Genomic DNA, 56,761 nt, shown 5'->3' with positions numbered 1-56,761 from the left:
TTCACTTCGTAAGATCATCGCCATGCAGAAGAAATCTATTTACGTTGCCTATACCGGCGGTACCATCGGTATGCAGCGTTCTGAACAGGGATACATTCCGGTTTCCGGTCATCTTCAACGGCAACTGGCATTGATGCCTGAATTCCACCGTCCGGAGATGCCGGATTTCACTATCCACGAATACGCCCCGCTGATGGACTCCTCCGATATGACGCCTGAAGACTGGCAGCATATCGCGAATGACATCCACGCTAATTACGATGAATATGATGGTTTCGTGATCCTCCACGGCACCGACACCATGGCGTTCACCGCGTCCGCTCTCTCGTTTATGCTGGAAAATCTCGGTAAGCCGGTTATTGTGACAGGGTCACAAATCCCCTTAGCCGAGCTGCGTTCCGACGGACAAATTAATTTGCTCAACGCGCTGTACGTCGCCGCTAATTATCCGATCAACGAAGTTACGCTGTTTTTTAATAATCGCCTTTACCGCGGAAACCGCACCACAAAAGCCCACGCTGACGGCTTTGACGCCTTTGCTTCCCCTAACCTCCAGCCGTTGCTGGAAGCCGGGATTCATATTCGTCGTACGGGCACGTCGCCAGCACCGCAGGGCGATGGACCATTTATTGTGCACCCTATCACGCCGCAACCGATCGGCGTGGTCACGATTTACCCGGGGATCTCTGCCGGGGTGGTGCGAAACTTCCTGCGCCAGCCGGTAAAAGCGCTGATCCTGCGCTCCTATGGCGTCGGCAACGCGCCGCAGAATAAAGAATTTCTTAAAGAGCTGAGCGAAGCCAGCGACCGTGGCATCGTGGTGGTGAATCTCACCCAATGTATGTCAGGTAAAGTGAATATGGGCGGCTACGCGACCGGGAACGCGCTGGCGCATGCCGGGGTGATTGGCGGTGCGGATATGACTGTTGAAGCCACGCTGACCAAGCTGCACTATCTGTTGAGCCAGGGCCTGGACACCGCGGCCATTCGCGTGGCGATGACCCAGAACCTGCGCGGCGAACTGACGCCAGACGACTAAGGAGGATCCTGTGACCCAGCGCGCTCTGTTACTGGTTGATTTACAAAATGACTTTTGCGCGGGCGGCGCGCTTGCCGTACCCGAAGGCGACAGCACCGTGGATGTCGCCAACCGGCTGATAGCGTGGTGTCAGGCGCGCGGCGAGGCGGCGATCGCCAGCCAGGACTGGCATCCGGCGAATCACGGCAGTTTTGCCAGCCAGCACCAGGTGGAACCTTACTCGCAAGGCCAACTCGATGGGCTGGCGCAAACCTTCTGGCCGGATCACTGCGTACAAAACACCGAAGGCGCGGCGCTGCATCCGCTGTTAAACCAGAAAGCGATCGCAACCGTATTTTACAAAGGCGAGAATCCGCAGGTTGACAGTTACAGCGCTTTTTTCGATAACGGCCGCAGACAAAAAACGGCGCTGGACGACTGGCTGAAGGCGCACAGTATTACGGAGCTGATCGTCATGGGGCTGGCGACCGATTACTGCGTGAAATTTACGGTGCAGGATGCGCTCCAGTTGGGCTACCGCGTAAACGTCATTACCGACGGCTGCCGCGGGGTGAATCTGCACCCCCAGGACAGCAGCTATGCGTTTATGGAGATGGCGGCGCAAGGCGCTACGCTCTATACGCTGGATGACTGGGAAGAGACGCACCGCTGATGTGATGGCCGGATGGCGCTGCGTTTATCCGGCCAACGTCTCTCCCCCTCGCATAAAAAATCCCGTTTGTCTTCCGTCACATAAAGTGAACTATATCGCAGCGGCAACGACACGCGGGTGCTACTCTTTGATGGCTGTTTTTTCGCCACGCCATTTCCGTGGCGTGTTTGCTTTTTTAAACGTCAAAGAGGATCGATTATGAAACATTTGCCTTTGCTGGCAGCATTACCCCTGCTCTGCGCGTCCGTCGCATCCGCCAGTTCAATGATGTCCGTTGGCTATTTTAACGGCGGCGGGGACGTCACCGCCGGACCGGGCGGTGATATTAATAAGCTGGACGTGCGCCAAATCACCCACCTGAACTACTCCTTTGGCCTGATCCATAACGGCGAAAAAGAAGAAACCAATGTCGCGCTGAAAGATCCGGCAATGCGGCATCAGATCTGGCTGTCGCCAAAAGTCCAGTCGGACCTCGCCCAGCTTCCCGTTCTGCGCAAACAAAACCCGAATTTGAAGGTGCTGTTATCGGTAGGCGGCTGGGGAGCGCGTGGATTCTCCGGCGCGGCGGCCACACCGGAAACCCGCGCGGTATTTATTCAGTCTGCGCAGGAAATTGTTAAAAAGTATGGTCTTGACGGAATCGATCTTGACTGGGAATACCCGGTCAACGGCGCATGGGGGCTGGTAGAAAGCCAGCCAGCGGACCGGGATAACTTCACGTTGCTGCTTAAAGAACTGCGCCAGGCGTTCGGCAAAGCCAAACTGGTGACCATTGCCGTCGGGGCGAATGCGGAAAGTCCGAAAAGCTGGGTAGATGTGAAGGCCATTGCGCCGCTGCTCGATTATATCAATCTGATGACGTATGACATGGCCTATGGCACCCAGTATTTCAACGCCAACCTGTACGATTCAAAGGCGTGGCCAACGGTGGCCGCTGCCGACAAATACAGCGTGGACTTTGTGGTCAATAACTATCTTGCCGCCGGACTTAAACCGCAGCAGATGAATCTTGGCATCGGTTTTTATGGCCGCGTTCCCAAGCGTTCTGTGGAGCCAGGAATTGACTGGAGCAAACCGGACGCGCAGAAAAATCCTGTCACCCAGCCCTATTTCGGCGAGCAGGAAGTGGCGTTGTTTCGCTCGCTCGGTATTGACCTGAAGAAAGATACCTACGTGAAGTACAACGATATCGTGAAAACCTTTCTTAACGATCCGCAAAAGCGGTTTACCAGGCACTGGGATGACGACGCGAAGGTTCCCTGGCTGTCGGTAAAATCCGCTGAAGGCAAAACGCTGTTTGCCCTCTCCTACGAGGATCCGCGTTCGGTGGCGATCAAAGCCGACTACATCAAAAAACGCGGACTGGCGGGCGCGATGTTCTGGGAATATGGCGCGGATGATAATAACCAGTTAGCAAAACAGCTGGCGGAATCCTTAGCGATTACGCCGTGATCCGGTGAGACGCCCCAGGATTCATTGTGGGGCGTCTCCCGTACTGTGCGACGCCGTGTCATTCGGGTTAAGATTGGCGTATCCGCTGCGGTATTTTTACGCCGCTTTTTCTTTCTCGACAGGAGGCATGGGGCTTATGGCTTTTATCCCTAAAAATTACGCCCGTCTGGAAGTGGGTTATCGCGAAAAGGCGCTTAAGCTCTTCCCCTGGGTCTGTGGACGTTGTTCACGTGAATTTGTCTATTCCAATCTTCGTGAGTTGACGGTACACCATATCGATCACGATCATTCCAATAACCCGGAAGATGGCAGCAACTGGGAGATGCTGTGCCTGTACTGCCACGACCACGAGCATTCAAAATACACGGAAGCCGATCAGTACGGCTCAACGGTCATAGCGGGAGAAGATGCGCAAAAGAGCGTCGGCGAGGCAACCTACAATCCTTTTGCCGATCTCAAGTCGATGATGAACAAGAAGTAACCCTTCACGCGTTCCGATCAACACCCGACGGCGCACGCTGTCGGGCGTTTTGCGGTATCAGGATTTAAATGTCGCGATCGGTTTCGGCGCAATACCGAAATCTTCTTTCAACTGCTGTTTGCTTTTCATCACCATCTGACCGTTGGTGTCGATGGTCATGTGTTGCGCGTCAGTGTTGTGCCGCGCCTGCCAGAGCATCACCAGTTGCAGACTGTTATCTTTTTGCTCGGGCGTCAGCGCCACGCCGTCCGGCCACTTTCCCAACTCAACGGCGGTTGATAAGCGCTGATACACTTCCGGCGTCATGCTGTTAATGATCTCATCAAGATTCATACGCTCCCCTCCTGTGGAATAAATTGCTGAATCGATTCTTCAACCCTTCACCTGATCGCCATTTTCATCGTCGGTAAAGCTCAGGGAGGCCGAATTAACACAGTACCGTTCCCCGGTCGGCTGTGGACCATCCGGGAAGACGTGGCCCAGATGGGCATCACAATTGCCGCAGCGAATTTCGATGCGTTGCATTCCGTGTGAATCGTCTTTCAGATAGCGGATCGCGTCTTCGCTCAGCGGCTCGTAAAAGCTCGGCCAGCCGCAGCCGGAGTCGTATTTCGTTTGGGAGGTAAACAGCGGCGCGTCGCAGACCAGACAGTGGTACACGCCGTCACGCTTGTTATGCAATAACTGCCCGGTAAACGGCGGTTCGGTACCGTGATTCTGCGTCACGTAGAACTGCATTTCAGTCAGGTTTTTCTTCAGATCTTCTGCGGAAGGTTTGTTCGCCATTTTGCTCGCATCTCGCTTTTGGAACACTCAAATTGCGTCACCGATTCTAACAAAACATTAACACCTCAGTCGCAACTTTTGTTCTAAACTTGATCCTTGCGAAATGGCAGCTCGTGAATCGTGATGAAAATCACATTTTTATCTCAGTTGCCCTTTAAAATTCGGGGCGCCGCCCCCATGTGGTTTCAAGCCCAAAGGAAGAGTGAGGCGAGTCAGCCGCGCAAAGCTTGTGCAGAGGATTGATTTGTCGCAATGATTGACACGATTCCGCTTGACGCTGCGTAAGGTTTTTGTAATTTTACAGGCAACCTTTTATTCACTAACAAATAGCTGGTGGAATATATGACTATCAAAGTAGGTATCAACGGTTTTGGCCGTATCGGTCGCATTGTTTTCCGTGCTGCTCAGAAACGTTCTGACATCGAGATCGTTGCAATCAACGACCTGTTAGACGCTGACTACATGGCTTACATGCTGAAATATGACTCCACTCACGGTCGTTTCGACGGCACCGTTGAAGTGAAAGACGGTCATCTGATCGTTAACGGTAAAAAAATCCGTGTTACCGCTGAGCGCGATCCGGCTAACCTGAAATGGGACGAAGTTGGTGTTGACGTAGTTGCTGAAGCGACCGGTATCTTCCTGACTGACGAAACCGCACGTAAGCACATCACTGCTGGCGCGAAAAAAGTGGTTCTGACGGGTCCTTCTAAAGACGACACCCCGATGTTTGTTAAAGGCGCTAACTTTGACAAATATGCTGGCCAGGACATCGTTTCCAACGCATCCTGCACCACTAACTGCCTGGCTCCACTGGCAAAAGTTATCAACGACAACTTCGGCATCATCGAAGGTCTGATGACTACCGTTCACGCGACCACCGCGACTCAGAAAACCGTTGACGGCCCGTCTCACAAAGACTGGCGTGGCGGCCGTGGCGCGGCTCAGAACATCATCCCGTCCTCTACCGGCGCAGCTAAAGCTGTCGGTAAAGTTCTGCCGGAACTGAATGGCAAACTGACCGGTATGGCGTTCCGCGTTCCGACTCCGAACGTATCCGTTGTTGACCTGACCGTTCGTCTGGAAAAAGCTGCTTCTTACGAAGAAATTAAGAAAGCTATCAAAGCTGCTTCCGAAGGCGAAATGAAAGGCGTTCTGGGCTACACCGAAGACGACGTTGTTTCTACCGATTTCAACGGCGAAGTATGCACTTCCGTGTTCGATGCTAAAGCAGGTATCGCACTGAACGACAACTTCGTGAAACTGGTATCCTGGTACGATAACGAAACCGGCTACTCCAACAAAGTTCTGGATCTGATTGCTCACATCTCCAAATAAGTTGAGATGAAGCCATAAATTGTAAGAGCGACTCCGGTCGCTCTTTTTTTTGTCTGAAATTAAAGGATTGCGTGATGATTACTAAAATTTTTGCTCTTCCGATAATCGAACAAATCACCCCTGTTCTGTCGCGCCGTCAGCTGGACGAACTCGAACTGATTGTTGTCGACCACCCGCAGGTCAAAGCCTCTTTTGCTCTTCAGGGCGCGCATCTTCTCTCCTGGAAACCCGCTGGCGAAGAGGACGTTCTGTGGCTGAGTGATATCACGCCGTTTAAAAACGGTGTCCCCCTGCGCGGCGGCGTACCGATCTGCTGGCCCTGGTTTGGTCCCTCCACACAGCCGGGTTTTCCTTCCCACGGTTTTGCCCGTAACCTGCCCTGGACGCTGAAAGCTCACAATGAAGATGACAACGGCGCGGTGCTAACCTTTGAACTGCAAAGCAGTGAAGCGACCCGTCAGTACTGGCCGCACGACTTCACCCTGCTGGCGCGTTTTAAAGTGGGTCAAACCTGCGAAATCGAACTGGAAGCGCACGGCGATTTCGAAACAACATCCGCCCTGCACACCTATTTCAACGTTGGCGATATCGCGGCGGTGAAAGTAAGCGGTCTGGGCGATCGTTTTATTGATAAAGTGAACGATGCGAAAGAAGATGCGTTGACCGACGGCGTTCAGGCGTTCCCGGATCGCACTGACCGCGTTTATCTGAACCCGGAAGCATGCAGCGTGATTCACGACACCGCGCTAAACCGGAATATTAACGTTATCCATCATCACCATATCAACGTTGTTGGCTGGAACCCGGGCCCGGCGCTGTCCGTGAGCATGGGCGACATGCCGGATGATGGCTATAAAACGTTTGTCTGCGTCGAGACTGCGCATGCCAGCGCACCGCAAAAAGCGACGGAAGAAAAACCGTCCCGTCTGGCACAGACCATTCGCGTTGCGAAACGCTAACGGTAGCTGCGGCTGAACCTGGTCAGCCGTCATCTGGTCTGCAGGTTTAGAACCGTTTTCGTCACACCATATCCAGCGCGGTTTTCCCCGTTGGCGCTGGATATGCCTTCTCCAGAGCGGCAATTTCGCCGGCGGACAGCGTCATCGTCAGCGCCGCCGCATTTTGCTTCACGTGCTCTACGCTTGCCGCTTTCGGAATCGCCATCACCCCCTGATGACTGATCACCCAGGCCAGTAAAACTTGCGCTACGCTGGCGTGATGCGCCTGCGCGATCGCCTGCACCTGCGGGTGATTAAATAAACCGTTGCGCAGACGGCCGGCCTGCGCCAGCGGACTGTAGGCCATCACAGGAAGGTGTTGCTGCTGACACCATGGCAGAAGATCGTATTCGATACCGCGCGAAGCCAGATGATAAAGCACCTGATTGGTGGCGCAGGCTCTGCCGCCCTCCACTTTCCACAGCGCCTGCATATCGTCGTAATCGAGATTCGACACGCCCCAACGGCGGATTTTACCCTGCGCCATCAGCGTCTCCATCGCCTCGACGGTCTCCGCAAAAGAATAGCTGCCCGTCCAGTGCAATAAATAGAGGTCCAGATAATCCGTATTGAGCCGCCGCAAACTCGCCTCGCAGGCGGCAATAGCTTTCTGCCCTCCCGCATTCCAGGGATAGACTTTCGACACCAGAAACACCTGTTGACGCAATCCGCTCAGCGCCTCGCCAACCACTTTCTCCGCACCGCCGTCGGCATACATCTCCGCAGTGTCGATCAGCGTCAGCCCAGCCTCCACGCCCGCTCGTAGTGCAGCCACCTCCGCTTTGCGCATGCCTGCGTTTTCGCCCATATACCAGGTGCCCTGGCCGATTGCCGCCAGCGGCGGATGTCCGGCAAATACAATCTGTTTCTCTGTCATCGCACTCTCCTCCGTCATGCACTACCGTAAAGCAAAACAGGGCGCAAGCGCCCTGTTTTGATGCACAAAATGCATTGTGATGATGCACAATCAGAATTTATAGGTGATCCCGGTGGAGATCAGACCGGTCCAGGATTTGTCGATCATCGGGCTGTCGGTAATTTCATCAGACAGGCGGGTATAGCGCGCCGTGCCGTAAACGTTCCAGTCGCCCAGGAAGTTGTAACTGGCGCTCAGCTCCAGATACGGGTTCCAGCTGTCGTTCGGGTTATAGTCACGCAGACCGCTACGGGCAGACTCTTTACGTGAAACACCGTAGTAGTATTCGTTCTGGTTTTCGCTGTTCCACTCAACCCCGATGCCTGGCGTCAGCGTTAAACCGCCGTTGGTGTAGCGGTACAGCCAGGCGAGATCCCAGACGATGCCGTTACTGTTGTCCAGCGTATCGCCTGACAGCATGGTGCGCAGAAAACCGTATTCCGTATTATGCACATACGACAAGCCCGCCATCACGGTGCTCTTACGTTTGTCCAGACGACGCATTTGATAATCATCGCTGTCGCCAGGCTTGAAGTACATCGGCGACCAGTAGGCGGTAATCGACAGTTTATCGGTCGTGTCATTCCACAAATAGTAACCGCCGCCAAGACCACGGAACCAGAAGTTATCGCCTTCATAGTTAATAACCGGAACCGGATAAACGTCAGCGTCATAGTCCTTATAAGGGTGTTCAACCACACCAACGCCTGCGCCCAGCGTCAGGTTGCTTTCAGCGTGCGCTACCGTAGCAGACGTTGCGATAAGCACGCCAAGTGCCAGAAGTTTGAGTTTGGTCACAATCCATCATTCCTTATTCAAATGTTTCGCGGCAAAAGTGTAACCGCCAATACGCAACAACCCAACTATTTTACAAATAACTGACAGAATGTAACCGTTTAATTTCCCTGGCAGAGATGACAGTCTGCTTGCAGCCGCGTGAATAACGCATGATCTTCTGCTGTTTTATTTACATTAGCTATGCACTTTTTGTGGATGAGTTATTGATATGCCATTGAAATTCATTTGCTCCCACAGGCAAGTTTTGCAAATGCCATCTACGCTTAAATTTAGAAGGTGTATCACCGGGCACGTTGATCTCCTGCTTAGCAAGATGGCATGAGAGTTGCTGTTTTTTCTGATGAGACAGTAAGTGACGTCGTTCAGTTTACCTCTTCCGGGAGCCTCTACTATTCATATGAACGGCTCTTAACCTGTGCTAAAAAACGAAAGGACGGCATACCATGAATATATTCGATCACTATCGCCAGCGCTATGAAGCTGCCAAGGACGAAGAGTTCACACTGCAGGAATTTCTTACCACTTGTCGGCAAGATCGCAGTGCTTATGCCAATGCGGCAGAGCGGCTATTGATGGCTATCGGTGAGCCTGTCATGGTCGATACTGCCCAGGAACCTCGACTTTCCCGACTCTTCTCTAACCGGGTTATCGCCCGTTATCCGGCATTTGAAGAGTTCTACGGCATGGAAGACGCGATTGAGCAGATTGTCTCTTATCTGAAACACGCGGCTCAAGGGCTGGAGGAGAAGAAACAGATCCTGTATCTGCTGGGGCCTGTAGGCGGCGGGAAGTCGTCGCTGGCCGAGCGACTGAAATCGTTAATGCAGCGGGTTCCCATTTACGTACTGAGCGCGAACGGAGAACGCAGCCCGGTCAACGATCATCCCCTGTGCCTGTTTAACCCGCAGGAAGATGCCCAGATTCTGGAGAAAGAGTACGGCATCCCCCGCCGCTATCTTGGCACCATTATGTCGCCGTGGGCGGCGAAACGACTGCACGAGTTCGGTGGCGATATCACTAAATTCCGCGTGGTGAAAGTCTGGCCGTCGATTCTGGAACAAATCGCCATCGCCAAAACGGAGCCGGGTGATGAAAACAACCAGGATATCTCCGCGCTGGTCGGCAAGGTGGATATTCGTAAGCTCGAAAACCACGCCCAGAACGATCCGGACGCCTATGGCTATTCCGGCGCCCTGTGCCGCGCGAACCAGGGGATCATGGAATTCGTCGAGATGTTTAAGGCGCCAATTAAGGTACTGCACCCGCTGCTGACCGCGACTCAGGAAGGGAACTATAACGGTACCGAAGGGATCTCCGCCCTGCCGTTTAACGGCATTATTCTTGCCCACTCGAACGAATCGGAATGGGTGACCTTCCGTAATAACAAAAACAACGAAGCCTTCCTCGACCGTGTTTACATCGTGAAGGTGCCGTACTGCTTGCGCATTTCCGAAGAGATCAAAATCTACGAGAAATTGCTTAATCACAGTGAGCTCACCCATGCGCCCTGCGCGCCGGGCACGCTGGAAACGCTGTCGCGTTTCTCGATCCTGTCGCGTCTGAAAGAACCGGAAAACTCGAGCATCTACTCCAAAATGCGCGTTTATGACGGTGAAAGCCTGAAAGACACCGACCCGAAAGCGAAGTCTTACCAGGAGTACCGGGACTACGCTGGCGTGGACGAAGGAATGAACGGTTTGTCGACCCGCTTCGCGTTTAAGATCCTCTCGCGCGTGTTTAACTTCGATCATGCGGAAGTGGCGGCCAACCCGGTGCATCTGTTCTACGTACTTGAGCAGCAGATCGAGCGTGAACAGTTCCCACAGGAGCAGGCCGAACGCTATCTTGAGTTCCTGAAAGGCTATCTGATCCCCAAATACGCCGAGTTTATCGGCAAAGAGATTCAGACAGCTTATCTGGAATCGTATTCTGAGTACGGACAGAACATTTTTGACCGCTATGTCACCTACGCCGATTTCTGGATCCAGGATCAGGAGTACCGTGACCCGGATACCGGTCAACTGTTTGACCGCGAGTCGCTGAATGCTGAACTGGAAAAAATTGAAAAACCGGCGGGGATCAGCAATCCAAAAGATTTCCGAAACGAGATAGTCAACTTTGTTCTGCGCGCCCGGGCGAACAACAGCGGGCGTAATCCGAACTGGACCAGCTATGAAAAACTGCGCACGGTCATCGAGAAGAAAATGTTCTCTAATACCGAAGAGCTGTTGCCGGTCATTTCGTTCAACGCCAAAACGTCGACCGATGAGCAGAAGAAACACGACGACTTTGTCGACCGGATGATGGAGAAAGGCTATACCCGTAAGCAGGTGCGTTTACTGTGCGAATGGTATTTGCGCGTACGTAAATCGTCATAAACCGTTGCCCGGCGGCGCACGCTTGCCGGGCCTATTACAACGTTCCGTAGGCCGGAGACGCGCGAGCGTCCTTCGGTATCTACAGACACTGCGTGTTGGCAAATGCAGTACGGGGGGCATATGACCTGGTTCATAGACCGACGACTCAACGGCAAAAACAAAAGCACGGTTAACCGCCAGCGCTTTTTGCGCCGTTATAAAGCGCAAATCAAACAGTCGATCTCCGAAGCCATCAACAAGCGTTCGGTGACCGACGTAGACAGCGGTGAGTCTGTCTCGATTCCTACGGAAGACATCAGCGAACCGATGTTTCATCAGGGACGCGGCGGCCTGCGCCATCGCGTACATCCGGGTAACGATCACTTTGTGCAGAATGACCGCATAGAGCGGCCACAGGGCGGTGGCGGCGGTTCCGGCAGCGGACAGGGTCAGGCCAGCCAGGACGGTGAAGGGCAGGATGAATTCGTCTTCCAGATCTCGAAAGATGAGTATCTCGATTTGCTGTTCGAAGACCTGGCGCTGCCAAACCTGAAGCAAAACCAGCAGCGCCAATTGACGGAGTATAAAACTCATCGCGCGGGATATACGTCGAATGGCGTTCCGGCCAATATCAGCGTCGTTCGCTCGCTGCAAAATTCGCTGGCGCGGCGCACGGCGATGACCGCCGGTAAGCGTCGCGAACTGCATTCGCTGGAAGAAGAATTAGAGACCCTCAGCAAACGCGAACCGGCGCAACTGCTGGAAGAAGAACGCCTGCGTAAAGAGATTGCCGAACTGCGGGCGAAAATCGAGCGGGTGCCGTTTATCGACACGTTTGATCTGCGTTACAAAAATTACGAAAAGCGTCCAGATCCTTCCAGCCAGGCCGTCATGTTTTGCCTGATGGACGTCTCAGGCTCAATGGATCAGTCTACCAAGGATATGGCGAAGCGCTTTTATATTCTGCTTTATCTGTTCCTGAGTCGGACCTATAAAAACGTGGAGGTCGTTTATATCCGCCATCACACCCAGGCGAAAGAGGTCGATGAGCATGAGTTCTTCTACTCGCAGGAAACCGGCGGGACAATCGTTTCCAGCGCCCTGAAGCTAATGGATGAGGTGGTAAAAGAGCGTTACGATCCCGCGCAATGGAACATCTATGCCGCGCAAGCCTCGGACGGCGATAACTGGGCCGATGACTCCCCGCTGTGTCATGAGATCCTGGCGAAAAAACTGCTGCCGGTGGTGCGTTACTACAGCTATATCGAAATCACCCGCCGCGCGCACCAGACGCTCTGGCGCGAATACGAACATCTGCAGGCGAGTTTTGACAATTTCGCCATGCAGCATATTCGCGATCAAGACGATATTTACCCGGTGTTCCGTGAGCTTTTTCATAAGCAAGGCGCCACCAGCGCCAGTTAAACAATGACCCGCCAGGCAAATCTGCGCCTGGCGGGTTCATTTATTCTCTGTTACATCCTCTCCTTCCGGGGTCATTAGGTTGAAACTGGCGCGTGTGATAAAATAGAGTGTCTGACCAGGAGAGTTGCTGTTTATCATGAAATTGCCGCACAAAGCGCTCAGGCTCTTTATTTCTGCAAGCGTTGTTGTTTTAACCTCCTCGTTTCTGATTTATGAGCTTGTCAATAGCCACAAAATGATGAACGCCTATATGCGTTATCTGATAGAAAAGGCCGACTCCTCTTTTTTGTATGACAAATATCAGAATCAGAGTATCGCCGCTCACCTGATGCGAACCTTTGCCAGCCCACAAAAAACGCCGCCGCCAGAAAAACGTCGCGCGATTTGTCAGGCTTACGAACATGTGAATCAGGTATATGGCCTGAATTTGACGCGCCATAACTACCCGGCGCTTCACGGTACGCTACAAACGGCCTCAGCAGACTGCGAACAGATTGCCCCCGAAGCATTACGCTTAACCGCGTTTGATCGGGCCGTCCTGGTGAACTATAAACAAGCCGATTACGGTAACGGGTTAGCCACCCGGGAAACAAAATTCCGCTATTATCTGGATCTGCAGGACCACTATATTTATTTCTATCGACGGGTTAATACACGTCAGTTCGCCATGCATCACTGGCATTTCTTACAAAAAGGCTCGCTAGGAATAAATATGGCGGATATTGACGGTGTGTTTACCGGACGCACCGTGCTGTCGAGTATTTATCAGGACGATCGCACCGAACTGAACGTGATGAGCTTTTTAACGCCGGTCTACCTCGACGGCACGTTAAAAGGGATGGTCATGGTGGATATTAACAAACAGAACTTGCAGAATATTCTTTATCCCCACGATCGCCCCCTTGTCTGGCGCTATCTGAATGCCGCGGTGACGGATACCGATTCCGGTAAAACCATTATTATCCATCAGAGCGAAAATAATCTTTTCCCGTATGTCCGCTACGTTGTTGATCTCCCCGGCGGGCTCCATGTCGCACTGTCGCTCGATATTCTCTACTTCCTGATGTCGGCGTGGAAAATTTTTCTTTTTTACCTGATAGCTACCGCCCTGCTGCTTAATATGGTCAGGCTCCATTTTCGTCTTTATCATAACGTGACGCGGGAAAATATTAGCGACGCGATGACCGGTTTATACAACCGTAAAATTTTAACGCCCACCCTTGAACAGCGGTTGCAGCGGTTTGTCAGCGCGGGTACGCCGGTCACCTTCATTGCGATCGATCTCGATAAGCTTAAGCAGATCAACGACACCCAGGGACATCAGGAGGGCGATCGGGCTATTACCCTGCTGGCGAAAGCGATCGAGGCGTCAGTGCGCAAAAGCGACTATGCCATACGGCTGGGGGGCGATGAATTCTGCGTGATCCTGATCGATGCGGAACCTGACATGGCCGCGCGTTTACCAGAGCGAATCAGCCAGCATCTGCACACCGTCGCGCCGGAAAAAGCGATCCGTTTTTCGTCAGGCGTATACAGCATGCAGCCGGACGATACGCTTCATGACGCCTATAAAGCCTCGGATGAACAGTTGTACCGCAATAAACAGCAAAACCATCAGCGTTCGTGATAGTCTTTTAACCTGTTTTTTCGCGCTAACAGGAGTGAAAAATGAGCGAATTAGTGAAGGGCAGCGTAACCCATCAGCGTTTGATTGATTTGCTGTCGCTGGAAGGCGCGCGTTATCGCATTGTCAGTCACGAAGCGGTGGGTAAATGTGAAGCCGTGTCGGAAATTCGGGGAACCGCACTGGGTCAGGGCGCAAAAGCACTGGTCTGCAAGGTTAAGGGCAACGGCGTGAATCAGCATGTGCTGGCGATCTTACCCGCCGACCAGCAAGCCGATCTTTCGCTTCTCGCCACCCATCTTGGCGGACTTCGCGCATCACTCGCCAGCCCTGCCGAAGTGGATGCGCTCACCGGCTGCGTGTTCGGCGCTATTCCACCGTTTAGCTTTCATCCGCAGCTTAAGCTGGTCGCCGACCCGCTGTTGTTCGAACGGTTCGATGAGATCGCCTTTAACGCCGGCGTGCTCGATAAATCGATAATCCTTAATACCCGCGACTACCTGCGTATCGCCCAGCCTGAACAGGTCGCTTTCCGTCGCCCAACCTGAGCACGTCGCTGTTTCGCCGCATTATGCATTTGCCAGAAATGGCCAACCGGGATGAAAAAAGTCTGTTCACTCACGCGTTTGAGCGTAGAGTTAACAGGCTTACTTTTTTTGGCAAGGAAACCACGATGTTTGATGTCACTCTGCTGATCCTGCTCGGACTGGCAGCTCTGGGCTTTATCAGCCATAACACCACTGTCGCCGTTTCAATTCTGGTGCTGATCATCGTCCGCGTTACCCCTCTCAACGCTTATTTTCCGTGGATAGAAAAACAGGGGCTAACCATCGGGATTATTATCCTGACGATTGGCGTTATGGCCCCCATCGCCAGCGGTACGCTTCCGCCTTCCACGCTTATCCACTCCTTTTTGAACTGGAAATCGCTGGTCGCCATTGCGGTCGGCGTGGTGGTGTCGTGGCTCGGCGGGCGCGGCGTCACGCTGATGGGCAACCAGCCGCAACTGGTCGCCGGTCTGCTGGTGGGTACTGTGCTTGGCGTGGCGCTGTTTCGCGGCGTCCCGGTGGGACCGCTTATCGCCGCCGGTCTGGTCTCGCTTATTGTCGGGAAGCAGTAGTTAATCCCGTCAGATAACGGCCTGGGGTCTGGCCCAGGCCTTTTTTAAACATCGTAATAAACGCCGTCGTGGAGTCATACCCCAGTAACTGCGCGACCTGCTGCACGTTATTTCCGTCCACCAGCGCCCTCAGCGCGAGAATAAGCTGCAACTGATGCCGCCACCGGCGAAAGCTGAGGCCGGTCTCTTTGACCACCAGCCTGGCAAGATTACGCTCGCTCATGGCAAAGGCATCCGCCCACTGTCCCAGCGTTTGCCAGCGGGCGGGTTCGCGCGCCATCGTGTCGACCATCCGGCGAATTTTAGGGTGGGCGGAAACCGGTAGCTGCAATTGCTCCTGCGGTTGCTGTGGCAGTTCGTCAAACAACACCTGGGTCAGACGCCGGGTGGGCGGCTCAGCCCGTTGGCTGTCGCTGCGCGTCGCCAGCGCCAGAATAAGTTCCCGGCAAAGCGGCGTAATTTGTAACGTGCAGCAGCGATCAGGCAGCGTCACCGCGTCCGGTTCGATAAACAGAAAACAGAGCTCCGCGTTGGCCGTCGCATGGTTACTGTGCGGAATACCGCCGGGGATCCAGACGCCGTACTGCGGCGGCACCATCCACATCGCCCGCTCCACCTCACAGGTAATCGCGCCGTGCAGCGCCATAATCAACTGCCCCTTACGATGCTGGTGCAGCTTACTGAACAGTTCCTCAGGCTGCACCCGAATACGAAATGCCACGGCAGGGTCATGGTGGAGATCGGGTTCATATCCATCAAGTCGCAGGCTGTACATCATTTTGTCCGTTTTTAGCGATAAACTGTCATTTTAGCTTGATTTGTTATTCCGGCAAACGCGGTATGGTACGCCCTCACCCGTTGATATGAGATAACAATGACTTTTTCTTCACCACGCGGCAAACACAGCGCCCTGATGATTGCGGGCATCCTGATGATTGCCACCACGCTACGCGTGACCTTCACCGGCGCGGCGCCATTACTGGACGCGATTCGCGCGGACTACCACCTCACCACCGCCCAGACCGGCCTGTTAACCACTCTGCCGCTGCTGGCTTTTGCGCTGGTTTCACCACTGGCCGCAAACGTTGCCCGGCGTTTTGGGATGGAGCGCAGCCTGTTTATTGCGATGCTACTGATTTGCGCCGGTATAGCCGTGCGCTCATGGCCTTCCGCCCCGCTGTTGTTTGCAGGAACGGCGGCGATTGGCTGCGGGATAGCGCTGGGCAATGTACTGCTGCCAGGACTGATCAAGCGCGATTTTTCACAGCATGTCGCCAGACTGACCGGCGCCTACTCTCTGACGATGGGCGCGGCGGCGGCATTAGGTTCCGCGCTGGTGGTGCCGCTGGCGCTGAGCGGTTTTGGCTGGCGCGGCGCGCTGTGTACGCTGATGATTTTTCCCTTACTGGCCCTTCTGATTTGGCTGCCGCAGTGGCGCAACGCCGCCACTGCAACCCTGACCTCCTCCCGCACCTTGCGGGCTCGCGGTATCTGGCGCTCCGCGCTGGCCTGGCAGGTGACGTTGTTTCTTGGTATTAACTCACTGATCTATTATGTGATTATCGGCTGGCTGCCCGCGATATTAATCAGTCATGGTTTCAGCGAAGCGCAGGCGGGTTCCCTGCATGGTTTGCTGCAACTGGCGACCGCGGCGCCCGGTTTGCTTATTCCACTTGTCCTGCACCGCTTTCGCGACCAACGTTGCATCGCCGTACTGGCATCGCTGATGTGCGCCTGTGGCGCCGCGGGATTGTGGTTCATGCCCGTCCAGGCGGTTGCGTGGACGCTGCTATTTGGATTCGGCTCGGGAGCCACAATGATCCTCGGGCTGACCTTTATCGGCCTGCGCGCCAGTTCCGCGCATCAGGCCGCGGCGCTCTCTGGTATGGCGCAGTCCGTTGGCTATTTGCTGGCGGCCTGCGGACCGCCGCTGATGGGAAATATTCATGATGCGCAGGGCGACTGGCAGCTCCCGCTGTTGGCTGTCGCGGCGCTGGCGGTGCTGATGGCAGTGTTCGGCCTCTATGCCGGACGCAACAAGGAGATTGCCACAGCGTAACGTATGGCCCCCGAGATTGCCGGACGACGACGACCTCCGGCAGTTGACGTTTACCCCCGCGCGGCGCGCAACATCGCCTGAACGAGCGGAACCGGTTTACCCGCCAGCGCGCCACGTTCATGCTGGAACAGCGTCGCCACAAAAAACGGATGCGTCACCAGCTCGACCGCGCGGATATCGCCATTGTCATCCCAGCCGGTCACCCGCAGATCGCCGCTTTCCAGCTCACGGGCAAACGCGTCCGCAATACCATAGTTACAGTGATAGCCTTCCGTAACGATCGGCTGACCATAGGCTTTGGCGATCAGCGTATTGGCGCGCAGTTCAATTGCGTCCGTTTTTTCGACCAGCGAGCAGGTCAGCGGCATAATAACCATCCGCCCTTCGGTGTCGGTTTCAGCATGCGCCGCATCGTGCCAGCCCAGCACGTTACGGGCGTATTCCACTATCGCATGTTGAAACCCTCCGCAGGTTCCCAGGAAAGGAATGCTGTTTTCCCGGGCATAGCGAATGGCGGTCAGCGCGCCGTCGGTATTTTGATAAGGACTGCCCGGCACGACCCAGATTGCGTCATACCCCACCAGATCTTCTGCGCTGTTAATTTCCGTACTGGCAAGCCAGTCGTAATCCGCGATCAGCTCAAGGACCGCGGCGGCATCGTCGATGGCCAGGGGAATCGCCTGATGCGCCGTGACGCTGGCGTTATAATCACCGACCAGCGCGATCCGCAGCGTATCTTTTACAGGGGATATTTCCATGAAGAATTCCTTACGTCAGAGCAATTGGGGACAACATAAGGAACCTCAGCCTACCGATCTTTTCCCGCTATCACAATCCCTTAATTTAGGGATGGCGAGCCACGAAGTGCTATAGTGGTAACGTTTTTTTCGTTTTGACGCCTGAATCATGATGAAAAGTAAAATACTGATTAGCGCATGCCTGATGGGGTTTAAGGTTCGCTATAACGGTAGCGAGAAAACCCCTTTAAACGCGGTGCTTTCGCGTCTGCAGGAAGAACAACGTCTGGTCGTTCATTGCCCCGAACTGGCCGCTGGCATGCCGATACCCCGCCCACCGGCAGAAATTGTCTTTGCCAATGGCGATGCAGTCATGCAAGGGCGCGCAAAAGTACACGAAAAGACCGGCAACGATGCCACCGCGCATTATCAACTTGCCGCCTGGCTTGCCCTTCGCGCCGCGCAGGAAGCCGGATGTGTGGTCGCGTTACTTACCGATGGCAGCCCCACCTGCGGCAGCCAGTTTATTTACGACGGCACGTTTAGCGGCAAACGTCATTCCGGCATGGGGGTCGCTACCGCGCTGCTGCGTCAGCACGGCATTACCGTTTTTTCCGACCAGCAGTTAGCTGATTTTTGCGCCTGGATTGAAGAGAGAGATAAACATGAAAATTCAGTGTAAGCGCGTTTATGAACCCGCAGAACAAAGCGACGGTTACCGCGTGCTGGTGGATCGCTTGTGGCCGCGAGGCATCAAAAAAGCGGATCTCGCTTTTGATGAATGGGTCAAAACGCTTACCCCGTCGACCGAACTGCGTAAGATGTTTCATGCCGCAACGATTGATTTTACGCACTTTGCCGGGCTGTATCGTGCGGAACTCGCCGCCGAGCGCCAGGAAGGGGAACGGCTGGCGAAGATTGCCCGTCAGCAAACGCTGACGTTACTGTACGCGGCCAAAAACGACGAACAGAATCACGCCCTTGTGCTGGCGGACTGGCTACGCGAGCTGTGATTCGCGGGCATTGACTGCATCAGGCTGCGCGTCGGGTAACAGTGGCATCAGGTGCTCCGCACGTACCCAGGCAAACCCCTGCTGCCCATTCGCGGCAACCACATCGCCTGTCACCAGCCAGAGCGCCCGCGGCGTCTCTTTTGGCAGCATGGTCGTAAAGCCATTCACCGGGTTGATAAACACCTCGCCCGGTTGACACAGGTGAAACAGTTCTACCGACTTGCCAATATTGCAACGTCCGGCGGACGTTTTCGCGCCAATAATCATCGCCAGCGTGCCTGGCTTTAACTGGAACATACTTCTCTCGTTACGCTCTTGTATTGTAGATTAAGACTATTCCGAGAGATGATAGCCTGCCAGGCCCCCTGTTGTCACTTCGTGGATTGCGGATGATCGCGACGCCACAGTTCCCATTCGTCAATGACTTCGCCGCCCGGCAGTTTGCAATCGGAGCGCACGCCCTGCGGGCTTTGCACCGGCACTAACGTCCCGCCTTTTTGCTCACAATAGACCGCCGCAGGATTTGCCATCCCCACCTTCGGTGGCTTTGGCGCATCGGGTTGCGATGCCGTCGTACAGGCTGACAATAAACAGGCGCATGACAGCGCAATAAGCAGTGATTTCATATTCCCTCCGTTAACGGTGATAGCGCACTAGCGTACCGCGACTGCCTTCCGGTCTCCATGTTTTCCTGCGTCGTCGTTAAAAGCGTGCGGACATTCTCTTTTGTCACTCATTAACCCCTGTTATCCTTGCGGCTCTTTGCATACTTCTGACAGGTGAGCGCATGAGACTGGGCATTCTGTTTCCCGTCGTCATTTTTATTACGGCCGTGGTTTTTCTGGCGTGGTTTTTTATCGGCGGCTATGCCGCGCCGGGAGCATAATTCATGAAAAAAACAACCCTGATAATGATCGCCGTAGCGATGGTCGCTGTGCTGGGAACCGCGTTAGGCTGGTGGTGACGCTGGTCTAAATGACAAAGGCCACCCTGAGGTAGCCTTTTGTCTGCAAATTTTACCGTTTAGCTTTTGATTTTTCTGTAGATAACCAGCACGACAATCGCGCCGATTACCGCGACGGCGAAGCTGCCGAAGTTAAAGCCGTCCACTTTCCCGAAGCCCAAAAGCGTGCTGATCCAGCCGCCGACGACGGCGCCGACGATCCCCAGAATGATCGTCATGAAGAAACCACCACCATCCTTACCAGGCATAATCCACTTCGCCAGAATACCTGCAATAAGACCAAAAATAATCCATGAAAGAATGCCCATTTTTTCCTCACTTATGTTTTTACGTTAGCGGTTTAGTCGCCGTTAAAAAGCATAGCACATCATCAGGAAATTGAAATTTGTGATGAAAATCACTTTATTTACCCTGCGTTGTTCTCCTACAAAAGTTGGGGTTGCATATTCAAATGATAAAGATTATCTTTCTCATTACTGAATAGTTGAGCAAAAAGCTCAAGTATTCAGTACGACATTGCTCACATTGCTTCCAGTATTTCTTGCCCGCCTCTGTGCGGGCTTTTTTTTGACGTTGCCTCGTCATTTATGTCGAACGGGCTGTCATTTCCTCACCCTTCCTGTTCCAGAACCGCGCCACTGCGGGTTTCTTCATTCTGGCACGCATTATGCTTATCGCCATGCGTCATAATGACAATCCGAAGCGTCGGCGACAGTGCTGACGCTTCCTCTACAATTCGCGCTATTTCAGCATTTAACAGGTCTGTTATTGATGAAAAAAATCACCAGTGTGTGCCCCTACTGCGGGGCCGGGTGCAAGCTCAAGCTTGTTGTTGAAAATAACAAAATCATCCGCGCTGAAGCGGCTGAGGGTGTGACTAACCAGAACCAGCTCTGCCTGAAAGGTTACTATGGTTGGGACTTCCTGAACGATACCCGCCTGCTGACGCCCCGTCTGACTCGCCCCATGATCCGCTATGAAAAAGGCGCTAAATTTACCCCGGTCAGTTGGGATGAAGCCATCCGCTACACCGCGCATCGTTTGCTGGCTATCCGCGATACCTTTGGTCCACGCGCCATTATGACGACCGGTTCTTCCCGCGGAACGGGGAATGAAACCAATTATGTCATGCAGAAATTCGCCCGTGCGGTTCTTCATACTAACAATGTGGATTGTTGCGCCCGCGTATGCCACGGTCCTTCCGTCGCCGGACTCCAGGAAACCCTGGGCAATGGCGCAATGAGTAACGCCATTAGCGATATTGAACATTCCAAATGCCTGCTGATCTTTGGCTATAACTGTGCGGACTCTCACCCTATCGTGGCGCGCCGAGTCATTAAAGCGCGTCAGAATGGCGCAAAAATTATCGTCTGCGATCCTCGCCGTATTGAAACTGCCCGCATTGCCGATCAGCATCTGCAGCTTAAAAACGGGTGCAATATGGCGCTGGTTAACGCCTTTGGCTACGTGCTGATTGACGAGCAGTTATACGACAAAGCGTATGTGCAGCAGCATACAGAGGGCCTGGATGCCTACTGGCAGACGGTGAAAGACTATTCCCCTGAAGCCGTGGAACATCTGACTGGCGTTCCGGCTTTGCAGGTGCGCCAGGCAATGCGCACCTTTGCCGCCGCCCCTTCCGCAACCGTGATGTGGGGAATGGGCGTGACGCAGTTCGGCCAGGCGGTTGACGTGGTGCGGGGGTTATCCAGCCTCGCTTTGTTGACCGGTAATCTGGGGCGCCCTTACGTCGGCGTCGGACCGGTGCGCGGACAGAATAACGTTCAGGGTGCCTGTGATATGGGCGTGTTACCTAATCTGTTCCCGGGGTACCAGAGCGTGACCGATCCGGTTATTCGTCAGAAGTTCGCCCATGCCTGGGGTATCAATCCTGAGCGGATGGACGAACACGTCGGGACGCGCATCACCGAAGTACCGCATCTGGCGCTGGAAGGTAAAATCAAAGCCTACTACATCATGGGGGAGGATCCGCTGCAAACAGAAGCTGATTCGAGCCTGGTTCGCAAAGGCTTCGAGGCGCTGGATTTTGTCGTGGTACAGGATATTTTCATGACCAAGACCGCAGAGATGGCCGACGTCATTTTACCGGCAACCTCCTGGGGCGAACACGGCGGCGTATTCACCTGCGCCGACCGCGGCTTTCAACGTTTTGAAAAAGCCATTGAACCGACCGGTGACGTGAAGCGCGACTGGGAAATTATCAGCCTGCTGGCCAGCGAAATGGGGTATCCCATGCATTATGACAACAATCAGCAAATCTGGGATGAGATGCGCGAACTGTGTCCGCTGTTCTATGGCGTAACGTACGAAAAAATGGGTGAAATGGGCCACGTACAATGGCCCTGCCCGGACCTCGATCACCCCGGAACGCCCTATTTGTACGCCAACAGTCGCTTTGACACGCCAGACGGCAAAGGCAAGCTGTTTGCCGCACCGTGGCGCGCGCCTGCGGAAGTTCCGGATGAGACGTACCCGATGGTGCTCTGTACGGTACGCGAAGTGGGTCACTATTCCTGCCGCTCGATGACCGGGAACTGTGCGGCGCTTCAGGCGCTTGCCGATGAGCCGGGCTATGTGCAGATTGCCGCCCAGGACGCACAGGCACTGGGGATCCGCCATCGCGATCTGGTGTGGGTCAGTTCGCGACGCGGCAAAGTGATCAGCCGGGCCGATGTCTCAGAGCGCATTAACCGCGGCACGGTGTATATGACCTACCAGTGGTGGATTGGCGCATGCAACGAACTGACGCAGGACAACCTCGACCCTATCTCAAAAACGCCGGAAACCAAGTATTGCGCGGTGAAGGTAGAAAAAATTACCGATCAACAGTGGGCTGAACGATACGCCGCGCAGACCTACAGCGAGATGAAAATGCGACTGTGTGAGGCGATCGCCTGACAGCGTTTGCGTTTGCACCTGAACCCGCAGTGCGGGTTCAGGCCGCGTTCAATAGCCGACGTGCTGCGGCTCGCCCAGCGACAGCACGCGCGCTTCCCGCCGTTTATCCTTCCGCATAAACCCCAGCGTGATAAAAAACAGCCCTGCCATAAAGGGCAATTCATACAACTCTTCAATCAAATCGGTATAGTTGACGTCGTGCAAAAAGAGTGGAGCCAGCAGACGGTGATGTTCGACAGTATCCGAAATTAAAAACGAACAGGCCGTCAGCGCAAACAGCCACACGGGAAGCGGTTCCTCACGCAGACGACGCGTAATCTCCCGGCGCAGTGAAGCAGACAGGCAAACCGGTAACACCAGCGCGGCAATCAGTATGACCGAGATCCCCCGAAACAGTATTCTGGGTTCGTCAGGAAAATAATCGCGTCCCCAACTGGTGCTTCGCCCCAGCAGCACTACCCACCAGACCACCGCCCATAACCAGAACTGTTTCGCGCCTTCAGGTCGGGAAAGCGGTCGGATATACCAGGCGGTGAACAACGCGCCAAACAGTAGCCATAGCGCCTGTCCGTTCTCAACCCACGCGACAAGCGCGCCATGAAAAAGCGGCAAATGCCAGTTTGCGGTGAACGGGATCGCGACGGCAGCTAGCGTAAGAAAGCCGGTTGTGGAGGAAAAACGTGCGTCAAGTTTCATGGGTATCAGTTCTGTTAAGGTTCTGTTACCCGATCATAAATTTTACGAATATTCTTACCTTAGCAATCCATGCGGTGAACTTAAGGTTTTCTTAAGGTTTCGTTTCAATTCATTTCTGTGATGTGTCAAACATTGCGAAAAGACAAAAAAAACCGTACTGCATCGCCTGTATGCAGTACGGTTGTTATTTCCGACGGTCTTACCAGCCGCAGACGTCGTGCTCGTTTTCCGTATCGTATGAACGAACCGTATTCACCAGATCTTTGACCACCTCAGCGGCCACTTCCGGCACCAGCAGGGTCATCGGCGCATCGGTTTCATAATCGACAGACACACCATTGCTGTTATTCGTCACGCTGACGGTATAGGTTGCTTTTCCCATGATTATTTCTTCCCGGTATGAATGACTTTTCGTTGGTTTGCGCTTTCCAGCAGAACCTCCGGCGCGACGAAAAAATCGATATTGAAATAGGTGTCATCGGTCATCACTTCGATGTTGTGCCACTTTTCAGGTGGAAAAACACCAAACTGACCGGCTTCGATGATCATCACTTTTTCCGGTTCCGGACTGTGTTCATCGGCATAGCCGAGATATTTGACCGCCCCCTGCATCACCGACAGGCGGGGATACACCCCCGGTCGGGTTCCTTTATCAAGGTGGCGTTCGAAAATTCCGGCAGGCGCGGTCTCTTTATTCCAGAACGGCGTGGAGCGCGTATGGATATGGTTTTGTGGAATCTGAAGCATGTTCTTCCCTCATCCAGTCGATAGATGCGGTTGTGTTTAACCCGCTGTTCCAGAAAGGTTACGCCTCATAACTGGCATTTTAAATACACCAAAAGGGGCACATGCTTCTTTTCCACTGTCGGGGCGACACGCCTACTTGTGCGCCTCGCCCCATGACATCATCTAACCGGCGGGATGAGCGGATTGCCGTATTGTTTCAGCCAGCTCTCTGCTAACTTTTTAGTGGCGTAATCGTTCAGATGCCCAACGTCACGGTACAACGGGATCCCGTTAATTTCTGTTTTGCAGATTCCGTCAGGACATTGCACCCTTTTTGGATCGATAACGATCAGAGATGGAAACTTTGTCTGCAGCGTTGCGTACATTTTTTCTGTCCACACCGCCGGATTGATTTGCGGCTGCGGATTACAGGATTGATGCTCATACTCGCCCCGTGTTTTAAAATGCTCATAGAAACAAGTCAGATAATTTTCCGGCATCGGGAACATGCTTTTCACAAGAATCGGCTGCGCGCCAGCATCGATAATGGCTTGTACAGCCTGCCCGGTCGCGCGGGTCACAATATTGATGGACTCAGTTTGTGACGGGGTATCATTAATATGATCTCTCACCCTGAACGCCGCATAGTTTTCCCATACCTGAGAAATGATGACGTATTTATATTTATGGCTTCGAATAGCGTCATAATATTTTTCGACGTTTTCGTGGCAAATCTGATAATGATCGCCTTTATAAGTATACAAATCATCATGGTATACGCCCGGAATCGCCAGACACAACGAAGTCGCTTTCATATCCACAGCAACTTTTGCATTTTTTCCCATGACATCAAAAAAATTCCAGTACTGATTGGAATGCGAATCGCCCATCAGTATCGCACGCTCTGAAGACGTTTTATCCCCTACCACACACGCCATATCGGTTCCTGATACATTCGCATTCATACAGTCCTGCCGCTGTTTTAACTTTGTCTCTTTCAGAACGCTATTGATATGATGAAGCGTCTCACCAAACCGGAGATAACTAAAACCATCAAAATGCTTGCTGACAGGGATCAAAACGATAATGGCGAGCAGTGGCGCGACCAGCAAGATAATCAGCGTTTTTTTCAAAGACTGCCGGGGCTTTCTATAGGGTTTTTCAACAAAATAGTATGATCCCACCGCTAAAAGAATAGACAAACACAGGCCTGCCAGTCGGGCATAGACATGGGTAATCCCTATATAGTGCAATGTCGCGAAAATAGGCCAGTGGAAAAGATACAGTGAATACGAGATTTTACCGAGCCATACGAGAGGGGAGAATGATAAGCAATTATTGATTAGGATATTTTCCCGGGAGCCGCTAAAAATCACTATTGCTGTACTGAGACAAACCGCCAGCGTATAAACGTTGGGATAACCCAGAATGACATCCGTTCTGAAGCTGATAGTAAAAATAACAATAATCGCAAGCAGTGAAATAATATTAAGCGCAACTGTATTTACTCTCTTTGCCAATGGCAGGTAAATACATACGCAGACACCAAGCATAAACTCAAAGAACCGGGAAGCGAAAAAATAATAGGTTTTCGTCGGCTGTGCAGATGTATAATGCCAGGTAATTGCGATACCCACTACCGTTATCAGCAGCGAGCCGTACTTAATCGTTCGCTCATTTGTTTTCTTACGGAAAAAATAATAAATAATCGGAAAAAAAAGATACCATTGCCACTCAACAGACAGTGACCAGGTATGAAGCAATAACATCGCGTTCGAGTCAGGCGCTGCATACGCGGTCGTTTCATCACCAAAATAGCGGTTTGAGACGATCAGTAAGGTCTGTTTTATGCTTTTAAGAAAAGGTGCATAATCTTCAGGTAACCAGAATACCGAAGCCAGGACGAAACAAAAAGCCATCATCGCCAGCATAGCAGGCTGCAAGCGCCATAGCCTGCGTAGGTAAAAGTCGCTAAAGCTAAATTTACCCGCATCCATTCTGTCTTTGATTATCGAGGCAATGAGGAAGCCAGAAATAACGAAGAAAATATCAACCCCAATAAAACCGGATGCGAATACTGTAAACCCGGCGTGAAATAGCACCACCAGCAATACGGCAATCGCCCTGATGCCGTCAATATCTGAACGATATTTCATCCATTACCCTGCCAATAAAATATAAAGCACGGATTTTACACGAGTTTATTTAAAAGTGAACCGCTATGGCTCACTGTTTCTCTGCGCTTCCGATACAAAAAAGCCCGCTGTATAGCGGGCTAACAGATTTACGATTGCAGCGTTGCCAGTCGTGCCGCGAATCCGACGAAAATCAGGCCGATCAGTGAATTTCCCACTTTCGCCAATTTCTTTTTTGTGCGGATGTACTGGGTGACAAACGCGCCGGAGAGGATCAGGAAAGTCAGATAGCAAAAGCTCACCACTTCCAGCGTGGCCGCCAGAATGAAAAATGACAGTCCCGCGTGCGGCGCGTTAACATCAATAAACTGCACAAAAAAGGAGACGTAGAAAAGAATCGCTTTTGGATTGGTCAGGCTCAGTACGAGCGCGCGTTTAAAAATCGCACCGAAAGGCACGGCGTCTTCAGAGGCCCCACTGCCCTTTGATTTAAGCGTGGACCAGAGGATCTTCGCGCCAAGATAAAGCAGATAAAACGCACCGAGATAGCGCACGATATTAAACAGCACCGGCGTGGTTTTAATCAGCGTCGCAACGCCCGCATAGGCTAAAAACATCAGCACCGCATCGCCAATAAACACACCGCTCGCGGCAAGATAGCCGCCCTTTATCCCTCGCCCGACGCTGTTTTTTAAAACAAATATCGTATTCGGCCCCGGCACTAATACAATAAAAATCGCCCCCACCAGATAGGTCCAGTAATTCAGTACGCCATACTCTGCAAACACGTTAACCTCTTCCTGAAACAACACATACGCTTAGCTGCGAAACAATATGCTAACCAATGCACCTGATGATGGAAAGGGAAATCCCTTAAACGGAGATTCCGCGTTGGCGGGTGTTTTATCTGACGACCAGCAGATCCGATACGCGCGTAGTGTAGCGGGGAGAGAGCATCTCCCGTTTCATTTGCCACTGCTGGGTAGTGCCTTGCCCGGCAAAATAGAGCGTTCCCCTTCCCTCTTGCGCATTAAGCTTATCCAGCACGCTCATCAACTTTTCACTGCCCGGACGGGGTGCGTTATCGTCAAACAGATTAAGCTGCGCCACGCCCTGGCTGAAAAAGTCGCCGAGCATCACACCCGCTTTTTGATAACGGTGACCGTCACGCCAGATCGCGTCCAGACAGCGGATCGCCGCGTTAATAATGTCCCGGCTGTCATGCGTTGGCGTCAACAATTCGACCGAGCCATAATTGCCGTAATATTTTTCATTTTCCGCAAACGGACTGGTTTTCACAAAGGCGGAAATATGCCGACAGTATTGATGCTCCGCGCGAAGCTTTTCCGCCGCGCGCGTGGCGTGGCTGCAAATGGCCTGACGCATCTGCTCGTAGTCACTCACCCGCTCGCCAAAAGAGCGGGAACAGATAATCTCCTGCCGGGCGGCTGAAAACTCCTCCAGCGCCAGACACGGTTCGCCGCGCAACTCGCGCACCGTTCTTTCAAGCACCACGCTGAAATTTTTCCTGATGAAGCGAATATCCGTCTCCGCCAACTGCAGTACGTTTTCGATGCCCATCGTTTCCAGCTTTTTCGCAATGCGCCGCCCAATGCCCCACACCTCGCTGACCGGCATTAACGCCATTAGCTTTCTCTGGCGATCCACGTTCGACAGATCCACCACCCCGCCTGTCTGCGGCCACTGCTTTGCCGCGTGGTTCGCCAGCTTCGCCAGCGTCTTGGTTGGGGCGATCCCGACACCAACCAGCAAATGCGTGCGCTGCAGCAGCGTGCGGCGAATCTCCATGCCGAAATCGGTCAGATCCCGGCAATGACGTACCCCCGTCAGATCGCAAAACGCTTCATCGATACTGTATATTTCCACGCGCGGCGTCAGCTCTTCCAGCGTGGTCATTACCCGGTTAGACATATCGGCGTACAGTTCGTAGTTGCTGCTGAAGCAGACGACGCCATAGCGACGAAACAGATCTTTTTGCTTAAAGTAGGGATCGCCCATTTTCACGCCCAGCCGCTTTGCTTCTGCGCTTCGGGCGATGACGCAACCATCGTTGTTTGATAACACGGCCACTGGCTTACCTTTCAGATCCGGCCGGAAGGCGGTTTCGCAGGATGCGTAAAAGGAATTCACATCCACCAGCGCAAACATGATTACTTTGTCGCTTTGATGATGTGCGTAACCACGCCGAAAATATCCAGCGTATCCTCACTGCTCACGCGGATAGGCGACCAGGCGCTGTTCATCGGGTTTAACTGCACCGTGGGCCGCAGCTGTAGCTGCTTTACCGTAAACTCCCCTTCAACTGCCGCAATCACAATGTCACCGTGCGTCGCCTGAAGCGCGCTGTCCACCACCAGCAAATCCCCGTCGCCAATACCGCCCTCAATCATCGAGTCGCCAGCGGCGCGGACAAAATAGGTTGAACTGGGATGCTGAATAAGCAGTTCGTTAAGGTCGATCCGTTGTTCCACATAATCTTGCGCGGGAGAGGGAAATCCGCACTGAACGATATCGGCAAAAAGCGGAGTCGTTACAATCTGGCGCAAGTCAACGGGTCTGTAGAACATCATCATCACACATCCATATATTTACTGTATTTATATACAGTAGATTTAAACAAAGGCGAGATCAAGCGGCGAACAGCGCGTGTTGGCGGGCGTTAAACTGCAGCATGTTGATTTTATTTATTTACGGGGAGAAAAAAATTTTGTGCGGCTCATTCGAATGATTATAAAAGCGCCAACTGAAAACCCGTCGGCATGCGACGGGTTCACAGGATTTAATGATGCAGCATTTCATCCACCACGGCCTGGGCCTTAAGCTGGTAAGGATAATAGGTTGGCCAGTTATCCATCTCTTCCAGCAGCGCCTGCTGTGAGGTATTGCCCATAAAGATATGGAAATGGCTCGACTTACGCGGAGCGATGATATGATCGCTAAACTGCACATATTTCGGCGCGTTGCTGTTCGCCTCTTTGCACTCAAACAGATAACGGACGCCTTTCTTACCCGAGGTATAGGTGAGGATCTTGTGTCCAGCATAGTCATATTTACAGGAGGCGACCTGATCGCCGGTATGGAACTCCATCACGCCGTTTTCAATACCGATCGTTTCGACATCCGTTGCATATCCTTTGCGGTAATACGCTTTTATTTCCTCTGCTGATTTACGCTTATCTTTCTCTGCTTTCTGCGTAAACACCGGATCCAGTTCGCCGCTGACCAGATACGGGTAAACGGATTGCCACATACCGTCCCAGTCGGTCAACGCCCTGTCCCGAACGTTTTTATCGTCGAATACGCCTTCGGCCGCTTTCTGTTCCACCTCTGTCAGCGGAGCGCCATGTGAATGGTGACCGTGTGCGAAGGCATAACCGCTCGCCAGCAGCATTCCCAGAAACAGCGATAGTTTTTTAAAACGAATAACCACAATTGCACCCTCAGTTCATCCATAAAGATGCAATGTTATATTATAACAAAAGAAGATATTCAACTGTCCCGATGAAAACAACGAGGAAAAGCAGGCCGAAAATCAACGGCCACCGCGCGGGTGGCCAATGGCAGGAGGCTGTCAGGCAGCCATCTTCAGGCAGGCGTCGGCGCACGCATTGCAGGCCTGGGCGCACGCCTGACAGTGTTGGTGCTCATGTCGGGCACATTCCTCGGCGCAGGCCTTGCACAGGTCCACGCAAAGACGACACGCCTGACTGAGATAATCGCTGTCCAGGGCCATAAATTGCGCCGCCAGACGGCACATTGCGGCACACTGGGTATCCAGACGGATACACGCTCTCATCATATCGATATCTTGTTCATTCAGGCATGACGCAGCACAGTGATCGCATGCTGCCGCACACGCATAACACATATCAATACATTCACGGTGTTCTTGCTGCATAACTCACTCCTTATTTTTGTCAGAGGAGTAAATAAGTCTGCACAAAATTTCCCACCTCGCCAGGCGGTAAGGCGCATTCACTTTTTTCCGAATAGCAGAATCCTTTTCCATTTCGTGTCGGCAATCACATATTCCACGCCCCGTTGTCCAGAACTTTGATCGGGTCACTTTTTCTACAAAAACCGGATTCGGTATGATGGAGGCGGACATAAAAAACAGGAGGTAATACTATGTATCGTTCTGTTCTGGTTCCAATTGATATCTCTGAATCCGATCTGACCCGCCAGCTCATCCCCCAGGTTGAGGCGCACACCAAAGCGGCAAAAGTCCACTTCCTGGCGGTGATCCCGTCAGTCCCCTTCTATGCTTCCATGGGGCTTGCCTACTCCGGTGAATTACCGGACAGGAACGGTTTACAGGCCAAAGCCTTGCAGAAGCTGGAAGAGATCGTGAAGCAATTCACTATCCCTGAAGGCAGAGTGCAAACGCACGTGGTGTATGGTCCACCTAAAGATCAAATCCTGAAGGTGGCGGAGGCGGTGAGCGCCGATCTGGTGATTATTGCCTCGCACCAGCCAGGCATCTCAACCTATCTGCTGGGCTCAACCGCTGCGGCCGTGGTTCGCCACGCGCACTGCCCGGTGTTAGTGGTACGCTGATCCCCGAACGGGAGTCCGCTGGCTCCCGTTTATTCTGCCTTTACAATCCAGTCCCGAAAGATTTCCATTGCCGGGGTCACTGGCTTCGATTTCAGGTGCGTGAGCCAGTAGCTGCCCATATCGACTTCATTAGCAAAAGGACGCACAAGCTGCCCGCTCGCCAGCTCACGGCTGAACATTTTTGCCGGAACCAGTGCCGCGCCGCCGCTCTGGATGACCGTTTCAACCATCAGGCGCGATGAGTCGAACATTGCGCCATTGATTCGCTCAGCGCCAACCCCTGCGGCCGCAAACCAGGTATCCCACTCATCTGCCCGGTAAGAGCGTAAAAGATTCTCTTGCAGGAGATCGGCGGGATGCGACAGTCGTTGCGCGGTATCGGGCGAACAAAGCACCGTCAGCGGCGCCTCGCACAGCATTTCGTTATGGGTGGCGGGCCACTGACCGCTACCAAAGCGGATGGCGAAATCCAGCCCTTCTGCGGCCAGGTTTACCACGTTGTTATTGGTGCGCAAACGCAGATCGACAAACGGATGCGCTTGCCGGAATTGTTCAATGCGCGGTAGCAGCCAGCCAACAGCGAAAGTCCCAACCGCCGCGACGGTGAGCACCTCACGGTATTCTCCTCCTTCAAACTGGCGGAAAATGGTGTCGATTTGCCCAAACGCATCGGTCAGCACCGCAAACAGCGCCTGCGCCTCATCCGTCATCTCCAGCCCTCTGGGCAGACGCTTAAACAGCACCCGGTTCAGGCGATCTTCAAGTATTCGTACCTGTTGGCTGACCGCCGCCTGCGTTACGCAAAGTTCAAGCGCGGCACGGGTAAAGCTCAAATGACGGGCGGAAGCTTCAAAGGCGCGTAGCGCATTGAGAGGAAGATGAGAACGCATCGAAAAGACTCATAAGATTTTCTTTTATCCAGGGTAAATTCTTCTCGCTTGTTAAGCAAGCGCTGAATGGAGATAGTGCATCACGCCGGCAACCGGGAAACATTTTATTTTTATTGATGTCTCTGGCCTGGATATTTCTGCCTCAAAAACAAAAGTGCCCTTATTTACCCATTCATTGACGATTAAGAAGGTTTTGTATGCTTAAAGAACGGTTTCGCCAGACGGTATTTATCGCTGCCGCTGTTATGCCCTTCATTTTTAGTAGCACTTCACTGCATGCGCAGGCGACGTCAGACGTGCAGCAGGTTCAGAAAAAGCTGGCGGCGCTGGAAAAGCAATCTGGCGGACGCCTGGGCGTGGCGCTGATTAATACCGCGGATAATTCGCAGGTGCTGTACCGCGCAGACGAGCGTTTTGCGATGTGCAGCACCAGTAAGGTCATGACCGCCGCCGCGGTATTAAAACAGAGTGAAACCCATGACGGTATTTTGCAGCAAAAAATGACCATTAAAAAAGCCGATCTGACCAACTGGAATCCCGTAACAGAGAAATATGTGGGTAATACGATGACATTAGCTGAGCTAAGCGCGGCGACGTTACAGTACAGCGATAATACCGCCATGAATAAACTGCTGGCGCATCTCGGCGGCCCCGGCAACGTCACGGCGTTTGCACGTTCCATTGGCGACACGACGTTTCGTCTCGATCGCAAAGAGCCGGAATTAAACACCGCCATTCCCGGCGATGAGCGCGACACAACATCGCCGCTGGCCATGGCCAAAAGTCTGCGTAAACTCACGCTGGGCGACGCGCTGGCAGGTCCCCAGCGCGCGCAGCTTGTCGACTGGCTGAAAGGCAACACCACCGGGGGCCAGAGCATTCGTGCCGGCCTTCCTGCACGCTGGGTGGTGGGCGATAAAACCGGGGCGGGTGATTACGGCACCACGAATGACATTGCGGTGATCTGGCCGGAAGACCGCGCCCCGCTGGTGCTGGTAACCTATTTCACACAGCCACGGCAGGATGCGAAATGGCGTAAAGATGTCCTGGCCGCGGCGGCGAAAATTGTGACGGAAGGAAAGTAATTTCTCTGAACAGAACCCTGCGCAGACACCTGACGGTGTCTGTGCGGAAAACAGCGCTTCGCTGGAAAATTGGTCTACACTAAAAAATGTGTGAATTCACTCTCACCAATCAACCTAACAAGGATGCGCGATATGAAAAAAATTGCTTTCGCTACCACACTGCTTGTCTCAGCCTTCTCTTTCAGCGCCATTGCCGCTGACCAGGTTTCAAAAGAAGAAGTTGATCATTTTAAACTGGAAAAAGTGGGGACGGTAAACGTTTCGCAGAGCGGCGGAGCCATCTCCTCACCAAGCGATCTGCGTGAAGAACTGTCGAAACTGACGGATGAAAAAGGCGCCAAATATTATCACATCATCGCTGCCCGTCAGCATGGCCCGAATTTTGAAGCGGTCGCCGACATTTATAAAGATGCGAAAAAATAAGTCCGTAGTGAACAGTATTCACCCGCTGGTCTGACAAAAGAAAAAGGCCCGGACAAATGTCCAGGCCTTTAAAATTTGGGCCGCCATCGAGGCCTCGAACCCCGTTCCCTACAACAAAAGTCGTTCGCTCTTCCAGATGAGCTAATGGCGGTTAGCCGTTTATCATTATCTGATTGAGAATTTACTCATCAGTGATAACGGGCTGAATAATACATAACTCAAATTAACCCTGCAAGAGCTAAAGTCCTTTTGAAACACCTTTAATTCACTGTTTGCTTATTATTTGCGCGCCGATAGCAAATCAAAAGCGCATCCGTATCCCAACAACACCCTGAATGGGTTCCTCAATATGGCGACCCTGTCGGTAATTCATTTCACCATACAGCGTGGCGGTGCGAGTTACGTCGGCAGACAGACCCAGGCCATACTTACCGGAGATACCGTTAAGATTATTATCAAAACGATTCACATTATTGATTACCGTGCGATTCGATTTTGCTAATTCCTGTTCAACCTCCACCTGAATGTATGGCGCAATAACAGTGTCATGGCTGGAAAAATGGCCTCCCGTGCGTATACCCATCCCGGCAATAAGAGAACGCGCCGCGCCTGTCTTCGCCCTCATCCCGTTTGACAAACGAATATCCGCATCATTAATTTGCGTCCCGGTAAGGCGAAAAAATGGCTCAACGGTGATGGTATCATCCGGCTGGAAAAGTATTCCGCTTTCAGTCGCGGCGCTCAGACCATATTGATGCCATTCTCCCGTTGCATTACCGCCATTGGTCATACGCACCCTGAGGTTATTATTTAATCTATTCGCTTTAACCACGCCATCAATATAAACGCCGTTGTGATGATACCAGGTGGCGTAGCCGCCAATACCGTAACTGTCCACATGGCTTTTTCCGCCCCGGGCGTGCAGGACATGATTTTTGGTCAGCGTGATAAACGCGCCGCTAACAAGCGTTCCATCCTGATATTCCGCCATTCGGTCTCCGCCCAGTTCCAAACCGTTTTGGTGCAGCGTATATTCAGCACCGCTACTGACCGAAACGTGGCTCTTTTTACCCAGATAATGGCCCCAGACATTCCCCTCGTCCGCCTTTCGCTCACGGCCTGAGTGATTACGGTAACTGCGCAGGCCGTCCATTTCTGAACGCATAACATTCAGGCCGACGGTCGCCAGGCTCAGGACTGCATCCGTAGAGGGGGTCGTAATCAGCGAACCGCCGCCATTGCCATTGTTATTCCCATTATCTCCTTCGCTGCCGCCGTCGCCCTCGTTATCTTCATTATCTTCATCGCCTTCGTTACCTTCATTGCCATCGGTCATCGCGCCGAGATACCAGACATTGCCGCTGTAGCCATCCTTATTCTGTTGATGATACAGCGTATAAAGATACGTACCGCCATCAATCGCGGCTGAGCGATGATAATTAGCGCTCACCAGAGAAAATTCCGCTTCACCGCGTTGATCGTGAATAAGATTCACCGTAAGGTCCCTGTCGTCGGCGATTTCATGTCCCGAGTCAAAAACCATGATAGTAAAGCTGCCAGCGCCCTGACCTATCTCGACAAAATTCGCGTTCTTTTTAGCCAGCGATGAGTTAAATAAAAAGTGACCTGAGCCGCTAAGATTATCAATGGTCAGAGCCGCATATTCGCCGTAACTGTCGAGCAGAAAACTTACGTTTCCTCCCTGGAGAATGAGATTGCCGACATAAGCCGGGTCCAGATCCGCGGTGTCGTTATCAATGTCGGTAATGTACAGCGTACCGGCTAGCGTGATGTTATCAGCTACCGCACCGGCATCCATATAGACGCCTCCCGCCTGCCCGACATTCATAAAACCGGTCGCGCGTGCGCCATCATATAAATAAGAACGACCGCCATTGATTGTGGTGTCATTAATAATGGCATTATTCGCCACCGACTGGATCCCGGCGTCAATCCTCGTTCTGTCCGCATAACCTTCGCTATAAACGATCTGATGGCCGCCGTTAATATGCGTGTCTTCGGCCTGCGAGCCGAAATAAATATACTGGCGCGACGTATCATTAAGCTGCGTTTTTTTCGCCGTGGAGGCGGAAAAGTAAACATACTGAACGCTGTTATCATTCAGTATCGTATTTTCCACGAAGCCCGGCGCCCAGGTCTGGAATTGAAGTGTCTGAACACTGTTTCCGTTGAGAGTGGTATTCACCGCCAAACCACCGGTAAGCTGCTGTCGAGCCGTTCCGTTAAGGGTTGTACCTTCTGCAACCGCATTTAAGCCAGAAATATACTGCGCGCCGTGATTAATCGTGGTGTATGTCACCCGCGCGCTGTCACTCAGGTATTGTGAAGAGCCTTCCTCTATCGTTGTGTTTTTTGCATGCGCGTTATCCTTGAGCCATTGCTGCCCGCCGTTATTGAGCTGAGTGCCGGTGATTAGCGCATTTTCATAACCATACTGGCGTCCGCCGCTCCCCTGAACAACGGTATCCACCGCTTCAGAATAAACGTTTTGCGTACCATTGCTGTTGATAATCGTCCCCCTGGCAACGGCGTTATCTCTGACATTTTCAAAACCTTTATCGTTAAGAACCGTACCGTAAGACGTGGCGTTATCCTGTAATTCTAAAACACCACTAATTTTTTGCGGAACAGACATTTCGACAACAATATTTTTTACGACAGCATCTCCATTGTATATTACTGTCTCGCCAGAAATGAGGCAGTTAATATTACAACGCTCATTCGTCGTTTCTGTTTCTACAGGAATTAATGATACCGCCCCGACAGCGGGCGACAACACCGCAAAACCGCAGGCCAGCGTAGAGGCAACAACATGATGAATAAGAGTGCTTGCGGAGGTATTTGCTGACCATCCTTGTGTGCTCATTTAATTTCTCACTTCAGGGACGCCACGGCAAAACCTGATATAACAACAGTAAACCAGACGTATCCTTTCATTAAAAGACAATTGACCTGCTGCGCATAATCACGCACGGGAGGGAATAAAAACCAATGACAGGCTTAAATCAAACGCGTCCATCTAAACACAGATAATGTAAACCAATAGTAAACCGGGACCTGCGCAACAAGGCAAAATAATACGGAAATTCCTTATTAACACGGCAACATTTCCCGAATTATGTTGCTTATACCGTATTCGCGACAATAAAAAACGAGAACCTTTTGGCTCTCGCTTTTATTAATTCCAGAAAGTAAGGTAGCGTAAAATGTGAAGACGCCGTTTACAGCGCCTGTGTCGTCGGACGGAAAATAACCTCTTTCACACCGACATCTTCCGGCCCGCTGATAACAAATGCCACCCTGCGCGCAGAGGTGTCCGGAGGGATACCGACTTGAGTACCATAATCCTGATTAGCCGCGTTTCATCACAAAAAGGAAGGGAAATAAAAATGCCAAAAGGCTCCCGGCGGAGCCTCAATTATTTTCGGTAGTCTACCGGTGTCTGACCGGAACGAATGTACTGTGTAATATTGTCAAATGTCACCATGACAGATTTGCAAAAAATGCATTTTGCGCCGAAAGGGTTTTTCTCGGTAACATCAAAAGCAGAGGTTCTGTACTGAGAACCATGACAACATGGACATCTGAAGTGGATATGAGGAGTCATAACGGTCACCTTAAAGTGCGGGCCTCTGGGGCCCTGGTCTACGCTAAATTCGACGTCCTGATCCTCATTTAACGTTTTAAAATTGTCGCTCTGAATTGCAGAAGAAGGGACAAACACATCTTTGCTGCCATCAGCCGGAGCAATAAAGCCGAAACCTTTTTCAGCGTTGAATTCTTTTACTAAGCCAGTCTTTTTAATTGACATGATCGATACCTTAATTTGAGCCTTCCGGCGTAGGGTTTTTACAGAAACGACGAAGTGAATAGTGGGAAGACTCAAAGAAGGGACAAAGAGAATATACCTGAAATGAGAACTGCTTGAGTAAACAACTTTATAGATCGTTTGTTCTTAAACCGATGAGGTCATTAACGCATGGACGTCTCCGTTAAGCAATGTTTATTTTAGCCATCCGGATATCCTTATAGCCAGAAAATAACTCTGGCGTTCTCTTTAAGCACGTGTATAGTGCACCCTGTAATTAGCATTAAGGAATTTGTTTGTCCCGTAAAATGACAGGAATTGTCAAAACCTTTGACTGCAAAAGCGGTAAAGGTCTAATCAGCCCCTCCGATGGCCGCAAAGATGTTCAGCTTCACATTTCCGCACTCAGCCTTCGCGATTCAGAAGTACTGACCCCTGGGTTACGCGTTGAGTTTTGCCGAATAAACGGTCTGCATGGCCCTTCAGCAGCGAATGTTTATCTTTCGTAATCTGTATTAACACCCTTCGCCCAGGAAAAACCGTGGTGCATCATTAGCCATTCGCTAACAGCCCGCAGTCAGTCTATACCTGGCAGACGTTATCGGAAAAAATAAAAACGGGAACCACTGGCTCCCGTTATGGTGTCACCCAGAATCTGAATTACATATTGGCGATGATCGCGTCGCCAAACTCTGAACATTTCAGCAGCTTAGCACCTTCCATCAGACGTTCGAAGTCATAGGTCACGGTCTTCGCGGCGATCGCCCCTTCCATGCCTTTAACAATCAGGTCTGCGGCTTCGAACCACTGCATGTGGCGCAGCATCATTTCAGCAGAAAGGATGATGGAGCCCGGGTTCACTTTATCCTGACCTGCGTACTTCGGCGCGGTGCCGTGAGTCGCTTCAAACAGCGCGCACTCGTCGCCAATGTTCGCGCCCGGGGCGATACCGATGCCGCCAACCTGCGCAGCCAGCGCATCGGAAATATAGTCGCCGTTCAGGTTCATACAGGCGATAACGTCGTATTCCGCCGGACGCAGCAGGATTTGTTGCAGGAACGCATCGGCAATGACGTCTTTAATGACAATCTCTTTGCCGGTGTTCGGGTTCTTGATTTTCACCCACGGACCGCCATCGATCAGCTCGCCGCCGAACTCATCGCGCGCCAGCTGGTAACCCCAGTCTTTAAACGCGCCTTCGGTGAACTTCATGATGTTGCCTTTATGGACCAGGGTCACGGAGTCACGATCGTTAGTGATCGCGTACTCGATTGCCGCGCGCACCAGACGTTTGGTTCCTTCTTCAGAACACGGCTTGATACCGATACCGCAGTGCTCAGGGAAGCGGATTTTTTTCACGCCCATCTCTTCGCGCAGGAATTTAATCACTTTCTCAGCGTCCGCTGAGTCCGCTTTCCATTCAATACCTGCGTAGATGTCTTCAGAGTTTTCACGGAAGATAACCATGTCGGTCAGTTCCGGGTGTTTAACCGGGCTTGGGGTGCCCTGGTAATAACGCACCGGACGCAGGCAAACGTACAGGTCAAGTTCCTGACGCAGCGCAACGTTCAGAGAGCGGATACCGCCACCGACCGGGGTAGTCAGCGGGCCTTTAATCGCCACACGGTATTCACGAATCAGATCCAGGGTTTCAGGGGGCAGCCAGACGTCCTGACCATAAACCTGGGTGGATTTTTCACCGGTGTAAATTTCCATCCAGGAGATTTTACGCTCACCTTTATAGGCTTTCTCGACCGCGGCATCGACCACTTTGAGCATGGCAGGGGTTACATCAACACCGATACCGTCGCCTTCGATAAACGGGATAATCGGATTCTCAGGAACGTTGAGTTTGCCGTTTTGCAGGGTGATCTTCTTACCTTCCGCCGGAACAACTACTTTGCTTTCCATTCACCTCTCCTTCGAGCGCTTCTGGTTTGCTCGTCTGTCATCGCGCTGCATGTGCCATTGCGTCCTGCTGCACGAATGCGTTAGAGCAATTTTTTGTTAATGTTTTGTAATGAGCATGTCAATACTACCCTAATGTTCGCCGCCATGAAAGACGCTCGTGATTAGGCTATAATGCGGCAATTGCTATAATCTGAAAATACCATGCAGAAAACTTCTTTTAGAAATCACCGGGTTGAGCGATTCAGCTCGCGACAAGCCACTAAGCGGCGCAAAGAAAACCAGCCAAAACGCGTGGTTTTATTCAATAAACCTTACGATGTTTTGCCACAATTTACTGACGAGGCCGGACGGCGCACCTTAAAAGATTTTATCCCCGTACAGGGGATTTATGCCGCAGGCCGTCTGGACCGGGACAGCGAAGGACTGTTGGTGCTGACCAACGACGGCGCGCTACAGGCGCGCCTGACGCAGCCGGGCAAACGCACCGGCAAAATCTATTTTGTACAGGTCGAAGGCGCCCCTACGGCGCAAGCGCTGAACGCGCTGCGCGATGGCGTCACGCTGAACGATGGCCCCACCCTGCCCGCCGGCGTCGAGCTTGTCGCGGAGCCTGACTGGCTGTGGCCGCGCAACCCGCCGATTCGTGAGCGGAAAACCATCCCTACCCGCTGGCTGAAGATCACCTTATATGAAGGGCGTAACCGGCAGGTGCGGCGTATGACCGCGCACGTCGGGTTTCCGACGCTGCGTCTGATTCGCTATGCCATGGGGGATTACACGCTGGATAATCTCGCTAACGGCGAGTGGCGAGACGTCACCAATGCAAATAAAGGATAAAGTATGTTCAAACCACACGTCACGGTTGCCTGCATCGTCCATGCAGAAGACAAATTTTTAGTGGTCGAAGAAACGATAAACGGCAAAGCGTTGTGGAATCAGCCTGCCGGACATCTGGAAGCCGACGAAACGCTGGTGCAAGCGGCGGCGCGCGAGCTGTGGGAAGAAACCGGGATTAAGGCGCAACCTCAATACTTTATTCGTATGCATCAATGGATTGCGCCCGACAAAACGCCCTTTCTCCGCTTTCTGTTCTCTATTGAACTTGCCAATATGTGCGACACTGAACCGCATGACAGCGATATCGATTGCTGCCGCTGGGTCAGCGCAGAAGAGATTCTTCGCGCCCCGAACCTGCGTTCGCCGCTGGTGGCCGAAAGTATTCGCAGCTATCAGCGGCCAGAGCGTTATCCACTGGAAATGGTCGGTGAATTTAACTGGCCGTTTACTGAGGGTGTCAACTAAAAGGGGTGCGTGATAGAATACGCCGCCTTGAAGTTCAATGTCGTGAGTATTCCAATGTCAGAAAGCCCAAAAAAAGTGATCGTCGGGATGTCCGGCGGTGTCGACTCTTCCGTTTCCGCCTGGCTGTTGCAACAACAGGGTTATCAGGTAGAAGGCCTGTTCATGAAGAACTGGGAGGAAGACGACGGTGAGGAATACTGCACCGCGGCGGCCGATCTGGCTGACGCGCAGGCCGTCTGCGATAAGCTCGGCATTGAACTGCACACCGTTAACTTTGCCGCAGAATACTGGGATAACGTCTTTGAGCTGTTCCTTGAGGAGTACAGAGCCGGACGTACGCCAAACCCGGATATTCTGTGCAATAAAGAGATCAAGTTTAAAGCGTTCCTCGAATTCGCCGCAGAAGATTTAGGCGCTGACTTTATCGCCACCGGGCACTACGTGCGCCGCGCTGATGTGGACGGCAAAAGCCGTCTGCTGCGCGGGCTCGACGGCAATAAAGACCAGAGCTACTTCCTGTATACCCTCAGCCATGAACAAATCGCGCAAAGCCTGTTCCCGGTAGGCGAACTGGCCAAGCCGCAGGTGCGTAAAATAGCCGAAGATCTGGGCCTGGTGACGGCAAAGAAAAAGGACTCCACCGGCATCTGTTTTATCGGCGAACGTAAGTTCCGCGAGTTTCTTGGCCGTTACCTGCCGGCACAGCCGGGTAAAATCGTTACCGTAGACGGCGAAGAGATTGGCCAGCACCAGGGGCTGATGTATCACACGCTGGGACAACGTAAAGGACTCGGCATCGGCGGCACCAAAGAAGGGACCGACGATCCCTGGTACGTGGTCGATAAAGACGTTGAGAACAACATCCTGGTTGTCGCGCAGGGCCATGAACACCCGCGCCTGATGTCCGTAGGCCTGGTGGCGCAACAGTTGCACTGGGTCGATCGCGAGCCGTTCACCGGCACAATGCGCTGCACGGTGAAAACACGCTATCGCCAGACTGACATTCCGTGCACCGTGAACGCGCTGGATGACGAACGCATCGAAGTGATCTTTGACGAACCGGTTGCCGCGGTCACGCCGGGCCAGTCGGCGGTCTTTTACCGTGGCGAAGTGTGCCTCGGCGGCGGCATTATCGAACAGCGCCTGCCGTTGCCGGTCTAATTTTTACCTCTTAAATACAAGGAAGCAGTGAACGTGGCAAAAAATTACTATGACATCACCCTCGCCCTGGCAGGTATTTGCCAGTCGGCACGCCTGGTGCAACAACTGGCGCACCAGGGACATTGTGATGCCGATGCGCTCCACGTCTCACTGAACAGCGTCATTGATATGAACCCCAGCTCAACGCTGGGGGTGTTCGGCGGTAGCGAAGCCAATCTGCGCCTCGGCCTGGAGACCCTGCTCGGCGTGCTCAACGCCAGCAGTCGCCAGGGGCTAAACGCAGAGCTAACCCGCTATACCCTGAGCCTGATGGTGCTGGAGCGCAAACTCTCCGCCGCCAAAGGCGCGCTGGATACCCTGGGCGATCGTATTAATGGCCTGCAGCGCCAGCTGGAACACTTCGATCTTCAATCGGAAACGCTGATGAGCGCCATGGCCGGCATTTATGTCGACGTCATCAGCCCGCTGGGACCGCGTATTCAGGTGACGGGTTCCCCCGCCGTACTGCAAAGCCCGCAGGTGCAGGCCAAAGTGCGCGCCTCACTGCTGGCAGGGATTCGCGCCGCCGTGCTCTGGCATCAGGTTGGCGGAGGCCGCCTGCAACTCATGTTTTCCCGTAATCGCCTGACCACTCAGGCAAAACAAATTCTTGCTCATTTAACCCCGGAGTTGTGATCTATGGAATTATCCTCACTGACCGCCGTTTCCCCTGTCGATGGACGCTACGGCGATAAAGTCAGCGCGCTGCGCGGGATTTTCAGCGAATACGGTTTGCTGAAATTCCGCGTACAGGTAGAAGTACGCTGGCTGCAAAAACTGGCCGCGCACGCAGCGATCAAGGAAGTTCCTGCTTTTGCTGCCGACGCAAACGGTTTCCTCGACGCTATCGTGGCAAACTTCAATGAAGAAGACGCCGCGCGCATTAAAACCATCGAGCGCACCACCAACCACGACGTCAAAGCAGTCGAGTATTTCCTGAAAGAGAAAGTGGCGGAGGTGCCTGAGCTGCACGCGGTTTCCGAATTCATTCACTTTGCCTGCACCTCAGAAGATATTAATAACCTGTCACATGCGCTGATGCTGAAAACCGCGCGCGACGAAGTGATCCTGCCGTACTGGCGCAAAATGATCGACGCGGTAAAAGATCTTTCCGTTCAGTATCGCGACATCCCCCTTCTCTCCCGTACTCACGGTCAACCGGCAACACCGTCGACCATGGGCAAAGAGATGGCAAACGTGGCCTACCGCATGGAGCGCCAGTTCCGCCAGCTGAATCAGGTAGAAATACTGGGTAAAATCAACGGCGCGGTCGGTAACTATAACGCACACATCGCCGCGTATCCGGAGGTTGACTGGCACCAGTTCAGCGAAGAATTTGTCACCTCGCTGGGCATTCAGTGGAACCCGTACACCACCCAGATTGAGCCGCACGACTACATCGCCGAACTGTTCGACTGTATCGCCCGTTTCAACACCATTCTGATCGACTTCGATCGTGACGTCTGGGGTTACATCGCGCTGAACCACTTCAGGCAAAAAACCATTGCGGGCGAAATCGGGTCTTCCACCATGCCGCATAAAGTAAACCCGATCGACTTTGAAAATTCCGAAGGTAACCTGGGCCTGTCAAATGCGGTTCTGCAACATCTGGCCAGCAAACTGCCCGTGTCCCGCTGGCAGCGCGACCTGACGGATTCAACCGTGCTGCGTAACCTGGGCGTGGGCATTGGTTACGCGCTGATCGCCTATCAGTCCACCCTGAAAGGGGTAAGCAAACTGGAAGTGAACCGCGATCGTCTGTTGGACGAACTGGATCACAACTGGGAAGTATTGGCAGAGCCGATCCAAACCGTAATGCGTCGCTATAGCATTGAAAAACCGTATGAAAAGCTGAAAGAGCTGACCCGCGGCAAACGCGTTGACGCTGAAGGGATGAAGCAGTTTATCGACGGTCTGGCGCTGCCGGAAGACGAAAAAACGCGGCTGAAAGCGATGACCCCGGCGAATTACATTGGTCGCGCCGTGACAATGGTTGATGAGCTAAAATAAGCCACCCGCCTGTGCCGGATGATGATGCAACGGCATCTTATCCGGCCTGCAATGACCAGACGTGTTTTCCGTGCCGGTGCGCTTCCGGCATTTCCCCTTCCCCGGTTTATTAAATGTTTATCCCCACAGCAACATAATCAGCGTTAAACTATTCATACCGTATATATAGGGAGAAAAGATGATGCGCGTACTGGTTGTTGAGGATAATGCGTTGTTACGCCACCACCTGAAGGTGCAACTTCAGGATGCAGGACATCAGGTTGATGACGCTGAAGATGCCAAAGAGGCCGACTATTATCTTAACGAACACGTGCCAGATATCGCGATCGTCGATCTCGGACTACCCGATGAAGACGGGCTGTCGCTGATCCGTCGCTGGCGCGGGAATGACGTTTCCCTACCGGTTCTGGTGCTGACTGCGCGCGAAGGCTGGCAGGACAAAGTGGAGGTACTGAGCGCGGGGGCGGATGACTATGTCACCAAACCGTTTCACATTGAGGAAGTGGTGGCACGCATGCAGGCGTTGATGCGGCGTAACAGCGGCCATGCGTCACAGATTATCTCCATTCCCCCTTTCCAGGTCGATCTTTCTCGCCGTGAACTGTCGGTGAACGATGAAGTCATTAAGCTGACCGCCTTTGAATACACCATTATGGAAACGCTGATCCGTAATAACGGCAAAGTGGTCAGTAAAGATGCGCTGATGTTACAGCTCTATCCGGATGCTGAACTGCGTGAAAGTCATACCATTGACGTTTTGATGGGCCGTCTGCGCAAGAAGATTCAGGCGCTGTATCCCCATGACGTGATTACCACCGTCCGTGGTCAGGGATATCTGTTCGAACTGCGCTAATGAATAAACTGCTGCGTCACCTTTTTCCGCTGTCTCTGCGGCTACGCTTTTTACTGGCGACTGCAGGGGTGGTGCTGGTGCTGTCTCTGGCCTATGGCGCAGTCGCGCTGGTGGGCTATAGCGTCAGCTTTGACAAAACGACCTTTCGCCTGCTGCGCGGCGAGAGCAATCTTTTCTACACGCTCGCCAGGTGGGAGGACAACAAGATCCATGTCGAGATCCCGGAACATCTCGATATGCAAAGCCCCACGATCTCGTTGATTTATGATGAAAACGGCAAGCTGCTCTGGGCGCAGCGTAATGTGCCGTGGCTGGTAAAACTTATTCATCCCGACTGGCTGAAAACCAACGGTTTTCACGAAATCGAAGCCGATATTGACGCCACCAGCACGCTGGTAAACGAAGACCACTCGGTGCAGGCGCAACTGAAAGAGGTACGGGAAGACGATGACGACGCGGAAATGACCCACTCGGTCGCGGTAAACGTCTACCCGGCGACGGCGCGTATGCCGCAGTTGACGATTGTGGTGGTCGACACGATCCCCATTGAGCTTAAACGCTCTTATATGGTCTGGAGCTGGTTTATTTACGTGCTGGCAGCCAACCTGCTGCTGGTGATCCCGTTGCTGTGGGTGGCGGCCTGGTGGAGCCTGCGCCCTATCGAGGCGCTGGCGCGCGAAGTCCGGGAACTGGAGGAACACCATCGCGAACAGTTAAACCCGGAAACCACGCGCGAACTGACCAGCCTGGTGCGCAACCTTAATCGTCTGCTGAAAAGCGAACGCGAACGCTACGATAAGTACCGAACCACGTTGACCGACCTGACCCATAGCCTGAAGACGCCGCTGGCCGTGTTGCAAAGTACGCTGCGTTCAATGCGCAGTGAAAAGCTGAGCGTTAGCGACGCCGAGCCGGTGATGCTTGAACAAATCAGCCGTATCTCTCAGCAGATTGGCTATTACCTGCATCGCGCCAGTATGCGTGGCGGTGGCGTACTGCTCAGCCGGGAACTGCATCCGGTGGCCCCTTTACTGGATAACCTGACCTCGGCGCTCAATAAGGTTTATCAGCGTAAAGGCGTCACTATCAGCCTCGATATTTCACCGGAAGTGAGTTTTGTCGGTGAACAGAACGACTTTGTCGAAGTGATGGGCAACGTGCTGGATAACGCCTGCAAATATTGCCTCGAATTTGTCGAAATTTCCGCCCGCCAGACCGACGACCATCTGCATATTGTGGTGGAAGATGACGGTCCCGGCATCCCGCAGAGCAAGCGCGATCTGGTGTTTGATCGCGGTCAGCGGGTGGATACACTGCGTCCGGGCCAAGGCGTGGGACTGGCGGTCGCCCGTGAAATTACCGAGCAATACGACGGCAAGATTATCGCCAGCGACAGTCTGTTGGGCGGCGCCAGAATGGAGGTGATTTTTGGTCACCAGCAGCCGGGGCAAAAAGACGACTAACGCTGAAAATCACGGGACCTTCGCTAATAAATATGCGCTCACTACATTCATCCTGTTACGCATCCGTTATAATCGGTTGCAACGAACAGCCTGTGGATGCGCAATATGGAATACCAATTAACTCTCAACTGGCCCGACTTTCTTGAACGCCACTGGCAAAAACGCCCGGTGGTATTGAAACGCGGCTTTAATAACTTCATCGATCCGCTCTCTCCTGACGAACTGGCGGGGCTGGCGATGGAAAGCGAAGTCGACAGCCGTCTGGTAAGCCATCAGGATGGCAAATGGCAGGTCAGCCACGGTCCGTTTGAAAGCTACGATCATCTCGGCGAGAACAACTGGTCGCTGCTGGTTCAGGCCGTTAACCACTGGCACGAGCCCACCGCCGCGCTCATGCGCCCTTTCCGCGCCCTGCCGGACTGGCGTATTGACGACCTGATGATCTCGTTCTCGGTACCCGGCGGCGGCGTGGGTCCGCATCTGGATCAGTACGATGTCTTTATCATTCAGGGGACTGGCCGCCGTCGCTGGCGCGTCGGTGAAAAGTTGCAAATGAAGCAGCATTGCCCGCATCCGGACCTTTTACAGGTCGATCCGTTTGAGGCGATCATTGATGAAGAACTGGAGCCGGGCGATATCCTGTACATCCCGCCGGGATTCCCGCACGAAGGCTATGCGCTGGAAAACGCAATGAACTATTCCGTCGGCTTCCGCGCACCGAATACCCGCGAACTGATCAGCGGGTTTGCCGACTATGTGCTGCAACGCGAACTGGGCAGCACGTATTACAGCGACCCGGACGTTCCCCCACGTGAGCACCCGGCTGACGTGCTACCGCAGGAAATGGACAAACTGCGCACGATGATGCTCGATCTGATTAACCAACCGGAACACTTCAAGCAATGGTTTGGGGAATTTATCTCCCAGTCTCGCCACGAGCTGGATATCGCCCCGCCGGAGCCGCCGTATCAGCCCGACGAAATCTACGATGCCCTGAAGCAGGGCGACGTGCTGGTACGCCTGGGTGGTCTGCGCGTTCTGCGCGTGGACGGTGAGGTATACGCCAACGGCGAGAAGATAGACTCTCCGCATCGTCCGGCGCTGGAAGCGCTTGCCAGCCACATCGTGCTCACCGCCGAAAACTTTGGCGATGCGCTGGACGATCCGTCCTTCCTGGCGATGCTGGCCGCGCTGGTCAACAGCGGCTACTGGTTCTTCGAAGGGTAAGTCGGTGCTTCGCTTATCCGGCCTGCAAGATCACCTCCCGTAGGCCGGACAATACGGCGCCATCCGGTCTCAACAAGACGACGGCTGCTTCGCCGTCAGCTCAGCGATACGCACAATCACCTGTACCGCTTTTTCCATGCCTTCCAGCGTCACAAACTCATGTTTGCCATGATAGTTGTAGCCGCCGGTGAACAAGTTCGGGCACGGCAGTCCCATAAACGACAGCTGCGCGCCGTCGGTGCCGCCGCGGATCGGCTTCATATCCGGTTCAATATCGCAGTCGCGCATGGCCTGCTGGGCGATGTCGAGGATATGCGGGTACTCAGCCACTTTCTCTCGCATATTGTAATAACTGTCCTCGATCACCAGTTCGATATAGCAGTCCGGGTGTAGCCCTTTGCCCACCTTTTTGGCGATCTCCATCATCTTGCGCTTCCGCGCTTCAAACTGTTTGCGGTCGAAGTCGCGAATGATGTAGTGCATATCGGCGCGATCGACGGTGCCTTTCATGCTCGCCAGGTGATAAAAGCCTTCGTAGCCGTCGGTGGTTTCCGGGCTTTCATCTGCGGGCACCTCGTTATGAATACGCGCCGCCAGCGACAGGGCGTTCACCATCACCCCTTTCGCGGTGCCGGGATGAACGTTATTGCCGACAATCTTGATGTTCACGGACGCCGCGTTGAAGTTCTCAAACTCCAGTTCGCCGACGCCGCCACCGTCAACGGTGTAAGCCCACTTCGCGTTAAACGCCGCGACATCAAAGTGCTTCGCCCCCTTGCCCACTTCTTCATCCGGGGTAAAGGCCACCCGAATATCGCCATGGGGGATGTTTTTCTCTTTCAGTACCGCCAGCGCGGTCATGATTTCCGCCACGCCCGCTTTGTCGTCCGCGCCAAGCAGCGTTTTACCGTCTGTGGTGATCAGCGTTTGTCCCAGCAACTGATGCAGCACCGGGAACATGACCGGCGACAGCACCTCATCGCCAATGCCGAGCGCAATATCACCGCCGCGATAATTTTCAACAATTTGCGGATTCACGTTTTTGCCGCTGAAATCTGGTGAGGTATCCACATGTGAAATGAAACCGATAGCAGGGATATCGCCGGGGATATTCGCCGGCAGCGTCGCCATCAGCGTCCCTTTGTCGCTTAACGTCACATTGACCAGCCCCATCTCTTCGAGCTGTTGTTTGAGCAAATGTAATAGCTTCCACTGTCCCTCTGTACTGGGAACCTGTCTCACACCCGCTTTCGACTGGGTATCCAACGAAACGTAGTGTAGAAAACGCTCAAGTAGTTTATCCATGCAGTCATCCTCACTATTTGTGACAACATTATCAGGAAGCCACAAAAGACAAATATTGCGTCAGGTCACTTTTATCCCCGCAAACGAGAATATTTCTCTTCAGACCCCTACTGACTATAACAAGGATTGGCGATTACAGTGGTTTGCCGTAGAATGACCGCCCTCTTTAAGAGTCACCAAGGTGGTCAACCACAAACCCCGTATCGGTCAGCCATCCGATACGTCTACATGGGACAGAGAAAAAAATTGAATAAACAACCGCGTTCGCTTTCACCGCTGGTTCTTTTATCAGGTATCAGCAAAAGCTTCGATGGCAAAGAGGTCATTTCCCAGTTGGATCTGACTATCAATAATGGCGAGTTCCTCACGCTGCTGGGTCCTTCAGGCTGCGGTAAAACAACCGTGCTTCGCCTGATAGCCGGTCTGGAAACCGTGGATTCCGGTCAGATTATGCTGGATAACCAGGACATCACCCACGTTCCGGCAGAAAACCGCTACGTAAACACCGTTTTCCAGAGCTATGCGTTATTCCCCCACATGACCGTTTTTGAAAATGTGGCCTTTGGGTTACGTATGCAAAAAACCCCGGCGGCGGAAATTGCCCCGCGCGTAACTGAAGCGCTGCGGATGGTGCAACTGGAAGAGTTCGCACAGCGCAAACCGCATCAGCTTTCCGGCGGTCAGCAGCAGCGCGTGGCCATCGCCCGGGCAGTCGTCAATAAACCGCGTCTTTTGCTGTTGGATGAGTCCCTCTCGGCGCTGGACTATAAACTGCGAAAGCAGATGCAGAACGAACTGAAAGCCTTGCAGCGTAAGCTCGGCATCACGTTCGTCTTCGTCACCCACGACCAGGAAGAAGCGCTCACCATGTCCGACCGCATTGTGGTCATGCGCGACGGACGCATTGAGCAGGACGGCACGCCGCGTGAAATTTACGAAGAGCCGAAAAACCTGTTCGTTGCCGGATTCATTGGCGAAATTAATATGTTCAATGCGACGGTCATTGAACGGTTAGACGAACAGCGGGTACGCGCGAACGTTGAAGGCCGCGAGTGCAATATCTACGTGAATTTTGCCGTTGAGCCAGGGCAACAACTGCACGTTCTCCTGCGCCCGGAAGATTTGCGCGTGGAAGAAATTAACGACGATTCGCCTGGCGAAGGGCTTATCGGCTACGTGCGCGAGCGCAACTACAAGGGGATGACCCTTGAGTCGGTTGTCGAACTGGAAAATGGTAAGATGGTGATGGTCAGTGAATTCTTCAATGAAGACGATCCCGACTTTGACCACTCGCTCGACCAGAAAATGGCCGTTAACTGGGTAGAAAGCTGGGAGGTCGTACTGGCTGATGAAGAACACAAGTAAATTCCAGAATGTGGTGATTATCACTATCGTCGGTTGGCTTGTGTTGTTTGTCTTTCTGCCCAACCTGATGATCATTGGCACCAGCTTTTTGACCCGTGACGATGCAAATTTCGTCAAAATGGTCTTTACGTTGGACAACTACACGCGTCTGCTCGATCCGCTCTATTTCGACGTGCTGCTGCACTCGCTGAATATGGCGCTGATTGCCACCCTCGCCTGTCTGGCGCTGGGTTATCCGTTTGCCTGGTTTCTGGCGAAACTGCCGCAAAAAGTGCGTCCGCTGCTGCTGTTTTTGCTGATTGTCCCCTTCTGGACTAACTCGCTGATCCGCATTTACGGGCTGAAAATTTTCCTTAGCACCAAAGGCTACCTTAACGAGTTTCTGCTGTGGCTGGGAGTCATCGACACGCCTATTCGCATTATGTTTACGCCGGGGGCGGTGATTATCGGTCTGGTCTATATCCTGCTGCCATTTATGGTTATGCCGCTTTATTCCAGCATCGAAAAGCTCGATAAACCGCTGCTGGAAGCGGCGAAAGATCTCGGCGCCAGCAAGCTGCAAACTTTTATCCGCATTATCATTCCGCTGACCATGCCAGGCATTATCGCGGGCTGTCTGCTGGTGATGCTGCCGGCGATGGGGCTGTTTTACGTCTCCGATCTGATGGGCGGTGCGAAAAACCTGCTGATCGGTAACGTGATTAAGGTACAGTTCCTGAACATCCGCGACTGGCCGTTCGGCGCAGCGACCAGCATTACGCTGACCATCGTGATGGGCCTGATGCTGCTGGTTTACTGGCGCGCGTCGCGACTGCTGAATAAGAAGGTGGAACTCGAATGATCGGTCGACTGCTCCGCGGCGGTTTTATGACCGCTATCTACGCGTACCTGTATATTCCCATCATTATTTTGATTGTGAATTCCTTTAACAGCTCGCGATTCGGCATTAACTGGCAGGGATTTACCACAAAATGGTATGGCCTGTTGATGAATAATGACAGCCTGCTGCAGGCCGCTCAGCACTCGCTGACGATGGCGATCTTTTCGGCTACTTTCGCCACGCTCATCGGTTCGCTGACCGCGGTAGCGCTGTATCGTTACCGTTTTCGCGGGAAACCGTTCGTCAGCGGTATGCTGTTTGTGGTGATGATGTCGCCGGATATCGTGATGGCGATTTCGCTGCTGGTCCTGTTTATGCTGCTTGGCATCCAGCTCGGCTTCTGGTCGCTGCTGTTCTCGCATATTACGTTCTGTCTGCCTTTCGTGGTGGTGACGGTCTACTCGCGTCTGAAAGGGTTTGACGTGCGAATGCTGGAAGCGGCAAAAGATCTGGGCGCCAGCGAACTGACTATTCTGCGTAAAATCATCCTGCCGCTGGCAATGCCGGCGGTGGCGGCAGGCTGGCTACTGAGCTTTACGCTGTCGATGGACGATGTGGTGGTCTCGTCGTTCGTCACCGGACCGGGTTATGAAATTCTGCCATTGAAAATATACTCCATGGTGAAAGTCGGCGTCTCACCGGAGGTGAATGCGCTGGCGACAATCCTGTTGGTGCTGTCGCTGGTGATGGTGATTGCCAGCCAGCTGATCGCTCGCGATAAAACGAAGAGCCTGTCTCGTCAGGCGTAAGTGTTGTTCAATCCGCCTGGAGAGTCAGGCGTTAATCTCAGGGGACGTTAAATGAAAAAATGGTCACGCCACCTGCTCGCGGCAGGCGCTCTCGCTATCGGTATGAGCGCCGCGCACGCGGACGACAGTAAAACGCTCTATTTCTACAACTGGACCGAGTATGTTCCGCCAGGGCTGTTGGAACAGTTCACCAAAGAGACCGGCATTAAGGTTATCTATTCGACCTATGAGTCGAATGAAACCATGTACGCCAAGCTCAAAACCTATAAAGAAGGCGCGTACGATCTGGTGGTTCCGTCCACCTATTACGTGGATAAAATGCGCAAAGAAGGCATGATCCAGAAGATCGACAAGTCGACGTTGACCAACTTCAGCAACCTTGACCCTGACATGCTGAACAAGCCATTTGACCCAAACAACGACTACTCCATTCCGTATATCTGGGGGGCGACGGCTATTGGCGTCAACAGCGACAGCATTGACCCGAAAACCGTCATCAGCTGGGCCGATTTGTGGAAACCGGAATACAAAGGCAGCCTTCTGTTGACCGACGATGCGCGAGAAGTGTTCCAGATGGCGCTGCGCAAGCTGGGTTATTCCGGCAACACCACCGATCCGAAAGAGATTGAAGCGGCGTACAACGAGCTGAAAAAACTGATGCCAAACGTGGCGGCTTTTAATTCCGACAACCCGGCAAATCCGTACATGGAGGGTGAAGTCAACCTCGGGATGGTATGGAACGGATCTGCGTTCGTGGCGCGCCAGGCGGGTACGCCGCTGGAAGTCGTCTGGCCGAAAGAAGGCGGTATCTTCTGGATGGACAGCCTCGCCATTCCGGCAAACGCGAAAAATAAAGAAGGCGCGCTTAAGCTGATCAATTTCCTGCTGCGCCCGGATGTGGCGAAAGAAGTGGCGGAAACCATCGGTTACCCGACGCCAAACCTGGCGGCGCGTAAGCTACTCAGCCCGGAAGTCGCCAATGACAAATCGCTCTACCCGGATGCGGAAACCGTCAGCAAAGGGGAATGGCAGAACGACGTAGGCGCGGCCAGCGCAATCTACGAAGAGTATTATCAGAAGTTGAAAGCAGGACGCTGATCCTGCCCTGCGCCGGGCGGCGGCCTCCCCTGCCCGGCCAGATCATCATCCTCCTTCTTCCCCGCCCCGGTGCGGATATTTTTCCTCCTTCGCCACCAGAAACTGCATCAGTTCACAGTCCGACCTGAGCCTGAATTTATGCATGAGCGCATGGCGATGGGCCAGTACGGTTTTCTGACCAATGTTCATCTGCGCGCCGATCTGCCGGGACGTCAGGCCGGAGAGCAACAGGCGTATCAGATGCTGCTGCTTATCGGAAACGCGCTTATGGGAACAGCTGACGCAGGAGCGTTTAACGTCCTCATCTTTATCTTGCCGGGTTAACGGCCAGTGATGTGCTATCGTATTGCGCAGATGGTCAACCGTGGCGTTATGGGCCATCAACACAATTTGGTGCAGGCAATCCGGCAGTTCGCCGCGTGCGGGAACGTGACGCTGTTCGACAATGCCAATCATCAACCCGGCCTTACAATGTAATAATTCCGGATGGCACAGATAGGCCTCTCCCGGACGCAGAACAGCAACGAGAATATCCGCCGCCCTGATTTTATCTGGATGATAATCAGCAAAAATGACCGTCTGCTGTTCGTCTTCCTGCTGGAATATTTCCGCCAGCAGCGCGGTCAGCCCAAATTTATAAAAGCTATCATCACAGCGGATAATGATATTCATAAAGCGCCTGTCAAGGTTTTACTGATAGGTCATTGAAACGGTTACGACAGCATTAACGGTGCCCGGCATGACATGTCCCTGCTGGCTCACGATGCGGGCGCGCAGTTGCCATGTATAACGCTGACTTTCCACCTGACCGCTAAGTGATTTTCCATCCCCAAGCGGCTGTCCATCGCGGCTCTGAAGCTGTACCGCCACCGGCGTCGCCGTTCCGACGTTTTGATATCGGTCCTGCGGTTGGTTTTGATCCGGACTGCCATTAAACATGACGGTAACCTGAGTAGTGCCAGCGGGACAGTTTTCCACACTCAAATCGAACGCCACCCATGGCGTGGTTGAGCCCGGGGTGTACATGGACGACGCGGTAACCGATTGATCGGCGGTAAGGTCGACCGTTTTCGTTACGCTGTCGCTGCTGATCTGACACGGCGCCGCTTTTACGTTGCCGGTGACGTACAGCGCCACCGGATCGCCAATGCTCCACGCCGGCGCAGAAAATAACATCGCTATTGCCAGTCCTTGTTTACCGGGCATTTTCATCACCTGCTATTGATACGTTACATCCAGCGTTGCCGTGGCATTCGCACTGCCCGGCTTAACAACAGCCCGGGTCTGGTAATAACGCGCCGTCAGGGGAAACGCTTCCTGCCCACCCGCCGATTGTTTCAGCAGGATGCGGTTGTTCAGCTGCAGCGGAATCGTGTTGTAAACCAGTTGCACCCCAACACCTTCCGCCGTGCCGGGCATCCCCTGCCCGTTGAGCGCCAGAACGCCGGAATCGCCGCTGACATCCGGGTTTGGCGTTCCGCTCAGTTCAATGTTGATATTGGTTGAAGGATCGCAATTCAATCCCAGGGTTTGCGTATCGCCGCGCGAGGGGATAAATCCTGGTCGGTCTGAAAATGCGCTGGCATTAATATCGCCGAGATTAAAATTAATCACCTGGCTGGAAAGCGAACAGGCTAATACCGTGACCTGACTTGCGGCGTCCAGCGAAATTTGCACAAAGTGATTATCTGGCGCGCCATACCAGCCCTGCGCAATTAATCCAGGGGTTAAGGGGCCAGAGGTGATGTTTCCGGTTTTATAAAAAATGACGTCATAATTACCGAGGTAATAGAGCGTCTTAATATTCGCGCCATAAGATGGCAGCATGAAATTACCGGCGTCGAACGACGTGCGGATCCCGACGCCGTCGAGGTTAGTGTTATACACTCCGCTCATGGACGCGGGCGTGGCGGATAAGTAATTAAACGTATAGCCGCCATTGCAACTCGCGACGCCAGTGGATGAAAACGACGCCAGTTCAACAAATCCGGAGACCCGGACGCGGGCAATTTCCGCGCCTGCGCCTGTATCACGCTGCACCAGAATATTGCCTGCCGACACGGTTCGAATCAGCGGCGCCGTTATTTCGCACACGTCGGCGGAACACAGACCGGAAAAGGCCAGGATTAACGCGCCGAATAAAAAATGAAATTGCCGCACGGTATTGTTCTCATTGCCATAAGTGAAGTATTCAGCGACAAAGGCTGTTGGCGACGTTGACGCCGGAATACTGTTCTGTCGCATCCAGCGAATAAGCGGCGCGACAGCGCTGTCGCGGGCCGTCTCCCCAGACGACATCCAGCGTACCCAGCCGTTCCATTCCGCTGAGATAAACCTGTCCGTCATCGCCCACAATAAACCCCGGCCCCTTTGCGCCGCTAACGCTGGCAACGGAACCAAACGGCACCGGTAGCCCGTTATCACGGCGTAAATTCAGCAACAGGCGCTGCCCGACGCTGGCGATAAACTCCGCGCGCACGACGGCGCCACGCGTCGGCACAACGTTTTTATTGGTCAACGCCAGTTCCACGTTGTCGGGAACGGTTAGCGTATCCAGTCCGATATCGTTTTTACGATACGGCGATACGTTACTGGCCAGGGTATAGCCGCGAAAATCGGTTTTGACGCCGCTCTGATTTTTCACCCCGACACCGCCTGCGCCCGGCGCTTTAATTAACACGTTAGTTTCTCCCAGCGGCTGGGACAGCGTAACGCCGTCAGCGTGCGCCAACACGCCGCCGGCCAGGGCATAGTTCACCCGCTGGCTCGCGCGGTCGTAGCTGTAGCCGCCGCTCAGTTCCCCATAGGTTCCCTTATAGTCGGCGTTCAGACTGCCGGTATAACCCACGTCATCCGAACCGTATCCCTGCTGGATATTCCAGCTCAGGGCATTTCCTGCCAGCGCCATACCGCTGACTCCGATGCTTTGGGTCGTGCCGCCGCTGCGGCTGTGATTCAGGCCAGAATGAGCCCAGGTATTTGCCATAAACGCCGTCAGCGGCATGCTGACGTTAAGGGCTATCTGGCGATCGCTCTCCGCATGACCGTGATTGCCTGACTGACTGTTTTGACTCTGCGTCCAGCTAATTCCGTAGCTGAGTTGCTTCCAGGTGTTGTTATAGCTGACACTCAGCGACTGCATGGGTTTACCTGAATGCCAGTAATCTTCCCGCACCGCAGTGAGCGACAGCGAACCTGCGCCTGCGCCAAGACTCTGGCTGACGTTAGCCTCCATGCGATTACGCCGCTTCTGCGACAGCACGTTACCGCCACCGTAGGTATCAAACACGTCCTGCATGGCGTAATAATCGCGTGTTGAGTAGCGATAACCGGCAATCGCGAAATTCGTTCCGGTCGCCACGCTGTTTTTGCTGTAGCGAATGCGCCAGGACTGTCCCTGCGCCTTCCCGGCCTCATGTGGTCGGGCCCATGACTGAATCACATCGCCAGAAACCGCCCCTACGACACCGAGGTTTTTGCCCACCCCTATCGCCATCGCGCGGTAGCGTTCAGCGATCTGTATTCCCCCGTAAACGGTAAACGCGTGGGGTAAACCATACATCGCCGTCCCCTGGGAAAATGGAGCGCGCTCCACCCGGCTGTCGTAAGTACGGTAGCGTCCCGCGGTAAGCGAAAATTTGAAGCGTCCTTCACGCTGGAGCACCGGTAATGAGGCAAACGGCACGGTGAAATGCTGCTCGCTGCCGTCGGCTTCTTTCAGGGTCACCTCAAGATCGCCGGCCCCGCCAGTCGGGTACATATCGCTGATCTCAAACGCGCCGGGCGCGACGTAACTTTGATAAATCTGATAGCCGTTTTGCCGGATAATAATTTGCGCATGCGTACGGGCGATCCCCCGGACCACCGGCGCATAACCTTTCAGCGAATCCGGCAGCATGTCGTCATCTGACGCAAGCTGACCGCCGCGAAACGGAATGCTGTCAAAAACATCGGCTGGCGAGGCGCTGTCGCCCAGAACCACCTGCGCTTTCAAGGGAATAATGTTGCGCTGCAGATAGGTGTAAACCGTATCCCAGCGATCGTTGCCCTCGCTGTCGCGATTCCAGGTGGTGTAGTTACGCAGACGCCAGGGGCCGATATTCATGCCCGGTCGCAGATTGGCGTACTGACTGTTGCGGGTTAAGCCGGTATTTTTTTCCCGGCTATTGTCCCCGCTCAGGCTGTAATTCAGCATTGCCGCGGTTATCCCTTCGTCCCACAGTTCCGGCGCGACATAGCCCCGGGCGTGGGCGGAAAGCGCAGCCTGTGGCATACTTAGCATCAGTTTCTGGGAGGAAAATGACAGTTCACTGGATGCCTGAGGGATCGCTGACAGCTCCGCACAGTCGCCTTTCGCC

The 56,761-nt window shown here is 53.3% G+C and carries 59 protein-coding genes, 1 tRNA gene and 1 pseudogene (1 of these 61 running past the window's edge); 32 read left to right on the top strand and 29 right to left on the bottom strand.

What is annotated here, in order from left to right:
• Nucleotides 1–22: 22 nt before the first annotated feature.
• From ansA to yajD, 4 genes are all read left to right on the top strand, one after another.
• Nucleotides 23–1,039, top strand: a complete 1,017-nt coding sequence (gene ansA / locus APU02_RS07110) for an asparaginase (protein WP_060569800.1) — start codon at nt 23–25, stop codon at nt 1,037–1,039.
• Between the two features lie 10 nt (nt 1,040–1,049).
• Nucleotides 1,050–1,691 carry a bifunctional nicotinamidase/pyrazinamidase gene (gene pncA / locus APU02_RS07105; protein ID WP_042287557.1) on the top strand — a complete coding sequence of 214 codons (642 nt, stop codon included), beginning with the start codon at nt 1,050–1,052 and terminating at the stop codon, nt 1,689–1,691.
• 198 nt (nt 1,692–1,889) lie between these two features.
• Complete coding sequence (locus tag APU02_RS07100; RefSeq protein ID WP_060569641.1) at nt 1,890–3,143, top strand: glycoside hydrolase family 18 protein; 1,254 nt, start codon at nt 1,890–1,892, stop codon at nt 3,141–3,143.
• A gap of 136 nt (nt 3,144–3,279) precedes the next feature.
• Nucleotides 3,280–3,624: an HNH nuclease YajD gene (gene yajD / locus APU02_RS07095; protein WP_042287562.1), complete on the top strand. Its 345-nt coding sequence runs from the start codon at nt 3,280–3,282 to the stop codon at nt 3,622–3,624.
• Between the two features lie 57 nt (nt 3,625–3,681).
• On the opposite strand, the gene APU02_RS07090 is transcribed toward yajD, so the two are convergent.
• Both APU02_RS07090 and msrB read right to left on the bottom strand, forming a co-directional pair.
• A complete protein-coding gene (locus tag APU02_RS07090; protein ID WP_042287565.1) occupies nt 3,682–3,957 on the bottom strand; it encodes a YeaC family protein in 276 nt (91 codons plus the stop codon).
• A 39-nt stretch (nt 3,958–3,996) separates the two neighbouring features.
• Nucleotides 3,997–4,410, bottom strand: coding sequence for a peptide-methionine (R)-S-oxide reductase MsrB (gene msrB / locus APU02_RS07085; RefSeq protein ID WP_042287567.1), 414 nt, complete (start codon nt 4,408–4,410; stop codon nt 3,997–3,999).
• A gap of 342 nt (nt 4,411–4,752) precedes the next feature.
• Between msrB and gapA the strand changes: the two genes are divergently transcribed.
• Nucleotides 4,753–5,748: a glyceraldehyde-3-phosphate dehydrogenase gene (gene gapA / locus APU02_RS07080; RefSeq protein WP_012905550.1), complete on the top strand. Its 996-nt coding sequence runs from the start codon at nt 4,753–4,755 to the stop codon at nt 5,746–5,748.
• Nucleotides 5,749–5,822: 74 nt separating this feature from the next.
• Entirely contained in the window at nt 5,823–6,707 is an 885-nt protein-coding gene (locus tag APU02_RS07075) for a D-hexose-6-phosphate mutarotase (RefSeq protein ID WP_042287570.1), read from the top strand.
• A 61-nt stretch (nt 6,708–6,768) separates the two neighbouring features.
• Here APU02_RS07075 and APU02_RS07070 read toward each other — a convergent pair whose 3' ends face one another.
• Nucleotides 6,769–7,623: an aldo/keto reductase gene (locus APU02_RS07070; RefSeq protein ID WP_060569640.1), complete on the bottom strand. Its 855-nt coding sequence runs from the start codon at nt 7,621–7,623 to the stop codon at nt 6,769–6,771.
• 90 nt (nt 7,624–7,713) lie between these two features.
• Complete coding sequence (locus tag APU02_RS07065; protein WP_042287574.1) at nt 7,714–8,460, bottom strand: MipA/OmpV family protein; 747 nt, start codon at nt 8,458–8,460, stop codon at nt 7,714–7,716.
• Nucleotides 8,461–8,903: 443 nt separating this feature from the next.
• Here APU02_RS07065 and yeaG point away from each other — a divergent pair, with 443 nt between their 5' ends.
• The 5 genes from yeaG (at nt 8,904) to APU02_RS07040 (ending at nt 14,986) form a co-directional block, all read left to right on the top strand.
• The gene (gene yeaG, locus APU02_RS07060; protein WP_042287576.1) at nt 8,904–10,838 is read left to right on the top strand and encodes a protein kinase YeaG; all 1,935 of its coding nucleotides are present in this window, start codon (nt 8,904–8,906) and stop codon (nt 10,836–10,838) included.
• A 120-nt stretch (nt 10,839–10,958) separates the two neighbouring features.
• Complete coding sequence (locus tag APU02_RS07055) at nt 10,959–12,242, top strand: YeaH/YhbH family protein (RefSeq protein ID WP_042287579.1); 1,284 nt, start codon at nt 10,959–10,961, stop codon at nt 12,240–12,242.
• Nucleotides 12,243–12,378: 136 nt separating this feature from the next.
• Complete coding sequence (dgcJ, locus tag APU02_RS07050; protein WP_042287739.1) at nt 12,379–13,869, top strand: diguanylate cyclase DgcJ; 1,491 nt, start codon at nt 12,379–12,381, stop codon at nt 13,867–13,869.
• A 41-nt stretch (nt 13,870–13,910) separates the two neighbouring features.
• Entirely contained in the window at nt 13,911–14,414 is a 504-nt protein-coding gene (locus tag APU02_RS07045; protein ID WP_060569639.1) for a YbaK/prolyl-tRNA synthetase associated domain-containing protein, read from the top strand.
• Nucleotides 14,415–14,539: 125 nt separating this feature from the next.
• Entirely contained in the window at nt 14,540–14,986 is a 447-nt protein-coding gene (locus APU02_RS07040) for a DUF441 domain-containing protein (protein WP_042287584.1), read from the top strand.
• Here the strand turns inward: APU02_RS07040 and APU02_RS07035 are convergent.
• Entirely contained in the window at nt 14,967–15,761 is a 795-nt protein-coding gene (locus APU02_RS07035; protein WP_060569638.1) for a helix-turn-helix transcriptional regulator, read from the bottom strand. The genes APU02_RS07040 and APU02_RS07035 overlap by 20 nt on opposite strands.
• A gap of 99 nt (nt 15,762–15,860) precedes the next feature.
• Here APU02_RS07035 and APU02_RS07030 point away from each other — a divergent pair, with 99 nt between their 5' ends.
• A complete protein-coding gene (locus APU02_RS07030; RefSeq protein ID WP_060569637.1) occupies nt 15,861–17,045 on the top strand; it encodes a CynX/NimT family MFS transporter in 1,185 nt (394 codons plus the stop codon).
• 50 nt (nt 17,046–17,095) lie between these two features.
• Here APU02_RS07030 and APU02_RS07025 read toward each other — a convergent pair whose 3' ends face one another.
• On the bottom strand, nt 17,096–17,803 hold the full coding sequence (locus APU02_RS07025) for a CTP synthase (protein ID WP_060569636.1): 708 nt from the start codon (nt 17,801–17,803) through the stop codon (nt 17,096–17,098).
• 151 nt (nt 17,804–17,954) lie between these two features.
• Here APU02_RS07025 and APU02_RS07020 point away from each other — a divergent pair, with 151 nt between their 5' ends.
• Together APU02_RS07020 and APU02_RS07015 are read left to right on the top strand one after the other, a co-directional pair.
• Nucleotides 17,955–18,464 (top strand): DUF523 domain-containing protein, encoded by a 510-nt coding sequence (locus tag APU02_RS07020; protein ID WP_060569635.1) that lies wholly within the window; start codon nt 17,955–17,957, stop codon nt 18,462–18,464.
• Nucleotides 18,448–18,795 carry a DUF488 domain-containing protein gene (locus APU02_RS07015; protein ID WP_060569634.1) on the top strand — a complete coding sequence of 116 codons (348 nt, stop codon included), beginning with the start codon at nt 18,448–18,450 and terminating at the stop codon, nt 18,793–18,795. Before APU02_RS07020 ends, APU02_RS07015 begins: the two co-directional genes overlap by 17 nt.
• On the opposite strand, the gene APU02_RS07010 is transcribed toward APU02_RS07015, so the two are convergent.
• On the bottom strand, nt 18,781–19,092 hold the full coding sequence (locus APU02_RS07010) for a hypothetical protein (protein ID WP_042287599.1): 312 nt from the start codon (nt 19,090–19,092) through the stop codon (nt 18,781–18,783). The genes APU02_RS07015 and APU02_RS07010 overlap by 15 nt on opposite strands.
• Nucleotides 19,093–19,166: 74 nt before the next feature.
• Entirely contained in the window at nt 19,167–19,421 is a 255-nt protein-coding gene (locus APU02_RS07005; protein ID WP_042287602.1) for a DUF333 domain-containing protein, read from the bottom strand.
• A 161-nt stretch (nt 19,422–19,582) separates the two neighbouring features.
• Here APU02_RS07005 and APU02_RS26100 point away from each other — a divergent pair, with 161 nt between their 5' ends.
• A complete protein-coding gene (locus APU02_RS26100; protein ID WP_042287604.1) occupies nt 19,583–19,681 on the top strand; it encodes a YoaK family small membrane protein in 99 nt (32 codons plus the stop codon).
• A 137-nt stretch (nt 19,682–19,818) separates the two neighbouring features.
• Here the strand turns inward: APU02_RS26100 and APU02_RS07000 are convergent, their stop codons facing one another.
• Nucleotides 19,819–20,067, bottom strand: a complete 249-nt coding sequence (locus APU02_RS07000; protein ID WP_042287607.1) for a GlsB/YeaQ/YmgE family stress response membrane protein — start codon at nt 20,065–20,067, stop codon at nt 19,819–19,821.
• A 463-nt stretch (nt 20,068–20,530) separates the two neighbouring features.
• On the opposite strand from APU02_RS07000, the gene fdhF reads away from it, so the two are divergent.
• Complete coding sequence (fdhF, locus tag APU02_RS06995; protein WP_060569633.1) at nt 20,531–22,678, top strand: formate dehydrogenase subunit alpha; 2,148 nt, start codon at nt 20,531–20,533, stop codon at nt 22,676–22,678.
• 48 nt (nt 22,679–22,726) lie between these two features.
• Here fdhF and APU02_RS06990 read toward each other — a convergent pair whose 3' ends face one another.
• From APU02_RS06990 to APU02_RS06950, 9 genes are all read right to left on the bottom strand, one after another.
• On the bottom strand, nt 22,727–23,374 hold the full coding sequence (locus tag APU02_RS06990; protein ID WP_060569632.1) for a hypothetical protein: 648 nt from the start codon (nt 23,372–23,374) through the stop codon (nt 22,727–22,729).
• A gap of 199 nt (nt 23,375–23,573) precedes the next feature.
• A complete protein-coding gene (locus tag APU02_RS06985) occupies nt 23,574–23,756 on the bottom strand; it encodes a DUF1869 domain-containing protein (protein WP_042287613.1) in 183 nt (60 codons plus the stop codon).
• Nucleotides 23,757–23,758: 2 nt separating this feature from the next.
• A complete protein-coding gene (gene yeaR / locus APU02_RS06980) occupies nt 23,759–24,121 on the bottom strand; it encodes a DUF1971 domain-containing protein YeaR (RefSeq protein ID WP_042287615.1) in 363 nt (120 codons plus the stop codon).
• Between the two features lie 158 nt (nt 24,122–24,279).
• Nucleotides 24,280–26,256 (bottom strand): acyltransferase family protein, encoded by a 1,977-nt coding sequence (locus APU02_RS06975; protein ID WP_060569631.1) that lies wholly within the window; start codon nt 26,254–26,256, stop codon nt 24,280–24,282.
• 128 nt (nt 26,257–26,384) lie between these two features.
• Nucleotides 26,385–27,023 carry a leucine efflux protein LeuE gene (gene leuE, locus APU02_RS06970; protein ID WP_042287620.1) on the bottom strand — a complete coding sequence of 213 codons (639 nt, stop codon included), beginning with the start codon at nt 27,021–27,023 and terminating at the stop codon, nt 26,385–26,387.
• A 115-nt stretch (nt 27,024–27,138) separates the two neighbouring features.
• Entirely contained in the window at nt 27,139–28,404 is a 1,266-nt protein-coding gene (locus APU02_RS06965) for a Y-family DNA polymerase (RefSeq protein ID WP_042287622.1), read from the bottom strand.
• A 2-nt stretch (nt 28,405–28,406) separates the two neighbouring features.
• The gene (locus APU02_RS06960; protein ID WP_042287741.1) at nt 28,407–28,826 is read right to left on the bottom strand and encodes a translesion error-prone DNA polymerase V autoproteolytic subunit; all 420 of its coding nucleotides are present in this window, start codon (nt 28,824–28,826) and stop codon (nt 28,407–28,409) included.
• A 209-nt stretch (nt 28,827–29,035) separates the two neighbouring features.
• Nucleotides 29,036–29,686 (bottom strand): metal-binding protein ZinT, encoded by a 651-nt coding sequence (gene zinT, locus APU02_RS06955; RefSeq protein WP_042287624.1) that lies wholly within the window; start codon nt 29,684–29,686, stop codon nt 29,036–29,038.
• A 141-nt stretch (nt 29,687–29,827) separates the two neighbouring features.
• Nucleotides 29,828–30,154, bottom strand: a complete 327-nt coding sequence (locus APU02_RS06950; protein WP_042287626.1) for a four-helix bundle copper-binding protein — start codon at nt 30,152–30,154, stop codon at nt 29,828–29,830.
• 230 nt (nt 30,155–30,384) lie between these two features.
• On the opposite strand from APU02_RS06950, the gene uspF reads away from it, so the two are divergent.
• Nucleotides 30,385–30,813 carry a universal stress protein UspF gene (gene uspF, locus APU02_RS06945; protein ID WP_042287629.1) on the top strand — a complete coding sequence of 143 codons (429 nt, stop codon included), beginning with the start codon at nt 30,385–30,387 and terminating at the stop codon, nt 30,811–30,813.
• 29 nt (nt 30,814–30,842) lie between these two features.
• Here uspF and APU02_RS06940 read toward each other — a convergent pair whose 3' ends face one another.
• Nucleotides 30,843–31,703 (bottom strand): LysR family transcriptional regulator, encoded by an 861-nt coding sequence (locus APU02_RS06940; RefSeq protein WP_060569630.1) that lies wholly within the window; start codon nt 31,701–31,703, stop codon nt 30,843–30,845.
• Between the two features lie 197 nt (nt 31,704–31,900).
• On the opposite strand from APU02_RS06940, the gene blaSED reads away from it, so the two are divergent.
• Together blaSED and APU02_RS06930 are read left to right on the top strand one after the other, a co-directional pair.
• Entirely contained in the window at nt 31,901–32,788 is an 888-nt protein-coding gene (gene blaSED, locus APU02_RS06935) for an SED family class A beta-lactamase (RefSeq protein ID WP_060569629.1), read from the top strand.
• Between the two features lie 132 nt (nt 32,789–32,920).
• Nucleotides 32,921–33,211: a DUF1471 domain-containing protein gene (locus APU02_RS06930; protein ID WP_060569628.1), complete on the top strand. Its 291-nt coding sequence runs from the start codon at nt 32,921–32,923 to the stop codon at nt 33,209–33,211.
• 76 nt (nt 33,212–33,287) lie between these two features.
• Here the strand turns inward: APU02_RS06930 and APU02_RS06925 are convergent.
• From APU02_RS06925 to APU02_RS26865, 4 genes and pseudogenes are all read right to left on the bottom strand, one after another.
• Nucleotides 33,288–33,362 (bottom strand) — tRNA-OTHER (locus tag APU02_RS06925).
• Nucleotides 33,363–33,512: 150 nt separating this feature from the next.
• Nucleotides 33,513–35,867: an autotransporter outer membrane beta-barrel domain-containing protein gene (locus APU02_RS06920; RefSeq protein WP_060569627.1), complete on the bottom strand. Its 2,355-nt coding sequence runs from the start codon at nt 35,865–35,867 to the stop codon at nt 33,513–33,515.
• 783 nt (nt 35,868–36,650) lie between these two features.
• The gene (locus tag APU02_RS26870; RefSeq protein WP_042287743.1) at nt 36,651–36,839 is read right to left on the bottom strand and encodes a hypothetical protein; all 189 of its coding nucleotides are present in this window, start codon (nt 36,837–36,839) and stop codon (nt 36,651–36,653) included.
• Nucleotides 36,840–36,857: 18 nt separating this feature from the next.
• Nucleotides 36,858–37,043: pseudogene (locus tag APU02_RS26865) on the bottom strand (cold shock domain-containing protein); the annotation flags it as partial.
• Between the two features lie 293 nt (nt 37,044–37,336).
• Between APU02_RS26865 and cspF the strand changes: the two are divergent.
• Nucleotides 37,337–37,549, top strand: a complete 213-nt coding sequence (cspF, locus tag APU02_RS06905) for a cold shock-like protein CspF (protein WP_042287635.1) — start codon at nt 37,337–37,339, stop codon at nt 37,547–37,549.
• Nucleotides 37,550–37,700: 151 nt separating this feature from the next.
• On the opposite strand, the gene icd is transcribed toward cspF, so the two are convergent.
• The gene (gene icd, locus APU02_RS06900; protein WP_042287636.1) at nt 37,701–38,951 is read right to left on the bottom strand and encodes an NADP-dependent isocitrate dehydrogenase; all 1,251 of its coding nucleotides are present in this window, start codon (nt 38,949–38,951) and stop codon (nt 37,701–37,703) included.
• A gap of 201 nt (nt 38,952–39,152) precedes the next feature.
• Here icd and rluE point away from each other — a divergent pair, with 201 nt between their 5' ends.
• The 8 genes from rluE (at nt 39,153) to roxA (ending at nt 47,006) form a co-directional block, all read left to right on the top strand.
• The gene (gene rluE, locus APU02_RS06895; protein WP_060569626.1) at nt 39,153–39,788 is read left to right on the top strand and encodes a 23S rRNA pseudouridine(2457) synthase RluE; all 636 of its coding nucleotides are present in this window, start codon (nt 39,153–39,155) and stop codon (nt 39,786–39,788) included.
• Between the two features lie 3 nt (nt 39,789–39,791).
• Nucleotides 39,792–40,253 carry an NUDIX hydrolase gene (locus APU02_RS06890; RefSeq protein WP_060569625.1) on the top strand — a complete coding sequence of 154 codons (462 nt, stop codon included), beginning with the start codon at nt 39,792–39,794 and terminating at the stop codon, nt 40,251–40,253.
• Between the two features lie 54 nt (nt 40,254–40,307).
• Complete coding sequence (gene mnmA, locus APU02_RS06885) at nt 40,308–41,414, top strand: tRNA 2-thiouridine(34) synthase MnmA (RefSeq protein ID WP_060569624.1); 1,107 nt, start codon at nt 40,308–40,310, stop codon at nt 41,412–41,414.
• Between the two features lie 33 nt (nt 41,415–41,447).
• Complete coding sequence (hflD, locus tag APU02_RS06880; RefSeq protein WP_042287747.1) at nt 41,448–42,089, top strand: high frequency lysogenization protein HflD; 642 nt, start codon at nt 41,448–41,450, stop codon at nt 42,087–42,089.
• Nucleotides 42,090–42,092: 3 nt separating this feature from the next.
• Entirely contained in the window at nt 42,093–43,463 is a 1,371-nt protein-coding gene (gene purB, locus APU02_RS06875; protein WP_060569623.1) for an adenylosuccinate lyase, read from the top strand.
• Between the two features lie 181 nt (nt 43,464–43,644).
• On the top strand, nt 43,645–44,316 hold the full coding sequence (gene phoP / locus APU02_RS06870) for a two-component system response regulator PhoP (RefSeq protein ID WP_042287748.1): 672 nt from the start codon (nt 43,645–43,647) through the stop codon (nt 44,314–44,316).
• The gene (phoQ, locus tag APU02_RS06865) at nt 44,316–45,779 is read left to right on the top strand and encodes a two-component system sensor histidine kinase PhoQ (protein ID WP_042287641.1); all 1,464 of its coding nucleotides are present in this window, start codon (nt 44,316–44,318) and stop codon (nt 45,777–45,779) included. The genes phoP and phoQ overlap by 1 nt, the downstream gene beginning before the upstream one ends.
• A 105-nt stretch (nt 45,780–45,884) precedes the next feature.
• Nucleotides 45,885–47,006: a [50S ribosomal protein L16]-arginine 3-hydroxylase gene (gene roxA, locus APU02_RS06860; RefSeq protein ID WP_042287642.1), complete on the top strand. Its 1,122-nt coding sequence runs from the start codon at nt 45,885–45,887 to the stop codon at nt 47,004–47,006.
• Nucleotides 47,007–47,075: 69 nt separating this feature from the next.
• On the opposite strand, the gene pepT is transcribed toward roxA, so the two are convergent.
• Nucleotides 47,076–48,311, bottom strand: a complete 1,236-nt coding sequence (pepT, locus tag APU02_RS06855; protein WP_042287643.1) for a peptidase T — start codon at nt 48,309–48,311, stop codon at nt 47,076–47,078.
• Between the two features lie 228 nt (nt 48,312–48,539).
• Between pepT and potA the strand changes: the two genes are divergently transcribed.
• The 4 genes from potA to potD are packed head-to-tail and all read left to right on the top strand — an operon-like array spanning nt 48,540 to nt 52,403.
• Entirely contained in the window at nt 48,540–49,676 is a 1,137-nt protein-coding gene (gene potA / locus APU02_RS06850; protein ID WP_060569622.1) for a spermidine/putrescine ABC transporter ATP-binding protein PotA, read from the top strand.
• Nucleotides 49,660–50,517: a spermidine/putrescine ABC transporter permease PotB gene (gene potB / locus APU02_RS06845; RefSeq protein ID WP_060569621.1), complete on the top strand. Its 858-nt coding sequence runs from the start codon at nt 49,660–49,662 to the stop codon at nt 50,515–50,517. The genes potA and potB overlap by 17 nt, the downstream gene beginning before the upstream one ends.
• Nucleotides 50,514–51,305, top strand: coding sequence for a spermidine/putrescine ABC transporter permease PotC (gene potC / locus APU02_RS06840; protein WP_042287646.1), 792 nt, complete (start codon nt 50,514–50,516; stop codon nt 51,303–51,305). The genes potB and potC overlap by 4 nt, the downstream gene beginning before the upstream one ends.
• Nucleotides 51,306–51,356: 51 nt before the next feature.
• Nucleotides 51,357–52,403, top strand: coding sequence for a spermidine/putrescine ABC transporter substrate-binding protein PotD (gene potD, locus APU02_RS06835; RefSeq protein ID WP_042287648.1), 1,047 nt, complete (start codon nt 51,357–51,359; stop codon nt 52,401–52,403).
• A gap of 45 nt (nt 52,404–52,448) precedes the next feature.
• Here the strand turns inward: potD and APU02_RS06830 are convergent, their stop codons facing one another.
• The 4 genes in view from APU02_RS06830 to APU02_RS06815 are tightly spaced (at most 18 nt apart) and all read right to left on the bottom strand, a layout consistent with a single transcriptional unit that may run on beyond the window.
• Nucleotides 52,449–53,075 carry a helix-turn-helix transcriptional regulator gene (locus APU02_RS06830; RefSeq protein WP_060569620.1) on the bottom strand — a complete coding sequence of 209 codons (627 nt, stop codon included), beginning with the start codon at nt 53,073–53,075 and terminating at the stop codon, nt 52,449–52,451.
• Nucleotides 53,076–53,093: 18 nt separating this feature from the next.
• Nucleotides 53,094–53,609 (bottom strand): fimbrial protein, encoded by a 516-nt coding sequence (locus APU02_RS06825; protein WP_052406284.1) that lies wholly within the window; start codon nt 53,607–53,609, stop codon nt 53,094–53,096.
• A gap of 12 nt (nt 53,610–53,621) precedes the next feature.
• Nucleotides 53,622–54,701, bottom strand: a complete 1,080-nt coding sequence (locus tag APU02_RS06820; protein WP_239692853.1) for a fimbrial protein — start codon at nt 54,699–54,701, stop codon at nt 53,622–53,624.
• Nucleotides 54,595–56,761, bottom strand: the 3' portion of a protein-coding gene (locus APU02_RS06815; RefSeq protein WP_157845133.1) for a fimbria/pilus outer membrane usher protein. Its footprint extends 344 nt past the window's final position; 2,167 of the gene's 2,511 nt are visible here — the last part of the coding sequence; the start codon falls outside the window, past its right edge — the gene reads right to left on this strand; it ends in the stop codon at nt 54,595–54,597. The genes APU02_RS06820 and APU02_RS06815 overlap by 107 nt, the downstream gene beginning before the upstream one ends.

It is taken from the genome of Citrobacter sp. 50677481, from assembly GCF_001463265.1.
GTDB classification, from domain to species: Bacteria; Pseudomonadota; Gammaproteobacteria; order Enterobacterales; family Enterobacteriaceae; genus Citrobacter_A; species Citrobacter_A sedlakii.
The sequence above is the reverse complement of the archived record's forward strand: the minus strand, read 5'-3'. Positions and strand labels throughout refer to the sequence as shown.

Coding starts and splice junctions, on each gene's coding strand:
- ansA (WP_060569800.1), top strand. CDS start 23: ATGCAGAAGAAATCTATTTACGTTGCCTATACCGGCGGTACCATCGGT.
- APU02_RS07100 (WP_060569641.1), top strand. CDS start 1,890: ATGAAACATTTGCCTTTGCTGGCAGCATTACCCCTGCTCTGCGCGTCC.
- yajD (WP_042287562.1), top strand. CDS start 3,280: ATGGCTTTTATCCCTAAAAATTACGCCCGTCTGGAAGTGGGTTATCGC.
- APU02_RS07090 (WP_042287565.1), bottom strand. CDS start 3,957: ATGAATCTTGATGAGATCATTAACAGCATGACGCCGGAAGTGTATCAG.
- msrB (WP_042287567.1), bottom strand. CDS start 4,410: ATGGCGAACAAACCTTCCGCAGAAGATCTGAAGAAAAACCTGACTGAA.
- gapA (WP_012905550.1), top strand. CDS start 4,753: ATGACTATCAAAGTAGGTATCAACGGTTTTGGCCGTATCGGTCGCATT.
- APU02_RS07075 (WP_042287570.1), top strand. CDS start 5,823: ATGATTACTAAAATTTTTGCTCTTCCGATAATCGAACAAATCACCCCT.
- APU02_RS07070 (WP_060569640.1), bottom strand. CDS start 7,623: ATGACAGAGAAACAGATTGTATTTGCCGGACATCCGCCGCTGGCGGCA.
- yeaG (WP_042287576.1), top strand. CDS start 8,904: ATGAATATATTCGATCACTATCGCCAGCGCTATGAAGCTGCCAAGGAC.
- APU02_RS07055 (WP_042287579.1), top strand. CDS start 10,959: ATGACCTGGTTCATAGACCGACGACTCAACGGCAAAAACAAAAGCACG.
- dgcJ (WP_042287739.1), top strand. CDS start 12,379: ATGAAATTGCCGCACAAAGCGCTCAGGCTCTTTATTTCTGCAAGCGTT.
- APU02_RS07045 (WP_060569639.1), top strand. CDS start 13,911: ATGAGCGAATTAGTGAAGGGCAGCGTAACCCATCAGCGTTTGATTGAT.
- APU02_RS07040 (WP_042287584.1), top strand. CDS start 14,540: ATGTTTGATGTCACTCTGCTGATCCTGCTCGGACTGGCAGCTCTGGGC.
- APU02_RS07035 (WP_060569638.1), bottom strand. CDS start 15,761: ATGTACAGCCTGCGACTTGATGGATATGAACCCGATCTCCACCATGAC.
- APU02_RS07030 (WP_060569637.1), top strand. CDS start 15,861: ATGACTTTTTCTTCACCACGCGGCAAACACAGCGCCCTGATGATTGCG.
- APU02_RS07025 (WP_060569636.1), bottom strand. CDS start 17,803: ATGGAAATATCCCCTGTAAAAGATACGCTGCGGATCGCGCTGGTCGGT.
- APU02_RS07020 (WP_060569635.1), top strand. CDS start 17,955: ATGAAAAGTAAAATACTGATTAGCGCATGCCTGATGGGGTTTAAGGTT.
- APU02_RS07015 (WP_060569634.1), top strand. CDS start 18,448: ATGAAAATTCAGTGTAAGCGCGTTTATGAACCCGCAGAACAAAGCGAC.
- APU02_RS07010 (WP_042287599.1), bottom strand. CDS start 19,092: ATGTTCCAGTTAAAGCCAGGCACGCTGGCGATGATTATTGGCGCGAAA.
- APU02_RS07005 (WP_042287602.1), bottom strand. CDS start 19,421: ATGAAATCACTGCTTATTGCGCTGTCATGCGCCTGTTTATTGTCAGCC.
- APU02_RS26100 (WP_042287604.1), top strand. CDS start 19,583: ATGAGACTGGGCATTCTGTTTCCCGTCGTCATTTTTATTACGGCCGTG.
- APU02_RS07000 (WP_042287607.1), bottom strand. CDS start 20,067: ATGGGCATTCTTTCATGGATTATTTTTGGTCTTATTGCAGGTATTCTG.
- fdhF (WP_060569633.1), top strand. CDS start 20,531: ATGAAAAAAATCACCAGTGTGTGCCCCTACTGCGGGGCCGGGTGCAAG.
- APU02_RS06990 (WP_060569632.1), bottom strand. CDS start 23,374: ATGAAACTTGACGCACGTTTTTCCTCCACAACCGGCTTTCTTACGCTA.
- APU02_RS06985 (WP_042287613.1), bottom strand. CDS start 23,756: ATGGGAAAAGCAACCTATACCGTCAGCGTGACGAATAACAGCAATGGT.
- yeaR (WP_042287615.1), bottom strand. CDS start 24,121: ATGCTTCAGATTCCACAAAACCATATCCATACGCGCTCCACGCCGTTC.
- APU02_RS06975 (WP_060569631.1), bottom strand. CDS start 26,256: ATGAAATATCGTTCAGATATTGACGGCATCAGGGCGATTGCCGTATTG.
- APU02_RS06965 (WP_042287622.1), bottom strand. CDS start 28,404: ATGTTTGCGCTGGTGGATGTGAATTCCTTTTACGCATCCTGCGAAACC.
- APU02_RS06960 (WP_042287741.1), bottom strand. CDS start 28,826: ATGATGTTCTACAGACCCGTTGACTTGCGCCAGATTGTAACGACTCCG.
- APU02_RS06950 (WP_042287626.1), bottom strand. CDS start 30,154: ATGCAGCAAGAACACCGTGAATGTATTGATATGTGTTATGCGTGTGCG.
- uspF (WP_042287629.1), top strand. CDS start 30,385: ATGTATCGTTCTGTTCTGGTTCCAATTGATATCTCTGAATCCGATCTG.
- APU02_RS06940 (WP_060569630.1), bottom strand. CDS start 31,703: ATGCGTTCTCATCTTCCTCTCAATGCGCTACGCGCCTTTGAAGCTTCC.
- blaSED (WP_060569629.1), top strand. CDS start 31,901: ATGCTTAAAGAACGGTTTCGCCAGACGGTATTTATCGCTGCCGCTGTT.
- APU02_RS06930 (WP_060569628.1), top strand. CDS start 32,921: ATGAAAAAAATTGCTTTCGCTACCACACTGCTTGTCTCAGCCTTCTCT.
- APU02_RS06920 (WP_060569627.1), bottom strand. CDS start 35,867: ATGTCTGTTCCGCAAAAAATTAGTGGTGTTTTAGAATTACAGGATAAC.
- APU02_RS26870 (WP_042287743.1), bottom strand. CDS start 36,839: ATGACTCCTCATATCCACTTCAGATGTCCATGTTGTCATGGTTCTCAG.
- icd (WP_042287636.1), bottom strand. CDS start 38,951: ATGGAAAGCAAAGTAGTTGTTCCGGCGGAAGGTAAGAAGATCACCCTG.
- rluE (WP_060569626.1), top strand. CDS start 39,153: ATGCAGAAAACTTCTTTTAGAAATCACCGGGTTGAGCGATTCAGCTCG.
- APU02_RS06890 (WP_060569625.1), top strand. CDS start 39,792: ATGTTCAAACCACACGTCACGGTTGCCTGCATCGTCCATGCAGAAGAC.
- mnmA (WP_060569624.1), top strand. CDS start 40,308: ATGTCAGAAAGCCCAAAAAAAGTGATCGTCGGGATGTCCGGCGGTGTC.
- purB (WP_060569623.1), top strand. CDS start 42,093: ATGGAATTATCCTCACTGACCGCCGTTTCCCCTGTCGATGGACGCTAC.
- phoP (WP_042287748.1), top strand. CDS start 43,645: ATGCGCGTACTGGTTGTTGAGGATAATGCGTTGTTACGCCACCACCTG.
- phoQ (WP_042287641.1), top strand. CDS start 44,316: ATGAATAAACTGCTGCGTCACCTTTTTCCGCTGTCTCTGCGGCTACGC.
- roxA (WP_042287642.1), top strand. CDS start 45,885: ATGGAATACCAATTAACTCTCAACTGGCCCGACTTTCTTGAACGCCAC.
- pepT (WP_042287643.1), bottom strand. CDS start 48,311: ATGGATAAACTACTTGAGCGTTTTCTACACTACGTTTCGTTGGATACC.
- potA (WP_060569622.1), top strand. CDS start 48,540: ATGGGACAGAGAAAAAAATTGAATAAACAACCGCGTTCGCTTTCACCG.
- potB (WP_060569621.1), top strand. CDS start 49,660: ATGAAGAACACAAGTAAATTCCAGAATGTGGTGATTATCACTATCGTC.
- potC (WP_042287646.1), top strand. CDS start 50,514: ATGATCGGTCGACTGCTCCGCGGCGGTTTTATGACCGCTATCTACGCG.
- potD (WP_042287648.1), top strand. CDS start 51,357: ATGAAAAAATGGTCACGCCACCTGCTCGCGGCAGGCGCTCTCGCTATC.
- APU02_RS06830 (WP_060569620.1), bottom strand. CDS start 53,075: ATGAATATCATTATCCGCTGTGATGATAGCTTTTATAAATTTGGGCTG.
- APU02_RS06825 (WP_052406284.1), bottom strand. CDS start 53,609: ATGCCCGGTAAACAAGGACTGGCAATAGCGATGTTATTTTCTGCGCCG.
- APU02_RS06820 (WP_239692853.1), bottom strand. CDS start 54,701: ATGTCGTCTGGGGAGACGGCCCGCGACAGCGCTGTCGCGCCGCTTATT.